56 protein-coding genes and 1 other annotated feature (1 of these 57 only partly in view) are annotated in these 57,671 nt (G+C 39.3%); of the genes, 46 read left to right on the top strand and 10 right to left on the bottom strand.

Annotated features, from left to right (window positions below; genetic code table 11):
• Positions 1–391 precede the first annotated feature (391 nt).
• From E0E32_RS16660 to E0E32_RS22675, 4 genes are all read left to right on the top strand, one after another.
• Entirely contained in the window at positions 392–1,039 is a 648-nt protein-coding gene (locus E0E32_RS16660) for a hypothetical protein (RefSeq protein ID WP_165445063.1), read from the top strand.
• Positions 1,040–2,082: 1,043 nt separating this feature from the next.
• Positions 2,083–3,984 carry an endonuclease MutS2 gene (locus E0E32_RS16655; RefSeq protein ID WP_130860279.1) on the top strand — a complete coding sequence of 634 codons (1,902 nt, stop codon included), beginning with the start codon at positions 2,083–2,085 and terminating at the stop codon, positions 3,982–3,984.
• A 62-nt stretch (positions 3,985–4,046) separates the two neighbouring features.
• A complete protein-coding gene (locus E0E32_RS22335) occupies positions 4,047–4,247 on the top strand; it encodes a hypothetical protein (RefSeq protein WP_165445062.1) in 201 nt (66 codons plus the stop codon).
• Entirely contained in the window at positions 4,186–4,647 is a 462-nt protein-coding gene (locus tag E0E32_RS22675; RefSeq protein WP_066186057.1) for a glycine zipper domain-containing protein, read from the top strand. The genes E0E32_RS22335 and E0E32_RS22675 overlap by 62 nt, the downstream gene beginning before the upstream one ends.
• A gap of 43 nt (positions 4,648–4,690) precedes the next feature.
• Here E0E32_RS22675 and E0E32_RS16645 read toward each other — a convergent pair whose 3' ends face one another.
• Positions 4,691–5,215 (bottom strand): GNAT family N-acetyltransferase, encoded by a 525-nt coding sequence (locus tag E0E32_RS16645; protein WP_130860278.1) that lies wholly within the window; start codon positions 5,213–5,215, stop codon positions 4,691–4,693.
• Between the two features lie 177 nt (positions 5,216–5,392).
• On the opposite strand from E0E32_RS16645, the gene E0E32_RS16640 reads away from it, so the two are divergent.
• Complete coding sequence (locus E0E32_RS16640) at positions 5,393–6,085, top strand: hypothetical protein (RefSeq protein ID WP_130860277.1); 693 nt, start codon at positions 5,393–5,395, stop codon at positions 6,083–6,085.
• Positions 6,086–6,577: 492 nt separating this feature from the next.
• Here the strand turns inward: E0E32_RS16640 and E0E32_RS16635 are convergent, their stop codons facing one another.
• On the bottom strand, positions 6,578–7,450 hold the full coding sequence (locus E0E32_RS16635) for an SDR family oxidoreductase (protein ID WP_130860276.1): 873 nt from the start codon (positions 7,448–7,450) through the stop codon (positions 6,578–6,580).
• Between the two features lie 158 nt (positions 7,451–7,608).
• Between E0E32_RS16635 and E0E32_RS16630 the strand changes: the two genes are divergently transcribed.
• The 8 genes from E0E32_RS16630 to E0E32_RS16595 all read left to right on the top strand — a co-directional run bounded on the left by E0E32_RS16630 (position 7,609) and on the right by E0E32_RS16595 (position 13,681).
• Positions 7,609–8,217: a TetR/AcrR family transcriptional regulator gene (locus E0E32_RS16630; RefSeq protein ID WP_130860275.1), complete on the top strand. Its 609-nt coding sequence runs from the start codon at positions 7,609–7,611 to the stop codon at positions 8,215–8,217.
• Between the two features lie 5 nt (positions 8,218–8,222).
• Positions 8,223–9,137 carry an ABC transporter ATP-binding protein gene (locus E0E32_RS16625; protein ID WP_130860274.1) on the top strand — a complete coding sequence of 305 codons (915 nt, stop codon included), beginning with the start codon at positions 8,223–8,225 and terminating at the stop codon, positions 9,135–9,137.
• Positions 9,134–9,913 carry an ABC transporter permease gene (locus tag E0E32_RS16620; RefSeq protein WP_130860273.1) on the top strand — a complete coding sequence of 260 codons (780 nt, stop codon included), beginning with the start codon at positions 9,134–9,136 and terminating at the stop codon, positions 9,911–9,913. The genes E0E32_RS16625 and E0E32_RS16620 overlap by 4 nt, the downstream gene beginning before the upstream one ends.
• A gap of 128 nt (positions 9,914–10,041) precedes the next feature.
• Positions 10,042–10,302: a binding site (T-box leader), on the top strand.
• A gap of 56 nt (positions 10,303–10,358) precedes the next feature.
• A complete protein-coding gene (locus tag E0E32_RS16615; protein ID WP_066186033.1) occupies positions 10,359–12,017 on the top strand; it encodes a 2-isopropylmalate synthase in 1,659 nt (552 codons plus the stop codon).
• 201 nt (positions 12,018–12,218) lie between these two features.
• Positions 12,219–12,695, top strand: coding sequence for a DUF2975 domain-containing protein (locus E0E32_RS16610; protein ID WP_130860272.1), 477 nt, complete (start codon positions 12,219–12,221; stop codon positions 12,693–12,695).
• Positions 12,696–12,704: 9 nt separating this feature from the next.
• Entirely contained in the window at positions 12,705–12,926 is a 222-nt protein-coding gene (locus E0E32_RS16605; RefSeq protein ID WP_066186027.1) for a helix-turn-helix domain-containing protein, read from the top strand.
• A 2-nt stretch (positions 12,927–12,928) separates the two neighbouring features.
• Positions 12,929–13,363, top strand: coding sequence for a YhfM domain-containing protein (locus E0E32_RS16600; RefSeq protein ID WP_130860271.1), 435 nt, complete (start codon positions 12,929–12,931; stop codon positions 13,361–13,363).
• A 27-nt stretch (positions 13,364–13,390) separates the two neighbouring features.
• Entirely contained in the window at positions 13,391–13,681 is a 291-nt protein-coding gene (locus E0E32_RS16595) for a hypothetical protein (protein WP_066186022.1), read from the top strand.
• Between the two features lie 239 nt (positions 13,682–13,920).
• Here E0E32_RS16595 and E0E32_RS16590 read toward each other — a convergent pair whose 3' ends face one another.
• Positions 13,921–15,132, bottom strand: a complete 1,212-nt coding sequence (locus tag E0E32_RS16590; RefSeq protein ID WP_165445061.1) for a serpin family protein — start codon at positions 15,130–15,132, stop codon at positions 13,921–13,923.
• A gap of 207 nt (positions 15,133–15,339) precedes the next feature.
• Between E0E32_RS16590 and E0E32_RS16585 the strand changes: the two genes are divergently transcribed.
• Positions 15,340–15,675, top strand: a complete 336-nt coding sequence (locus tag E0E32_RS16585) for a YflT domain-containing protein (protein ID WP_066186018.1) — start codon at positions 15,340–15,342, stop codon at positions 15,673–15,675.
• A gap of 131 nt (positions 15,676–15,806) precedes the next feature.
• Positions 15,807–16,199, top strand: coding sequence for a hypothetical protein (locus E0E32_RS16580; RefSeq protein WP_066186017.1), 393 nt, complete (start codon positions 15,807–15,809; stop codon positions 16,197–16,199).
• Positions 16,200–16,293: 94 nt separating this feature from the next.
• On the opposite strand, the gene E0E32_RS22880 is transcribed toward E0E32_RS16580, so the two are convergent.
• Entirely contained in the window at positions 16,294–16,818 is a 525-nt protein-coding gene (locus E0E32_RS22880) for a fumarylacetoacetate hydrolase family protein (RefSeq protein WP_392388579.1), read from the bottom strand.
• 544 nt (positions 16,819–17,362) lie between these two features.
• On the opposite strand from E0E32_RS22880, the gene E0E32_RS16570 reads away from it, so the two are divergent.
• On the top strand, positions 17,363–18,178 hold the full coding sequence (locus E0E32_RS16570; RefSeq protein WP_130860268.1) for a PucR family transcriptional regulator ligand-binding domain-containing protein: 816 nt from the start codon (positions 17,363–17,365) through the stop codon (positions 18,176–18,178).
• A gap of 361 nt (positions 18,179–18,539) precedes the next feature.
• Here E0E32_RS16570 and E0E32_RS16565 read toward each other — a convergent pair whose 3' ends face one another.
• On the bottom strand, positions 18,540–19,091 hold the full coding sequence (locus E0E32_RS16565) for a hypothetical protein (protein WP_066186006.1): 552 nt from the start codon (positions 19,089–19,091) through the stop codon (positions 18,540–18,542).
• A gap of 212 nt (positions 19,092–19,303) precedes the next feature.
• Here E0E32_RS16565 and E0E32_RS16560 point away from each other — a divergent pair, with 212 nt between their 5' ends.
• The 13 genes from E0E32_RS16560 to E0E32_RS16500 all read left to right on the top strand — a co-directional run bounded on the left by E0E32_RS16560 (position 19,304) and on the right by E0E32_RS16500 (position 33,367).
• Entirely contained in the window at positions 19,304–20,071 is a 768-nt protein-coding gene (locus E0E32_RS16560; RefSeq protein ID WP_130860267.1) for a MerR family transcriptional regulator, read from the top strand.
• Positions 20,072–20,146: 75 nt separating this feature from the next.
• Positions 20,147–20,704 (top strand): class I SAM-dependent methyltransferase, encoded by a 558-nt coding sequence (locus tag E0E32_RS16555; protein ID WP_130860266.1) that lies wholly within the window; start codon positions 20,147–20,149, stop codon positions 20,702–20,704.
• A 263-nt stretch (positions 20,705–20,967) separates the two neighbouring features.
• Positions 20,968–23,178: a glycoside hydrolase family 18 protein gene (locus E0E32_RS16550; protein WP_286171969.1), complete on the top strand. Its 2,211-nt coding sequence runs from the start codon at positions 20,968–20,970 to the stop codon at positions 23,176–23,178.
• Positions 23,179–23,330: 152 nt separating this feature from the next.
• Positions 23,331–24,020: a 2,3-diphosphoglycerate-dependent phosphoglycerate mutase gene (gene gpmA / locus E0E32_RS16545; RefSeq protein ID WP_130860265.1), complete on the top strand. Its 690-nt coding sequence runs from the start codon at positions 23,331–23,333 to the stop codon at positions 24,018–24,020.
• 203 nt (positions 24,021–24,223) lie between these two features.
• Positions 24,224–25,078, top strand: coding sequence for an ABC transporter ATP-binding protein (locus E0E32_RS16540; RefSeq protein WP_392388578.1), 855 nt, complete (start codon positions 24,224–24,226; stop codon positions 25,076–25,078).
• Positions 25,079–25,101: 23 nt separating this feature from the next.
• Entirely contained in the window at positions 25,102–26,136 is a 1,035-nt protein-coding gene (locus E0E32_RS16535; protein ID WP_130860264.1) for a FecCD family ABC transporter permease, read from the top strand.
• Complete coding sequence (locus tag E0E32_RS16530; RefSeq protein WP_130860263.1) at positions 26,133–27,167, top strand: FecCD family ABC transporter permease; 1,035 nt, start codon at positions 26,133–26,135, stop codon at positions 27,165–27,167. The genes E0E32_RS16535 and E0E32_RS16530 overlap by 4 nt, the downstream gene beginning before the upstream one ends.
• A 36-nt stretch (positions 27,168–27,203) precedes the next feature.
• Positions 27,204–28,118, top strand: coding sequence for an iron-hydroxamate ABC transporter substrate-binding protein (locus E0E32_RS16525; protein ID WP_066185987.1), 915 nt, complete (start codon positions 27,204–27,206; stop codon positions 28,116–28,118).
• Between the two features lie 133 nt (positions 28,119–28,251).
• Positions 28,252–29,505: an NtaA/DmoA family FMN-dependent monooxygenase gene (locus E0E32_RS16520; RefSeq protein WP_286171968.1), complete on the top strand. Its 1,254-nt coding sequence runs from the start codon at positions 28,252–28,254 to the stop codon at positions 29,503–29,505.
• A 37-nt stretch (positions 29,506–29,542) separates the two neighbouring features.
• A complete protein-coding gene (locus tag E0E32_RS16515; RefSeq protein ID WP_066185979.1) occupies positions 29,543–30,532 on the top strand; it encodes an ABC transporter substrate-binding protein in 990 nt (329 codons plus the stop codon).
• 23 nt (positions 30,533–30,555) lie between these two features.
• Positions 30,556–31,560 carry a FecCD family ABC transporter permease gene (locus E0E32_RS16510; protein ID WP_066185976.1) on the top strand — a complete coding sequence of 335 codons (1,005 nt, stop codon included), beginning with the start codon at positions 30,556–30,558 and terminating at the stop codon, positions 31,558–31,560.
• Positions 31,560–32,585, top strand: a complete 1,026-nt coding sequence (locus E0E32_RS16505; protein ID WP_130860262.1) for a FecCD family ABC transporter permease — start codon at positions 31,560–31,562, stop codon at positions 32,583–32,585. The genes E0E32_RS16510 and E0E32_RS16505 overlap by 1 nt, the downstream gene beginning before the upstream one ends.
• Before the next feature lie 14 nt (positions 32,586–32,599).
• On the top strand, positions 32,600–33,367 hold the full coding sequence (locus E0E32_RS16500) for an alpha/beta hydrolase (protein WP_130860261.1): 768 nt from the start codon (positions 32,600–32,602) through the stop codon (positions 33,365–33,367).
• A gap of 72 nt (positions 33,368–33,439) precedes the next feature.
• Here E0E32_RS16500 and E0E32_RS16495 read toward each other — a convergent pair whose 3' ends face one another.
• Both E0E32_RS16495 and E0E32_RS16490 read right to left on the bottom strand, forming a co-directional pair.
• Positions 33,440–33,907: a hypothetical protein gene (locus tag E0E32_RS16495; RefSeq protein ID WP_130860260.1), complete on the bottom strand. Its 468-nt coding sequence runs from the start codon at positions 33,905–33,907 to the stop codon at positions 33,440–33,442.
• A gap of 6 nt (positions 33,908–33,913) precedes the next feature.
• Entirely contained in the window at positions 33,914–34,117 is a 204-nt protein-coding gene (locus tag E0E32_RS16490) for a helix-turn-helix transcriptional regulator (RefSeq protein WP_130860259.1), read from the bottom strand.
• 207 nt (positions 34,118–34,324) lie between these two features.
• On the opposite strand from E0E32_RS16490, the gene E0E32_RS16485 reads away from it, so the two are divergent.
• From E0E32_RS16485 to E0E32_RS16475, 3 genes are read left to right on the top strand one after another with little or no spacing between them, the layout of a single operon-like run.
• The gene (locus E0E32_RS16485) at positions 34,325–35,875 is read left to right on the top strand and encodes a DUF1538 domain-containing protein (protein ID WP_286171966.1); all 1,551 of its coding nucleotides are present in this window, start codon (positions 34,325–34,327) and stop codon (positions 35,873–35,875) included.
• Positions 35,862–36,524: a P-II family nitrogen regulator gene (locus E0E32_RS16480; RefSeq protein WP_066185963.1), complete on the top strand. Its 663-nt coding sequence runs from the start codon at positions 35,862–35,864 to the stop codon at positions 36,522–36,524. The genes E0E32_RS16485 and E0E32_RS16480 overlap by 14 nt, the downstream gene beginning before the upstream one ends.
• Positions 36,525–36,559: 35 nt before the next feature.
• Positions 36,560–37,603: an NAD(P)-dependent alcohol dehydrogenase gene (locus tag E0E32_RS16475; protein ID WP_130860257.1), complete on the top strand. Its 1,044-nt coding sequence runs from the start codon at positions 36,560–36,562 to the stop codon at positions 37,601–37,603.
• Between the two features lie 64 nt (positions 37,604–37,667).
• Here E0E32_RS16475 and E0E32_RS16470 read toward each other — a convergent pair whose 3' ends face one another.
• A complete protein-coding gene (locus E0E32_RS16470; protein ID WP_066185957.1) occupies positions 37,668–39,224 on the bottom strand; it encodes a plasmid pRiA4b ORF-3 family protein in 1,557 nt (518 codons plus the stop codon).
• 278 nt (positions 39,225–39,502) lie between these two features.
• Here E0E32_RS16470 and E0E32_RS16465 point away from each other — a divergent pair, with 278 nt between their 5' ends.
• The 8 genes from E0E32_RS16465 (at position 39,503) to E0E32_RS16430 (ending at position 48,708) form a co-directional block, all read left to right on the top strand.
• Entirely contained in the window at positions 39,503–40,825 is a 1,323-nt protein-coding gene (locus tag E0E32_RS16465; protein ID WP_165445059.1) for an ABC transporter substrate-binding protein, read from the top strand.
• A gap of 137 nt (positions 40,826–40,962) precedes the next feature.
• Positions 40,963–41,841 carry a carbohydrate ABC transporter permease gene (locus E0E32_RS16460; RefSeq protein WP_130860255.1) on the top strand — a complete coding sequence of 293 codons (879 nt, stop codon included), beginning with the start codon at positions 40,963–40,965 and terminating at the stop codon, positions 41,839–41,841.
• 112 nt (positions 41,842–41,953) lie between these two features.
• On the top strand, positions 41,954–42,739 hold the full coding sequence (locus E0E32_RS16455) for a carbohydrate ABC transporter permease (protein ID WP_207302294.1): 786 nt from the start codon (positions 41,954–41,956) through the stop codon (positions 42,737–42,739).
• Between the two features lie 32 nt (positions 42,740–42,771).
• A complete protein-coding gene (locus tag E0E32_RS16450; protein ID WP_130860253.1) occupies positions 42,772–44,178 on the top strand; it encodes a glycoside hydrolase family protein in 1,407 nt (468 codons plus the stop codon).
• 49 nt (positions 44,179–44,227) lie between these two features.
• On the top strand, positions 44,228–44,614 hold the full coding sequence (locus E0E32_RS16445) for a VOC family protein (protein ID WP_130860252.1): 387 nt from the start codon (positions 44,228–44,230) through the stop codon (positions 44,612–44,614).
• A 367-nt stretch (positions 44,615–44,981) separates the two neighbouring features.
• Positions 44,982–46,586, top strand: coding sequence for a sensor histidine kinase (locus tag E0E32_RS16440; RefSeq protein WP_165445058.1), 1,605 nt, complete (start codon positions 44,982–44,984; stop codon positions 46,584–46,586).
• Positions 46,587–46,600: 14 nt separating this feature from the next.
• Positions 46,601–48,124: a response regulator transcription factor gene (locus tag E0E32_RS16435; protein ID WP_130860250.1), complete on the top strand. Its 1,524-nt coding sequence runs from the start codon at positions 46,601–46,603 to the stop codon at positions 48,122–48,124.
• Between the two features lie 134 nt (positions 48,125–48,258).
• Positions 48,259–48,708 (top strand): cupin domain-containing protein, encoded by a 450-nt coding sequence (locus E0E32_RS16430; RefSeq protein ID WP_235817425.1) that lies wholly within the window; start codon positions 48,259–48,261, stop codon positions 48,706–48,708.
• A 36-nt stretch (positions 48,709–48,744) separates the two neighbouring features.
• Here E0E32_RS16430 and E0E32_RS16425 read toward each other — a convergent pair whose 3' ends face one another.
• On the bottom strand, positions 48,745–49,083 hold the full coding sequence (locus E0E32_RS16425) for an ASCH domain-containing protein (protein ID WP_066185951.1): 339 nt from the start codon (positions 49,081–49,083) through the stop codon (positions 48,745–48,747).
• Between the two features lie 388 nt (positions 49,084–49,471).
• Between E0E32_RS16425 and E0E32_RS16420 the strand changes: the two genes are divergently transcribed.
• Positions 49,472–51,070 carry a xylulokinase gene (locus E0E32_RS16420; RefSeq protein WP_130860249.1) on the top strand — a complete coding sequence of 533 codons (1,599 nt, stop codon included), beginning with the start codon at positions 49,472–49,474 and terminating at the stop codon, positions 51,068–51,070.
• Between the two features lie 234 nt (positions 51,071–51,304).
• Entirely contained in the window at positions 51,305–51,727 is a 423-nt protein-coding gene (locus E0E32_RS16415; RefSeq protein WP_130860248.1) for a putative periplasmic lipoprotein, read from the top strand.
• A 97-nt stretch (positions 51,728–51,824) separates the two neighbouring features.
• On the opposite strand, the gene E0E32_RS16410 is transcribed toward E0E32_RS16415, so the two are convergent.
• The gene (locus E0E32_RS16410) at positions 51,825–52,529 is read right to left on the bottom strand and encodes a GntR family transcriptional regulator (protein WP_066185944.1); all 705 of its coding nucleotides are present in this window, start codon (positions 52,527–52,529) and stop codon (positions 51,825–51,827) included.
• Between the two features lie 159 nt (positions 52,530–52,688).
• Here E0E32_RS16410 and E0E32_RS16405 point away from each other — a divergent pair, with 159 nt between their 5' ends.
• From E0E32_RS16405 to E0E32_RS16390, 4 genes are all read left to right on the top strand, one after another.
• Positions 52,689–54,605, top strand: a complete 1,917-nt coding sequence (locus E0E32_RS16405; protein ID WP_066185941.1) for a beta-glucoside-specific PTS transporter subunit IIABC — start codon at positions 52,689–52,691, stop codon at positions 54,603–54,605.
• 12 nt (positions 54,606–54,617) lie between these two features.
• Positions 54,618–56,072 carry a 6-phospho-beta-glucosidase BglA gene (gene bglA, locus E0E32_RS16400; RefSeq protein ID WP_066185937.1) on the top strand — a complete coding sequence of 485 codons (1,455 nt, stop codon included), beginning with the start codon at positions 54,618–54,620 and terminating at the stop codon, positions 56,070–56,072.
• Between the two features lie 194 nt (positions 56,073–56,266).
• Positions 56,267–57,103 carry an MBL fold metallo-hydrolase gene (locus E0E32_RS16395; RefSeq protein WP_078059867.1) on the top strand — a complete coding sequence of 279 codons (837 nt, stop codon included), beginning with the start codon at positions 56,267–56,269 and terminating at the stop codon, positions 57,101–57,103.
• Positions 57,104–57,158: 55 nt separating this feature from the next.
• Positions 57,159–57,671, top strand: partial view of a TIGR01458 family HAD-type hydrolase gene (locus E0E32_RS16390; protein WP_165445057.1) — the 5' portion only. 252 nt of this gene lie beyond the right edge of the window; the window shows 513 of its 765 coding nt (coding positions 1–513); its start codon is at positions 57,159–57,161; its stop codon lies off the right edge, out of view.

The raw sequence follows: 57,671 nt of genomic DNA, 5'->3' as shown, positions 1-57,671 counted from the left end.
TATTCGTTGCAGCGAAATTCATGCCGATTAGGTATTTCGCTGCAACTTTTTGTTGGTAAATTATAAATGATTTTATCGTGAAACTTATGATGAAAATGAGATTTTAGCGCAGGAAAATATAAATGTCTTCGCTTGAAATCTTGTTTTGAAGCGTTAAAAACCCAATCTATCCTATAGCTATTTGTGTATTGATTAAGAAAGAGAACGTATATTCCTGGTAAAATATAAATAGTTCTAGTATAATGTCAATTAACAAAAAGTTGGAGGAAGTACATTCAAGGAGGAGAGCAAGATGGGTATTTTTATGGATGTTTTGCCAAATGAGATTAGTCAAAAGGAGTGGGAAGGGGCTTACTAGGAATCATTAGAATTGATCCGCGCTTATCCATTTTTGAGTAGAGGAGTAAACAGGAATTCTTATCAGTCGGATTGGGTGTATGCGATGCATGCAGAAGAAAGGGGTTTGGCTGATCACCAAAAAGGATGGCATCTGATTGGTGATTACCCAACGATGCAAACAGCTGAATCGTTTATTCTCCATCGAAATATAGAAAACTATCGAAACAGTAATTCTACGAAGCAAGGTTGTCCGGATATTTTAGCGAAATTGATTAATGAGGAAGTGTTTTATCAGGATAAGGAGCGGCAAATCCCAGTGGATAGCGTCACCGTATTTGATGGGAAAACACAAGGGTTCCCACATCACAACAACCTACTGGGCAGCGCTTGTCTATTCGAAAGTAGATTTCCAGAACACGTCGTGGTGAGAGGGAACATCACAATTGGTCAGATGAATAAAGCGGTGAAATGGGCCAATACCGTACTACAACGGTTGATTCAAATAACAGAGTGGGCAGATAACGAGGCGTTAGTGAAACGAATAAACAAAATAGTGAAGGATGAGCAAAGCACACTGCAGGCATTTATGTCGCTAAACCTGCAAGTAGAGGATTTTAAATTGGGTGAGATGGTAAACTACGGTTTATCGAGGGAGCCATTACCACCTATTTTACAGAACCATTTAAACAGTTCGATGTGAACATGGTGGGGTTCCGAACTGCTTTAAGTCGTTTCTTTAATTTAGGCTTTTCTATTGAACGGGCATGTGAAATTTGTGTGCTCGATGATCAGGGCGGTCAGTATGATGCAAAAGACTTTTCGGAAACCGCTTTATCCTTGGAATGATGGGAAAGAGCGTCTTGATGATGAGATAACCGCCTACAATCAACCAAAGAAAGAATCTCCCGAGAATAGAGATTAAATATACGATTGATGAACTGTATAGTAAGTCATTGCTGCCTTCTTTAAAACAGAAAATTAGTGACCAAGAGAATATCCAATTCGGTAAATGTCGTTTACCTTTGGGAAGTGAATATTAATGACTATCAGTAGTCTAGGTGATTAGTCTTGAGGGAATAAAAAAGGACTCCATCATAATTTATTAAAAACTCTAAACTACTCGATTTTCGGAAAATATATGCCAGTATATAATTGGTAAGCAGACCATTAAGCGAAGTTCTTAATTTTGGTCACAAAAAGCAATGCTTAAAAACTTGAATTCTCCATTATTTTCCTTTGTAATGTCACATTATTTACAGGATAATTAGGTAGGTGCTTAAGACTCCATAGCTTTACTTTCCCAGCACATTATCATATAATAATGTCTACACGTTAGTTTTCAATGAATCATCGACAAATAAAAAATGAGGTGCATTTTGTGAGTGCGGTAGCTTCTAAATAGGAAAAATAAAACATGAAATGAATACTGGAACAAATAGGGAATACGCAAATAGCGGTTCTTGGTTTTGTTGTGGTTATTTATTTCGCCCTATTATGAAGATACCTACAAAAGCATTCGTAATGAACAGATGAAAGGGATGAGTCTATCCTTTCACTTCATGCCAGCGAGCTACGGTATCCCCGTGGTTTTTTTATGGTTAGAAAATAATAACGCTGTTTGTCGAAGATAGCTATTTTTGGTTCTGAGCGTTCTACGCTTTGTCGGTCAACATGGTCCTATTGAAATCTAACGAGTAGGTATCTTCATCTATGAACATAAATCATACATGAGGAGAATCGAATATGAATCAAACAACATTTGAAAAATTACAATATAACGAGTTAAAGGACAGGATCAAGTCTTTCTGTGTCAGTGGTTTAGGGAGACAGTTGATCGATAAGCTAACACCAAGCGCTAAGATGAACATTGTCAGCCATCGCTTACATGAAACCACTGAAGCGGTAACGATACTGAATACCAATAGCCGCGTGCCATTTCAAGGGGTTGCTCATATCCAGCCAATCGTACAAAGCTTAGAAAAGGGAGAAATGCTAGACCCATCGCAGCTTATTGAAATATCAGATTTCCTAAGAGGCTGTAGAAAAATAAAAACCTATATGCTGGATAAGGAATATCTTGCACCGGTTTTATCGTCTTATGCCCAGTCGATGACAGAGTTCAGCAGTGTGGAAGAGGAGATTCAATATACGGTTAAGGGGAATCGAATTCAATCATCAGCTAGTAAAGAGCTCAAACGAATTCGTAGCAGTATCGCTACTACCGAACAGAAAATTGAAGAGCGTTTAAATAAATTTTTAAGAAATAGCTCGAATAAACCGTACATTCAAGAGGCGTTTATCAGTAAGAAGGACGGCCGTTATACCGTACCTATTAAAGCAGCTTATAAGCAGCGAGTTGAGGGTGCGATTGTGGATGTATCTGCCAAAGGTTCCACTGTTTTTATCGAGCCAACAGCCGTCGCAAAGTTGAATGCGACATTTGCCACATTAAAGGTGGAGGAATCGATGGAGGAATATCAAATTTTGGCTGGACTAACGGGGCTGATTTTAGAACATATCCAAGAAATCAAAATTAATATGGAGTTGATTGGTCAATATGATCTGGTTTTTGCCAAAGCAAAATTTAGTAAACAGATAGATGGCATCGAACCTGCATTGAATGATCATGGCTACGTTCAAATTGTAGGCGGAAAACATCCGCTATTACCCGGAGAAGTCGTGCCGCTCGATTGTGAGATTGGAAAAGATTTTCGCAGTCTGATTATTACAGGCCCTAATGCGGGAGGGAAGACAGTTGTGTTAAAGACGATTGGGCTTTTAACACTAGCTGTCATGTCAGGATTGCATATTAGTGCTGCCAAAGGAACAGAGATTTCTTTATTCGAGCAAATTTTTGTCGATATCGGTGATAACCAAAGCATGGAGAATGCTTTAAGTACTTTTTCTTCACATATGTATCAGATTTCTAGTATTCTCAAAGAGGCTAACAATCATAGCTTATTACTATTTGATGAAATTGGCAGTGGAACGGAGCCAAATGAAGGTGCCGCCTTGGCCATAGCTATTTTAGAATCTGTCTACCAGCAAGGTTGTATAACAGTGGCCACTACTCATTATGGCGAGATTAAGCGTTTTTCCGAAAGACATCCAGATTTTATGAATGCCGCCATGCGTTTTAACAGTGAGACATTAGAGCCATTGTACCAATTGATTCAGGGGAAATCAGGAGAGAGCAATGCCCTTTGGATTGCTAGAAAGATGGATATTGAAGAGCAGGTATTGCAAAAGGCGCAACAGTATATCGATGGTAAGGGCTATTCGTTAGATAAGATAAGCGAAGATAAGCGGAGAAAGCCTAAGCAAGTAAAACAACAGTCCAAAGTTTATGCAGATTATGCCAAAGGTGACCGAGTCCGGTTGCTTGAATATGATGATGTCGGGATTGTCTACCAAGGCATGGACCAATTTCAAAATGTTGTTGTTCTCTATCAAAGGGAATGGATCGAGGTAAATGTAAAAAGGCTAGCACTTGAATTAAAGGCTGAGGACTTATATCCAGCCGGCTATGATTTGGATGCCTTGTTTACCGATTATTCCACGCGCAAAATGCAACGTGATTTAGAACGGGGTTCGAAAAAGGCATTGCGTAAGGTAGAGAAAGAAATCCGGAAACATCGCAAGTAAATTCACCAGGGTTAGCTGTTAGTTATTAATAGCTAGCCCGGTAAAGCAAATTATGGTTTGGAATGACGACCAAAATTCGAGGGGAAGCCGTAAAAACGGTCGTCATCTCAAAAATGGTTGGTTTAGACCGAGATGAAGTGGGAATAGAATATATAGGAAAAGGTGGAGATAACGCTCTATATAAACCAAGGGGGTTGTGTGATGGAGAATCAGCGGGGGCAAGAGCTTATGGCCATTCTGGAAAATATCCGATCTGCAGCTGATGAGAATTTGGTGACGAAATTAGAATTGGATAAGTGTGTACGTGTGATTCATCGACTGGACTCCTTTTCGGCAGAGTGTGAGCAATGTTATCAATATGTAGACGAGCTAAGTGACCACCTGACGCTATTGAATGAACGAATAGATCAACTGACAGAAGAAGATATCAAAATACATAAGCAAAAAGTGAACAAGATCACCTCTCATTTGATGAAGCGGCATCAACTAGTAACGAAAGGATATTACACTGGCGTTTACATGAGTATCGGAATCGCATTAGGCGTTTCATTCGGTGCAGTGTACGATAATCTGGCAATTGGAATACCAATTGGGGTGGCGATGGGAGTGGCCATTGGAGCAAGTATGGAAGCTAGCGCAAAGCAAAAAGACAGGTTGCTTTGAACGTTGGTTATATGGAGAAGGTGCCCCTTTGACAGATTATCTATCAAAGGGCAATCCAATACCTTCTTATCCATTCCTGATCTACCTCATCCCATACCTTCTTTTCAAGTTTTCCGTTATTAGCTTCAATTACTTTGGCAGAGGAAATATTATCATCACCGCAGATCAGAAGCACCTCAGCTATTGCTTTTTTCTGAGCTTCTTTTAGTGTTAGCTCCAGTATTTTAGTACCATATCCCTGTCCTCTTTCCGTTGGTTTAATCGAATAACCGATATGTCCAGCATATTGTTGCAAAAAAACGGTACTTAACTCGAAGCGAAGATTGGAAATCCCTAATAACTGTTGATCACTTTCTCGAATGAGAATCCAAGTCCCACACGGTGCTAACCCTTCAGGTACGGTTGCTTTATCCCAAAAGATATCCACGTCCTTGATCCATTGTTCAATGGAATCAGCCTTTGAAAGAAAGTTAGAGCCATGCATTTTTTCATTATGCTGTTGAAAGCTTTCTTTATAGGCAGCAATTTGCTCGACATAGGCTAACGAAGGTTTGACTAACTGATACATTTTCCTCATCTCCTATCTCCGGTTAAATGTGTTTTATTAAAGCATAACCAACTAACTTTAGTCAAGGGTAAATGATTGGTAAGATAATGACAGGTATGCTATTTATCGTTTGGTTGTTTAGCAAATGATTTTTCATTATGATATAAAAGAAAACAGCAGTAATATAGAGGTGGTAGAATGAAAATAGACCCGGAAACAAGGCATCAAAAGTTAGCGCAACATATCAAATTCCACTTGTCATTTGTTGAGGTTGACCAAGTGAAGTTTGGTATTGTTACCATGATGTTTTGTATATATGATTTGGCATTAATCTTGGGATTGTTAAGTATCTATAAAATGGAGTTCTTATGGATGGTCCTGCCCTTTATTGTGATTCTCCATTTATGGGGAGCGAGGCTGGTCATCAAGAATCCCTATTCTACCCAGTTAGAGACGGTTTTGTTTTTAGGGGTATGGGGATTACTTGGTGCTATTTCTTTATGGATCATGGTACAAGGCATGTCCTATTATAACTTACATATCACCTCGGTTATTTATTATATTTTGATCCATATAAGTATCCTCTTGCTAGGCTATATTATGGTAAAATACCAATTCGATAAATACAGCGGTGATCCTATGAAAGAAAGGAAAGCGAGCAACCAAAGCAAATATTATGGGCTATTGGATGTCGCGCCAGCCATGGGGTATATCATAGCACAAACTGTGAGTGATACAGTGGTATTAAAACATGTATTGGGATTAGTTCTTGTTTATTCATTCACCGTCTTGATGATGTATATCGGGGCGAAATTTTTACACCGATACTTTTTTATCAAACTCCGACAGAAGACTCCCACCTCAAGGAATGTGAAGGGCATAGCCCAATGAGTAGGTGGGAGATGAATGTCGGTAGTATCCTAAATAGTTGAAAACAGCGAACATTTGTGCTATAATATGATTGTAAGTTGCTCTTTGAAAACTGAAGATAGGAGGTTGTTGCAGGAAAATCGTCTGCAACGTAAAATCTTCAACGTTCAGTCGCCCCACACGACCCGAAGTTGCGAAAATCAAGCTAAAGTAGGACGTGTGGCGAGTCGGGCGTACAAGATATAAAGCACGAACCGTTGGGATGACGGGGTTAGCCTGCTTAAAAACTGGTGGATGCACCGGTGTTCGCAGGAATCTCCCACTTCAAATTTTCATTAGAAAATGAAGTGGGGGTAGTTCAAAAGAGCGAATTGGGATTACGTAACCTATCAGCCCGTCTCCAATAAAGAGAGGAAAAAGGTAATCAAGCAAGGAATGGAGATTAAATAATGATGACCATGATGAAAAAAACGATATGCCCATCGATCAAAAGAGCACACCGTTCCAATAGATTTAGCCATTCACCACTTTTCCACCATTAATGTGTAACGTCTGGCCTGACATATAGCTGCTGTCTTGACTGGCCAAGTAAACATAGGCTGGACCCAGTTCGCTAGGCTGTCCAGGCCGTTTCATTGGCGTATCCCCACCAAAATCATCGACTTGTTTTTTGTTAAAGGTAGCGGGAATAAGCGGTGTCCAAATCGGCCCTGGAGCCACTGCGTTTATGCGGATTCCTTTGCCCGAAAGTTCATTAGACAATGCTCGTGTAAACGAGACAATCGCCCCTTTGGTGGATGAATAATCAATTAAGGTTGGATTTCCTTCATAGGCAGTCACGGAAGTGGTGTTAATAATGGTGCCTCCTTCCGATAAATGGGGGAGCACCTCTTTTGTTAAATAGAACATGCTAAATACATTGGTCTGAAACGTCTTTTCCAGTTGTTCTTTCGTGATATCCGTAAATTTCTTCTGAGGGTGCTGTTCGGCGGCATTGTTCACGAGGATATCGACTTTCCCATAGTGATCTAAAACCTGTTTGATTGCCGCTTCACAAAAGGATGGATCACCAATATCCCCATTGATTAATATACACTTGCGTCCCGCTTGTTCTACCAATCGCTGAGTTTTTTCGGCATCGCTATGCTCTTCTAAGTAGATAATCGCAATATCTGCGCCTTCTTTTGCATAATGGACGCTGACGGATCGACCAATCCCGCTGTCACCACCAGTTATGACGGCTACCTTGTCTAGTAATTTATTACTTCCTTGGTAAGCATCATCGATGAAGATTGGTTCCGGCTTCATTTCCGACTCGATGCCAGGCTGTTTATTTTGTGTTTGTGCAGGCGGGGTGATTTTTCCCTTCTGTTTTTCCATTGCCATAATTCTTTTTCCTCCTCATCGTTTGATTATAATTAGGAATACCCCAATCACGCTGTTTTTACTCCTGTAGGCAGTTGAAATTTTATCAGCATCCGATATAATGAATATGAATATAAAAACATTTTGTTCATAAGATCATAAAAAAGAGGAGAATACGTATGTCCAGAGGTTTTGATGAACAGGAGAGACAGGATATTCAACATGCCCTTGTAGCACATGGTAAAGAACTTTTTCGTCAATTCGGATTTCAAAAAACGAGTATACGGGAAATTGCTAAGCGTACTGGCATTGCGCAGGGGACCTTTTATCATTTTTTTGATTCGAAAGAAGAGCTGTACTTTCACATTCTCGAGTCAGAAGAACAAGAGATGCGGGAACAATGGATGGGTGTGGATATTTTTGCGGCGAGTCAACCAAAGCGAGCCATCAAGACCATCTTGCAGCAAATGGTTCAAACGATGGAAACCAATCCGTTTATTCGTGAATTGTACTTCGATCAAACGGTGGCGAGGCTGGTCAAGAAGCTTTCTCCTGAAAAGCTTGATCAACATTTTCAAGCAGACGCAACCGCCATCGCTCCCTTGATGAAGGCATTAGAAGAAAAGGGATGGAAGATAGATAAAGAGCCCGCGGTAATAGCTGGCATGCTTCGTTCTTTATTTGTATTAGCGCTTCATCAACAAGAGATTGGGACAGATGTTTATCAAGAAACGATGGCTGCATTTATTGATGTCATGGTGGAAGGACTAATCCGAGAGGAGCATTAATTGGTATGGAATCAGTAATCCAATTGCACCGTATTTCTAAGGTTTATCGAAATGTTAAGGCGGTTGACCAGGTTTCCTTACATATCAAAAAAGGGGAAATCTATGGCTTTATTGGTTTAAATGGAGCGGGGAAAACGACTACCATTCGTATGTTGTTAGGAATGATTCGTCCTACAGAAGGTGCTTGCTATATTCATCAAAAAAAAGTCAGTCTGCGTCATTATCCTATTTGGCGTAGTGTAGGGTATCTAGTGGAGACGCCTCATTTTTACCCAGAATTGACGGTTGAAGAAAATCTTCATATTTATCGGCGTTTGCGGCTTATTTCCGATTCGGGAGCGGTTGAAAAGGTGATGCAACAGTTAAATCTCATGCAGTATGCCGATGCGAAGGCAAAGCACCTCTCACTTGGAAATGCGCAGCGCCTGGGGATTGCCAAGGCCCTATTGCCTGTACCAGATGTATTAATTTTAGATGAGCCGGTTAATGGTTTGGATCCCGCTGGTATCGTGGAGGTTCGTGAATTACTACAAGAATTGGCATATCACCATGGCGTGACAATCTTGATCTCTAGTCATCTCCTGAGTGAGGTAGCCAAGATAGCTACCAAGATTGGCGTGTTAGATAAAGGGAAATTGGTACAGGAAATCGATTCTTCCAGCTTACATCGCCTGTTGCAGCAACGCTTGGTAATTGATACTCGTGATAATGACAGAGCGGTTACTAATCTGGTCGCTGCTCAAATAAATGAAAAAGGGCTGATAGAAGTCCATGATCAGCAAGCGATACAAACTCCAGACCAAATCGCCCGTTTGCTTGTTGATAAAGGGATTCCTCCTACTAGATTAAGTGTAGAAGCGGAAGATCTGGAGGCTTATTTTCTAAGGATACTGAGACAAGAAAAGGAGGCAATAAGATGAAATATTTGCTGCCTGCCTTACGTGTGGAATTGCTCAAAGTTCGAAAATCAAAGGTCGTTTGGATAACAACGGGGGCATTTACGCTCGCTCCTTTGATAGCAGGATTTTTTATGTTTGTGCTACGGTATCCAGCATTTGCTGAAAGGTCGGGTTTACTTGGCGCTCAAGCTCAAATTGTTGGTGAAGCCAGCTGGCCAGCCTATTTAAATCTGCTTGCCCAAATGATTGCCGTAGGAGGCATATTAATTTTTGGCTTTGTATCTAGTTGGTTGTTTGGTCGGGAGTACGCAGATGGAACGATAAAGGATCTGCTGGCACTTCCCTATCCCCGGGCAGTGATGGTGGCTGCCAAATTTATCGCTGCTGGTCTCACTTGTTTGCTAATCAGCCTTTATATTATTACGCTAGGCTTATTACTTGGCTGGTTTGTCGGCTTGCCACAAGGGTCACTCGATGTTTTTCTGCAGGGGCTGGGAGTATTGCTGTTGGTGACGGTATTGGTCATCCTGTTAAGTACACCAGTTGCTTTTATGGCTTGTTACAGTCGGGGGTATTTAGCTCCGCTTGGCTTTGTAATCATCGTTCTTGTCTTTGCACAAATTATCGCAGCAGCCGGGTTTGGTGCCTATTTTCCATGGGCAATTCCCGCACTGTACAGTGGTATCGTTGCAAGTAGTATGGCTCTCGATTGGTTGGGGCTAATGCTTATTTTTATCACGAGTATCATTGGTGTGGGTAGTACCTTGGCGTGGTGGTTGATGGCGGACCAGCATTAAGAATGAAGGTGTTTATAACAACACCTGTATGGGTTCAGAAGATGCTGTGGAAGATTTTTATTATACAAAAAAGCCCTTATCCCTATGCAATTGTTTAAAAATCTGCTAAGCTAATAACAATATCAAATTTAAATGCAGGGATAAGGAGTAGTACTTGCCAACCTGTTTGCAGAAAGTTGCTGGCTGATGAAAAGCAACAGCAGGAAAGTAAGGAACTCACCTTGGAGCAGACCAAGTGAAATCAGATCTTCTGAGAATAACTGAGAACGGCATCCCGCCGTTACACGGGAAGGGTATAGGGCGCGCCTCTGTATCTGTTAAGTGCATGATAATACTTTTATCATGAATTCGGGGTGGTACCGCGTAAGCAGAAGTCTTTCGTCTCCAATGTAATGATTGGAGATGAGAGGCTTTTTTATTATCCTAATTTGAGGAGGAATAGACCATGTTTAACCATCAAAAATACGAAAAGCAATATTATTTACCGCCGACATTGACATATGATTGGGTGCAAAAAGAGACCGTAGAAGAAGCGCCAATATGGTGTAGTGTTGATTTGCGGGATGGAAACCAAGCTTTGCCGATTCCGATGAATTTAGATGAAAAATTGAAGATGTTTCAGCTGTTAGTAGAAATTGGCTTTAAGGAGATTGAAGTCGCCTTTCCTGCAGCTTCGGAGACGGATTTTAAGCTGGTAAGGACATTAATTGAAGAAAATATGATCCCAGATGATGTAACAATTATGGTAATTACACAAGCGCGTGAGCATATTATCCGCAGAACTTTCGAGGCAATTGAGGGAGCGCCAAGAGCGATTGTTCACTTGTATAACTCAACATCCGTGGCACAGCGGCGTCAGGTATTCAAAAAGAATAAAGAAGAAATTAAACAGATTGCCTTAGATGGTGCTGTTTTAGTGAAAGAATTAGCGGAACAGACAGAAGGTAACTTTTATTTCCAATACAGTCCAGAGAGCTTTCCGGGCACCGAGGTGGAATATGCCTTGGATATTTGTAATGAAGTATTGGATATCTGGCAGCCAACACCGGATCATAAGGCGATTATTAATATTCCTACTACAGTGGAAATCGCCATGCCGCATGTGTTTGCCTGTCAAATTGAATATATTCACAAAAACTTAGCCTATCGTGACGCGGTAACGTTGTCGATACACCCACATAATGACAGAGGTTGCGGCGTGAGTGATGCCGAGTTCGGAGTAATGGCAGGTGCTGACCGAGTCGAGGGTACCTTGTTTGGCATTGGTGAGCGTACTGGAAATGTGGATTTGGTTACTTTGGCAATGAATATGTACTCTCAAGGGTATGATCCATTACTTGACTTTACCAATTTGGATCAAATTCGCAGCCAGTACGAAGAGCTAACGAGAATAAATGTCTATGAGAGACAGCCTTACTCTGGTGATTTGGTCTTTACAGCCTTCTCCGGATCTCATCAAGACGCCATTTCCAAGGGGATGAAATACAGAAAAGAACATCATATCGAAAAATGGGATGTGCCTTATATTCCAGTGGATCCAGCCGATTTAGGCAGAAATTATCAAACCGATGTTATTCGCATTAACAGCCAGTCAGGCAAAGGCGGGATCGGTTATATCCTGGAAACCAACTACGGCATTAAGTTGCCATATAAAATGAATGAGGCGATGAGTTACTTTACCAAAAATGTTTCGGATCAGACTAATCGTGAGTTGACGTCCGAAGAAATTTATCAGGTGTTCCAAGAACAATATATTAACTACCAGCCGCATTTTCAACTGTTGGATTATCGCTTCCATAAAGGAGAACACCAAGAGGTAACCTTAACATTGTCGGTAGATAATCAGGAAATCGTCATACAAGGAGAAGGGAATGGCAGTTTAGACGCGATAAGCAATGCCTTAAAAACGCATTTTGATATTGACTTTGCCTTGGAAGTGTATGAACAGCAATCGTTAGGAACGGATTCTATTGCCGATTCCTGTGCTCAAATTGGCATCTCCAGCCAAGGAACCATGTATTGGGGAGCGGGCATCGATGAAGATGTCTTGATGGCCTCTGTCCATGCCTTAGTTGTGGCAGTGAATAGACTGGAAACTTTTTAAATCGCTGATATAGTAACAACCGAATAGCGTTTATCCAAACGCCTTGGCAGTAATAAAGAATCTTACTGTCAGGGCTTTTTACGTGCTTCCCAACAACGATCGAATCATAAAAAAAGAGGTCCTTTATTATTCGATAAAATTTTATTGAAAAACGATAAAATAAATGGTATGATATAGGTAATAACTAAGAAGAGGTGCTTTATGGGAAAAGGACAGATTATTTTTTTAAAATTTACTGTGTATTTGATTGGTGTGATGATTGTTAGTCTTTGTATCTTTGCCTTGCCACATTTAGCTGCTGAATCAGCTGCGGTGTATCCAGAATATGCTTATTTAGAATATCCTGTCTTGATTGGTCTCTATGTAACTGTCATTCCTTTTTTCTTCGCCTTGTATCAAGCGTTAAAGCTATTAGGGTACGTCGATAAAAACGAATCCTTTTCTAAGGTGGCAGTACATAGAATTGGCTTGATTAAATATGCTGCCATCATCATTAGTTTGATGTATGCGTTAGGGATGCTGATTCTTTTTATCGTAAATGCCTTGCATCCAGGGATTGGCTTAGTCGGATTGTTGATTCTTTTTATTTCCGTTGTTATTGCTGTATTTACAGCTGTTCTGCAAAGTTTATTAAGTAATGCATTACAAATCAAAAGAGAAAACGACCTAACTATCTGAGGTGAGCACATGGCGATTATTGTAAATATAGATGTAATGTTAGCCAAACGAAAAATGAGCATGACGGAGTTAACCGATAAGGTTGGGATTACCATGGCCAACTTATCGATTCTAAAAAATGGCAAAGCGAAGGCTGTTCGTTTTTCCACATTAGAAGAAATTTGCAAGGCTCTAGATTGCCAGCCTGGCGATATTCTGGAGTATAAAGCAGATAACGAGGAAGGAGTATAACGGTGAAAACGATCTCCTTACTATTAATCATAGTTGGTTGTCCATTTCTGTTACTTGCTTGTCAATCACAAGCCGAACAAATGACGCTGTTAGATGATGTTTCCTCTGTTTCTGTCTCTAAATCAGATGGGTATGGTGGAATAAGTGGGAAGCATGTCAAGACCATCAACAAAGATACATTAACAACAACTTTTCAACAAGTTTTAGAAAATGCAAAGGGCAGAAAACAAAACGTAGATGTTTATCAAGGGAGACCTGATTATGATCTCGTTGTCCATTATGAAAACGGTGGTACCCATTTATTACATCTCACCATTGGAAACAAAGGGGAGAAAAGCAGAGTGATGTATACAGGTCATGAGCATAATGGTTTTGATCTGTCTGTGGAAGATACAGCGTTATTACGAGGTATGTTAGAAAATAATAGTGATAGGTAATAATGGTGGGGAAGCGAGGAAAAGTAAATGTTAAAAAGATTAGTAGCGATCCTCTCCATCCCTTTAGTGATTGCTCATGTCGTGATACTATACTTGTGGATTAGCTATTGGGAAGTATTAGTCACTAGAATAGGGTTGATTGGCTGGGGTGGATCGATTTTTTTAGGGATAATCATTTTTGTCATGTATAGCAAAGTCAAAGCTATCGACAAGCGGTCATCGGTTATACGCGCAACGGTATTAGCTTCCACTTTGATGAGTATCTTGTTAGGTCTTTTGTCTGTATTAATTACATTGATCACCAGTTCTATGCCGTAGCTATGTACACCAAGTGATCTTGTGTTTTTGGATCAGACGTATTGCCGATCGTTCTTGCTATGTTGCCATTCATGGTATTCTTTCGGACGCTTATGGTTTGAATGATGTCCAATAAAAAATAACCCCTCATCTGCTGTAACAGGCGTGTGAGGGATTAAAAGTTTTTATGTGTTGCTCCTTATTTCGGAGAGGCTATGGTACGTGTATAATGTTGTTCACTTCTTGCTATAATCATCAGGTTATTCTGTTGGATCTTCCACACTTCCGGCAAACAAGATCAACTCACGCTCGGTATCGGTAATTGTAAATACAAACGGCCGGTTTATCTCCATCTGAAATGGTTCCTCCATGGGAGCGGAAGTAACATCAATAGCTACAGATGTAGCACCTGCTGCTTCGGTGCCGGATTCATCGACCGAAATAAACGTTTTATGAAGGGTATCACTGATATAGGCATTGTTGGATTCGGTTAAGTCCAGCATCTCAGAAAAGTCCGCATGATCGGGATCAAAGGCTTGCTCGATCCCCATTTGTTGGAATGCTTGGTTCAATTCTGTTTCATATTCAAATTCAAAAGAAGGTAAGGAGACGGAGCCGTTTTCCGTTTGCATTTCCTTTGTCCATGCTTGCCATTTCTCTACATCGAAACGGGTCTGAAAGTCTTCAAAATCCAGTTTTTCAGATGGTAGAAAGATTTGCATCTGAATGGTTTCCTCTTCGCCATAAGGAAGTGCTACAACTTGTACCTCTTCGTCTTCAAAATAAGCGAGGTCCTCTGATAACCGCATAAACGACGTTTGCTTCGTATCGCCATCCGATAAATGAAAGTCGCTATCCTCGGTTAATTCTTCATTAAAAGGATATGTCCATGGTCCTTGAAAATAGATGGCATTTAGTAACAGCACGGCAAGACTCGGATCTACTTGATCTATCATTTGTTCGATGCGATCGTTCGTCTGTTCCGCGACCCAGTTATTGATTGCATCAGCAGTGGTTATTGGCTCCAACTGTGCAAGGTACTGTTTCTCTACTTGTTCTTGATAACCTGGCTGCAATGTAAAGGCTTCGTTCAGCCATAAACTATTAGCAAGTGATAGCTCAATCTCTTCCTCTGTTTCACCAATGTTGGTTAGCAGAGTATGATTGGCAGTGCTTAGTTCCTCCCCATTAACATTCTCTATACCAAATGCCTGCTCTATTTCTGTTTTGGTCTCACCTGAAGTACCATGATAAGCCATATTCATCGCCAGCCAAATACTAACTGGTGACAGAAATCTATTCCCTGCCTCGTTTGGATCTACTTGAGCGAGTCCTTCTAATCCCAATTGATTCACCTTTTCTGGGATTTCCTCATTTACTGTTTGGCCGCTTTCCCCTTCTTCTTGATCGGAGTTATTGGTGCCACACGCAACTAATAAAAGAAATGCAAACACACACATTAATTTTTTCATCCACCTTGCCACTCCTTCGATCGATTGTTTTGTTAAAGATATCATATATTGGACTAGTCAACAACTTCTTTCAATGGATTCTAATAAACACCGCTTATCACCCCAATCGAAGTATTAAATTTGAAAATATGGAAAGGGTAAAAAAGTAATTAATTTTGTGAAATGCGGGTATACCAATAGTAGATGAATAAAAGGAGGAAACACAATATGCCATTTGTAAAAATCTATACCAATGACGAAACGTTAGAGGGCGATATTAACACCTTAGTAAGTAATCAGATCGCCTCTGAAGATATCTTTGTGCTCTCTCATGATGATGATCGTACAGCAAGGATCGTTAAGCATAGTGACGCGTCAGGGGTTGATTATAATAAACAGGATATTGGACAAGCATTTGAGAAACAGGGGGATGAATTAAGAGAAAAATTACGTGAACTAGGTATAGAAGAAGAGGACGCGCAGGAATATGAAGCCGATATGGACGAGGGTAAAGTCTTTTTAATCGTTACAAATAACCAAGCTGCAGATCTATTGGAAGACTAAACTTTAAAACCGCCTGTCTGATGGTTATGGCAGGCGGTGATAGATGCAACCGAGCTTTATTTTGTATTTATGTGCGTTATCCATATACTTTTTTTACGCTACATTAACGAAGAAAAGAGAAGGTGTATGTCATGCAAGCAAACGAATTAAGAGAAAAAATCACTCAATATTGTGAAGAATATGATAGTACCTATGCCAAACTGGTGAAGCCGATTAATGAAATGCTCATCGATGTAGATGCTAGTATTTCAGAAGAGACAGCCCATCAAATCTTGGAGAATCTGAAATTAAGTGCCGCAGGGAATAAAGAGGTGGCCGATTGCCATTTAGATGAGAGTGATAATTTCTTGCGTGACGGCATAGAGGATTTAAAGCATGGAAACTTAGGGGATGGCGCATTACAAATCTTTGGCGCTGGTCTGAACTTTGCCAGTTATGCAGCAAAGGTAGCAGCCACAAGAGAAATTAATCCGCACAAGATGTTAGACGAGAGATTCAAAAAATTGAAGAACGACTTGACCTAATTTGTAAACATGCGTTAGCTATTGAATGGCTAGCGTATTCTTCTTGAAGTCATCGTAAACTTGTCACTATCAGATAAAACAAGGCTCCCAAACATCAAGTCACACAATTAATTAATGGCGTGAAGCCATCTACCAAAGCAGCTATTTGATCATTGCGCTGAATAGCAACTTCTTCTGGATTACCTACTAGCAATATATCTCCTGGTAACAAGGTCATCGATTTAGAATGGTGGCTGACAATAGAACTAAGACTATAAGGTAAATCGGTAATAGGTATTTCATGGACAAGGATACCATTGTGTAAAGTGGATAGACTCCACTCCTCTATACGTTCTGCGCTGTTCTTACTAATGAATTCTGATCCTAAACTAAAGAAGGTATCAAAGCTTTTGGCAGTTATGACATCTTGATTAGACAGAGTGGTTTCTGTTATATCTATAGCTGTCGTATAACCAGCAATATAATTCTCCGCTTCATTCATTTCAATATTCCGCCCCGTTTTACCAATAATAATGGCTAATTCTGCCTTAGCGGAAATATGCCTGGAGGCAAATGGTGCTTGGATCGCATCTGAATCACCTATAATAGAAGTGCTTGGTTTAATGAAGCAAGTCGGCAAGCGCTTTGAAGTGTCGAAATGATGAGGAACGGTAATGCCAATTATTTTGCCCGGCTTGTCGTATAACGGATGAATGTCTGTCTGGTCATTATTAATGGGGTGACAATAATCAAGCAGTTCTTTTCCCTCGGCTAGATACCAAATTTCTAACTCTTCTATATACTGCCCCTCGATCAAGTGGAATACGTCATTTGGCCAGTTTTTGTTCTCCATATCATTGATACTGTCGATTAAGTAATAACTATCATTATGAACAAAAGCTGCTTGCTCTTGTCCTCGATAAGATACGGTAGCCATTTTCATTTCCTTCCCCTCCATTAGAGCAACTTATACTATACAATATAAACTTTCTATCTTTATATGTTAATAAAGTTAACGTACATTGTCAATGAAAGTGACTGAAAGAAAATCACGGTCAAAAAATGGAATAAAAAGGTTTTTATAGAAAAATAAATATGTTGTAAGATGATCTTACAAAAGAATAAGGATGACTGTTACAAATATTCTATAATGATGTAAAAGGAAACAAAACGGGGTGAAGTGAATGAAACTAACCATAAACGAAGCACTAAAGGTATCTCCATTCTCTGAAACGCGTTTACTAACAAAACCAAATAAGAAGCAACAAATCATTCAAGATATTTGTATCGTTGATAACTTTGAAATAGAAAACAGCATGGAAGATGGGGTATTTGTTTGGACGACAGCTCGTGTATTGTGTAATGTGGAACAGGCCAAGAAGTTTTTGCTGCAATTGCATAAAAAGAATGTTACAGGACTTGCTGTAAAATTAGGAGACTATTGGGAATGTATGCCACAATCGCTTATTGATCTGGCTAATTATCTTGATTTTCCACTGTTAGAGTTGAATGATCGGATACCGTTTTCTGATCAAGTACAATGTTTGGCGATGGCAGCAGAAAATAAAAGGGTAACCTGGCTTCATGAAAAACAGACCCTTCAAAGCCAGTTGAGGTATTTTAGTGTGAACGGCAGGAAAACAAGTGAATATATGGAATTAGCAGGTGAGTGTATCGATCATCCATTTGCCATTCTTTCTTGTACAGGAGAGGTTTATTATCATAATACCAGCTATACAACTGAAAACATTATCCAGAAGTGGCATGGTTTCGTTAATGACCTCACCATGGATGATCAAGATCGGCTGATTTATAGAATAGAGCTGGCGAACAGGCAAGCATGTTTATTGATCGAATGTGAGGAGATGGCAAACAAAGAGGAGGAGACTGTTTTTTATCAGACAGCACAAATGATTTCACATTATGTAGCAAAATGGCGCGACGAAAATGAACAGGAGCTGCCTGCTATTATGAAGTGGCAGCAAAGTTTATTATTTTAAGGAGGTATTTAAAAGCTTAAAAAAATGACGTATCGAATTTTGTAGCATTTCTGCCAAGGGAGTCATCCACTTTCTATGGATAACACAGAAGTGCGCTTTTCTGTTCCTCATGTATTCTAAAAGCTATACCATCCTTTTACCATTTTGAACATCGTTACATAAGATATGCAAGCGCAATCGCTGCGAATTTAAGCTATGTATTTAACAGGATATACTAGTGTCACCTGAAACAAATGAATTTCGGTGGGCAAATAATCACAGCTTCAGGACACCTGAGGTTTTGCCGATGAATCACCCTTTGAACACGCATTAAGGAACGGATTTTGCAACAAACCTGTCCAAACTCCACGTTGCAATAGGGTTAGAAGGTGTGAGATGCTCTGACAGTACCTTGAATCACGCCTTCCAGTTTTCCTTTATAGATACAAGTTAGAGTTGGTATTTCCTGAAGATCTTGTGGTGTTACCAATTCCAAAGGTTTGTCAAAGGAAACAATTGCAGCTTCTGCCAAAATATAAGCCACAAATTGGGAACAAAAGTAAGCATTTTTCCTCTGAATTGGCAGGTTGAGCAGGACCCCAAATAATCCCAACAAGTTATAATGATAGATCTCTTTCCTGTTCATAAAAAAGGATAGGGCCTCTTTTAATCTTTTTTCTTGATTGGGATTAATGGCACACGCATAAATGGAACAGTCTGCTTTCTGGAAAATTTCTTCTTGCGCCTTCTCTTTCACAAAACCACCAAAAAATGGATTTCGTGGATTTTTTCGCCCAAAGCTATACATTTCCTTTAAGCTGAGATCCAATGCAATGGAAGCATGATTATAATCCGCTTTCGTATATAAATTTATCGCTTTTGTAAATAAAGTACCCGTATTGGTGAATAACAGGTAAATATGTTTTTGTCCCATCCCCATGAACCCCTCATGTTTTTTCTTTCATTATATGTGAAAACGACCTTCCTGATAAGGGGTTTTAGATGTAAAATTTACTAAATCTTCCGACTAACTGCAATTACGTCTTAGGTCTTAGTTTTGATAATAAAAAAACGGGCAAATCCCGAAAAATGTTGACTCTCTCGTTACGTGATAGTTTAAGATAAAAGTGAAAGGAGGTTAGACACTTGTTAAGAAAAATAAAAGAGGTGGCAGATCTTGCTGGAATTAGTGTGCGCACCTTGCATCATTATGATGAGATAGGCTTGCTGTCACCAGAAACAACAACGGATTCAGGTTATCGGCTTTATTCGGAAGCAGATTTGGAAATGCTGCAGCAAATCCTTCTTTTTCGAGAATTGGATTTCCCATTAAAAAAGATTAAGGAGATTATCAGTAAACCCAATTTTGACCAAGTGGAAGCCTTGACGCAGCATCGTAACGAGATATTGGAGAAGCGGCGTTATCTGGATCAAGTATTGATCACCATCGATAAAACGATGAAACATAAGAGAGGAGAGTCGCATATGACAACAGAAGAAAAATTTGAAGCATTTAAAGAAAAAATGATAGAAGACAATGAAGAGACTTATGGCGAAGAAATCCGTGAAAAATACGGAGAAGAAACCATCGAGAATAGTAATGCAAAAATACGTGGCATGTCACAGGCTGACTATCAAGCGATGGTTCAGTTAGAAAAAGAGCTGTTTGATTTATTGGAAAAAGCGTATCAGACAGGAGACCCGGCTTCAGATCTGGCACAACAAGCAGCTGCCAAGCACAAGGAATGGCTGATGTATTCCTGGTCAACATATTCCAAAGAGGCACATGTAGGCCTTGCAGAAATGTATGTTGCAGATGAACGTTTTACGGCTTACTATGACAAACAGGTAAAGAACGGTACCCGTTTTTTACGAGATGCTATTCTTATTTTTACTGGGCAAGAGTCTGTCTAAATGACAGGCTCTTTGTTGTGTTATCATTTAGAAAAGCTTTTCATATTTAAATTTTGATAAAAGAGGTGGTTTATCATGAACTCGGAACCTATCAGGGTAGTCGTTGGTGCAGGTCCATATCATAATAACCCAGGATGGTTACATACCAATGAGGATGAGTTAGACCTGCTTGACGAAAGTACTTGGATGGAGAAATTTCACAAACAGTCGATTACCGCTATTTTGGCGGAGCACATTTGGGAGCATTTAACGTATCAACAAGGGCTGCATGCGGCGAAGATCTGTTATCAATTTTTGATGAATGGGGGTTATGTACGGTGTGCTGTTCCTGATGGCTTTTTTCCTGATCCAGACTACCAGAAGACGATTCAAGTAGGTGGTCCTGGCCCTAAAGACCATCCCGCTGCCAGTCATCAAACGGTCCATAATTATCAGACGTTAACGGCGATGTTTCAGGAGGCTGGTTTTCAAATAGAGTTGCTTGAATTTTTTGATGAGGATGGTGCTTTTCATCATCAAGAATGGAAGGGAGAAGACGGAGTTATCTTCCGTTCGAAACAATATGATCCCAGGAATCAAAAGGGAGAGCTGAAATTTCCATCATTGATTATCGATGCCTGTAAAAAGGAATAGTGCATTGCGTTTCCCATATTAATAAGATATGTATAATTGGTATATACCTAAAGAGCGTCTCCATAATTTTAGGATTTCACACAAATGCTGATATATCAATATTTAATATTACAAAAACATTACAAAAATAGCGTGATATTGATATTTTATGCAGGTGTCTTTACTATAAGGTATAGACATCTACACAACTTTTCTTTTGCATATGCTGTAACTCATATCTGTGTTATGAAAGGTGTCAAAAATAACAGGGAGGGTAACATTAATTGAGAGCGATTGCAAATAAGAGAGGGAAGTTTCGGCATTTGTGGTATGGTTGTTTATTATTGCTATGGATTATCTCAGGTATGTTCGTTTCACAAAACGTTCAGGCCGATACGGGTGAGGGCAAAGTGGTCTTAGGATATTACAGTTCATGGAATCCACCGGAGCAAATCGATGCACAAAAGGTAACGCATATCAATTATGCATTTGCGGATGTGTGTTGGGAAGGAGAGCACGGCAATCCAGACAATGAGGAAATTCCGGATGGAGAGCTGAAAACATGGCCTTGTAAGAATTTGCAAGGGGAAGAGGAGACAGACATCGAAAACGGATCGATTGTTTTATATGATCCTGAGGTGGATTTGGTTGAATTGTCCAAAGTTGTAGATTTAAAGAATCAAAATAGCGATTTAAAAACATTAATTTCTGTTGGTGGTTGGACTTTATCTAATAATCTATCATTGGTTGCCAGAACAGAAGAAACACGGAAGGTATTTGCAGAGTCGGCGGTTGATTTTGTACGAGAATTTAACTTAGACGGATTAGATTTAGACTGGGAGTATCCTGTTGATGGTGGCATGCCAAATAATGAACGCGATCCAAGTGATAAAGAAAATCACACACTTTTATTACAAGCAGTGCGTGATGCCTTTGATCAAGCAGAGCAAGAGGATGACAAGGAATATCTAGTAACCATTGCTGGTGCAGCAACGTGGACTTATGCAGAAAATAATGAATTAGGAAAAATAGCTGACATTGTTGATTATATGGCAATCATGGCCTACGACATTAATGGCACTTGGTCAGGAGTGACAGGACATAATGCCCCTTTGCATGGCGATCCGTTGGAAACAGAAATCAGGGGATGGACGTTTGGGGTAGATCAAACGGTTAACGTTTACGGAGATGTACCGAAAGACAAGCTGGTATTAGGTGTGCCTTTTTATGGTCATTCATGGGCTGGTTGTAATCCCGACGATGGAGGTGGGATGAAAATAGAGAATGGTGCCTATCAATCTTGTGCAGCAGCTTGGGAGAAGCCGGGCTTAGAAGGTGGTACCGTCAATTATGATGTCATCAAATCGCTTATCAATCAGGATGGCTATTATTACTTTTTCGATAATACGGCAAAGGTACCTTATTTATACAACGAGCAAAAAGGGGAATTTATTTCTTACGATAATGTGGAATCATTAGGTTACAAAATGAATTTTATTAAAGACCAAGGTTTAAAGGGTGCGATGATTTGGGATTTAGCAGGAGATGACAAGGAATTAAATCTTTTAAAAACAATTTCCCATGGGTTGGGCGTATCAAGCGAAGAACCAGCTCCTGATCCAGAGCCAATCGTTGAACTCCAGGTAGACGATGATCCAGTATCTGTAACGGCAAAAAGCTTGATCAAGGTCTTGGAAGAAGATCAGGACACAGGAGTGGAGGTGCAATTACCTGCTGATTTACCGCATGGAACCACTTTGAAAATTGTAGAAGCGGAAAAAGGAAGAGATTACTTAACGAATTTAGAATCAGCTGGCCCGGTCTATACCTTCCAGTTTGCCTATCCCGATGGAGAATTATTCCAAAGTGAAATAGGATTTGTATTATCGATGCCAGTCAACGAGAATGCCGAAGCACCAGCAATCTATTATTTTCAAGAGGATAAGGAAGCATGGGAACGTATAGGTGAGGAGGTAGTGGAAGGCAATATCACCTTAACCATTGAGCATATGTCAACTTATGGTGTGTTTACGGTTGTAGAAGAAGATGAAGGGACGGAAGATGAAGAAGTTGAAATAGACGAAGGTGACAATGGTGAAGGGGACGACGAAGACGATGATAACAAGGATACCGATGATGGGGATGGTGGCAATAACGATGACAAGCACACTGGAAATGGCAACAATGATGATAACGACAGAGGAACTACCGGAGACGAAACAGATAACGGAGATGGTAGCGAAAGCGATGATGGCAATATAAACGACGAGACGGATGAATCGAGCACTAATGATATCGAGAATGATGAGGAAGATAATGCGGGTAATGGAACAAGTGATGATGGGAACGATAGTAAACCACTAACAGATGGTAAACAACTACCTGATACTGCAACTTCCTTATTTAATTATCTGTTACTTGGAGTTATTATCTTGTTCGTAGGGGCAGGTACCTTCTTTTATCAACACAAGAGGAAAGCAGCAGCCGATAATTAAAAAATAGCACTAATCAAAAAAAGTTGCAGCCGAAAAAATGCTTGCTGTGGCTTTTTTTTGGTTGACTCCGCAGAATTTCTGCATAGGGAGATGATTGTAGCACCTATAAACAGGGTATAGTATGAACGAAAAGAAAGGTGGAGAGGAAGCCTATGAAACTAGTGTTGATCAGACATGGGGAGAGTGTATGGAATCAAGCCAACCTCTTTACGGGATGGACAGATGTAGACTTAACAGAAAATGGTGTAGCGGAGGCGAGAAAGGCAGGCAAGGTCCTTCGTGAAAAAGGCTTTCATTTTGACGTTGCCTTTACCTCTTATTTGAAGCGGGCGATCAAAACGTTGGATTATACCTTGGAAGAAGCGGACCAATTATGGATCCCTGTATATAAAACGTGGAAGCTGAATGAGCGGCATTATGGTGCGCTACAAGGGTTAAATAAGGCAGAGGTAGCCGATCAATATGGTGATGAGAAAGTTCATCTGTGGCGCCGTGGTTTCCGAACGCTTCCGCCAGCATTAAATGTCGATGATGAACGTTATCCTGGAAGAGATCCTAAGTACCAAGAATTAAGATTAGAGGAAATACCAACCGCTGAAAGTCTTGCAACAACGATTGAACGAGTAATCCCGTATTGGGAACAAACAATCAAACCTTTTTTAAAAGAGGAGAAAAAAGTGATTGTAGCAGCTCATGGTAATAGCTTGAGGGGACTTATGAAATACTTGGAGAACATAAGTGATGAAGATATCGTGAATGTTAATATTCCAACTGGGAGTCCGCTTGTTTATGAATTGGACGAGCAGATGGTGCCGGTTTCTAAGTATTATTTAGATGAGTAGGAGACGTGTTCAAAAGCAATAGGGGAAATCAAAAAAATCGAAGACAGATCCGTAGAGGGGTCTGTCTTCGATTTTTTTGTGTGATGAGAAAATTCCGTCCAATATTACCTTGACAAATGCAACGCTTTAAACGATAATGATAATCGTTATCAATTAGTTTTTAGTTAAGGTGTGAATAGTAAAAAAAGAAAGGAGTTTAACTAGTGAAAGCGATGGATATTCAAGACATAGATGTAGGTTATGCCAATGAATTGATCATCAAGGATTTAAGTATTTCCATCCCATCCCACCAAATAACAACGATTATTGGACCAAACGGTTGTGGGAAGTCGACGTTGATCAAAACGATTGCGCGTATTTTGCAAGTGAAACAGGGAGCAGTCCTTCTTGAAGGTGAAGCAATCCATCAAGTGGACACGAAAGAAATTGCCAAACGAATGGCTATTCTACCGCAAACAGCGGAAGCTCCTGGTGGCTTGACGGTATTTGAACTTATTTCATACGGTCGGTTCCCTTATAAAAAAGGGATGGGTTCGTTGAGTAAGCAAGATTATGAGTATATTCGTTGGGCGATCGAAGTGACTGGACTAGAGGAGGTAAAGGAACGGTCGATCAGTGCGTTATCTGGAGGACAGAGACAACGGGTCTGGATTGCCATGGCTTTAGCGCAAGGTACAGATATCCTTGTGTTGGATGAACCTACTACCTATCTGGATTTGGCTCATCAGCTGGATATCTTGTTGTTGTTAGAACGGCTTAATAAAGAAGAGGGACGTACGATTGTTATGGTGCTTCATGATTTGAATCACGCCTCACGCTTTTCTCATTATATGATCGCTATGAAGGATGGCAGGATTGTTAAAGATGGTACGCCGCAAGAAGTGATGACTTGTGATAATTTACAACGTGTGTTTCAAATCGATGCCCAATTAACTCGGTGTCCACATAGTGCCAACCCAATTTGTTTGTCGTATCAATTATGTCAGGCAGCTACAGACTCATCATGCCATAAGTCCGATCATTGTGTATCTGGATTACAGAAAAGCTTATCTAGCTAAATAATAAAGAAAGGTATTAAGCAATGAAGCAAAAAGAATGGATGCAAGAGATGAAGGAGACTACTCGTCCCTTAAAAGGTGTCGTTATTCTAATAATGGGTACGCTATTATTATTTTTTTCTTTCGCGTTATCTGTTTCCTTTGGGGCAGCGGATTTTAATGTTCGAACGGTTTGGCAGGCCATTTTGCATTTTGATCCCAATATACAATCGCATCAAATTATATGGGAGCTTCGTTTGCCTCGTATGGTTGGAGCTGCGATCGTAGGAGGGGCTTTTGCGGTATCTGGTGCATTGATGCAAGGGATGACACGTAATCCTTTAGCAGATTCTGGGCTGCTTGGGCTAAATGCTGGAGCAGTTTTTATGCTGGCTTGCTGTTTTGCCTTCTTTCCTGATTTGTCTTATATGTATGTGATACTATTTTCCTTTCTAGGGGCTGCCCTTGGAGCAGGAATCGTGTATGGTGTAGGCTCTTTATCCACTAATGGTCTAACACCGGTTCGTTTAGTATTAGCTGGTGCAGCGGTTAGTGCTTTATTAGCTGCTTTAAGCGAAGGTATTGCCTTATATTATGAGATTGGCCAGGATTTGGCCTTTTGGTATGCGGGTGGAGTCTCCGGAACTACATGGTTCCAATTGAAAATTATTACACCATGGTTACTGCTGGCCTTGATTGGTGCTGTCTCCCTGTCAAGATCGATCACGCTTTTGAGTCTGGGAGAGGAAGTAGCAGTCGGACTTGGTGAAAAAACAGCTAGGGTTAAGCTGTTGGCTGCTTTTATCATTGTTATATTAGCTGGTATGGCTGTTTCAGTCGTTGGGGCGGTGAGCTTCGTTGGATTAATCGTTCCTCATATTGTTCGACGCTTTGTAGGTCATGATTATCGCTGGATTATACCAGCTTCTCTTATTTTCGGTGCGTTACTTGTTGTACTAGCTGATTTAGCTGCACGAACACTAAATCCGCCTTATGAAACGCCGGTTGGTGCCTTAATTGCCCTCTTAGGCGTTCCATTCTTTCTTTATTTGGCAAGGAAAGGAGGCGGTGTGGTATGACCAAGCAGCCATTTGTAACGAAACAGCAGTTGCAAAAAGCAAAACGTGCCAAAATCGTTGCAGCCACTTTGATTTTTTTAATTATTACCGTGTTTTTTATTAGTCTTAATACTGGTTATATTCGTTTAGCACCTGGAGAGGTTATGGCGGCCTTGATTGGTCAAGGGACTGCTCAACAAACATTGATATTGTTTGACTTTCGCTTACCACGAATGATTATCGCCCTCTTCGTCGGAATGGGCTTAGCCATATCAGGTACAATATTGCAAGGGATCGTACGAAATCCGCTAGCAGACCCAGGTATTATCGGTATTAATGCTGGTGCTAGTTTGACAGTTATGCTTTTTGTTTCCTTCTTTTCAGCAGCAAGTACGGTTTCCATATTATTAATGCCTATTCTGGCCTTTGGTGGGGCAGCAGGTGCGGCGGTTGTTATTTATCTACTTTCTTATAAGAGGGCACAAGGTGCTTCGCCGATGCGGATAGTGATTACAGGAGTTGCCGTTGCAGCAGGGATTAATGCCTTGATGATTGTCTTAACATTGAAATTAAATCCAGAAAATTATCAATTCCTGGCTACTTGGCTTGCTGGCAGTATTTGGGGAGCAAACTGGCAATTTGTATTGGCTATTCTACCATGGTTAGTGCTGCTGCTTCCCTATGTATATGCCAAATCATTAACACTCAATATTCTTCATCTAGGAGAAGAAACGTCGATTGGGCTTGGCACGAATCTGGAGAGAGAAAGACGAGTCTTGTTCGGAGCAGCCGTTGCGTTGGCAGCAGCAAGTGTTTCCGTAAGTGGTGGGATTGGATTTGTCGGACTTGTTGCCCCACATTTGACGAGGAGATTAGTCGGAGAGAAGCATGAATATGTTATTCCCATAGCAGGACTGACGGGTGCCTTGCTTCTGCTAACGGCAGATATGATTGGCCGGATGATTAAACAGCCGGAGATACCCGCGGGGATTATTGTTGCCGTCATCGGCGCTCCTTACTTTTTATACTTATTGGCAAAAATAAAGGATTAATTAATCATAGACATTTGTCTATTGGAGGTATGGAATATGAAAAGAATAATGATTTTATTGGCTGCATTATGTTTTTTTGTCCTGGTTGGCTGCGGTAATCAGCAAACGAACGAAGAACAAGCAGGCTCAGAAAACGAAGGATCAGAAGAAACAGTTACCTACCCATCTGAAACAGGACCGGTGGAGATTCCTACTGATCCACAACGAATTGTTGCGTTAACCAATGCACCAAATGTATTTGCCTTGGATGGCCCGTTGGTAGGTGTGGATGAGTGGACGAAAGCCAACCCGCTTTTTGCAGAAGATTTAAAAGATGTTCCTGTAGTTTCCGAGAATGAGCCAGAAAGTGTCCTTGCTCAAGAACCTGATTTGATTATTGCAGGTTCCCACATGGAAAACATAGATGAACTAGAAAAAATTGCCCCAACGATTGTGTACACCTGGGGCAAGCTGGATTACTTAGAACAACAACTGGAGATAGGCAAGTTATTAAACAAAGAAGAGGAAGCTCAAGCGTGGATAGATGACTTTACGGAGCGTGCCCAAGCAGCAGGAGATAAAATCAAAGAGGCTTATGGTGAAGATGTCTCTGTTACGGTTTTTGAAACCGATGCGAAAAATTTTTATGTTTATGGTGACAGTTGGGCTCGAGGCACAGAACTTCTCTATCAAGCGATGGAATTGCAGATGCCGGAAAAAGTTGAAGCAGATGCTCAAGAAGATGGTTATTATACCTTGTCTCAAGAAGTACTTCCTGAATATGCAGGGGATTTTATCGTGCTGAGCAAGAGTGGGGATGATAATACATTTATGGAAAGCGATACTTGGCAGTCGATACCGGCTGTACAAAATGACCAAGTGATTGAAATAGATACGGAAGAAGCAAGTTATAGTGATCCGATCACACTGGAACATTTACTGGGTATTTTTGAACAAGGATTTGATAAATAGGATAGATCATCATTTATCATGCGTGTTCAATAAGTTCAGGACGTGATGGACTTAGCAGAAGTTCCGCTCTGGTTAGCACAGAAATTCGCTTCGTCATTATTGTTGGGCTTTTTGAACAACCTTTTAAAAGGAGTTGACGTTTTCATTGAAAAATCAGTTGTGTATTGGATTGTCATTAAACCATCGTCAAAAGAAACAAGCAGCAATGGATCAAGCAGTATCTGCGCAAATCGGGCAGGCGCAACGAGCGGAACAGGCCAAGCTAGATTTTGTCTTTAAACCAGATTCTTTATATGCTCACCCAGCCAGGTTATCATCCCAGGCTGGTTTAGACCCTACTTTAGTATTAACACTGATTGCAGAACAGACAGACAATATAGGGCTCGTCACAACGATTTCAGCATCCTTTCAGCCACCTTACATTCTAGCTAGACAATTACAAACGTTGCATTGGATAAGTAATGGCAGAGCGGGATGGAATATTGTGACTTCTCTAGACGGAGGAGAAAATTTCGGTGAGACGAGCAAATTGTCTTCTGAATGCAGATATGAGAAGGCAAGAGAATGTACCGAAGTTGTACAAAAGCTTTGGCGCAGTTTTCCTGCTGAAGCCTTAACAGCAAGGAATCCACAAGATTTAGTAAAGCCAATTACGCACCAAGGTAACTATTTTCAAGTGAAAGGTCCGCTTTCTATTGCTATGCATGCAAGTGGTGAGCCGGTCTTATTCCAAGCGGGTGCATCGGAAGCAGGACGGCAATTTGCTGCTTCGGTAGCTAGTGCTATTTTTGCTGCTACACCTGATAAGGAAACGGCTAAGGAGCTACGTCAAGACTTAAGAAACTGCGCCAAAGCGAATCAGCGTTCTCCTAGTGATATCCGTGTGCTTCCCGGTTTGTATTTCTTTCTTGGGGATTCTTATGAAGAAGCACAGCAAATGCACCGTGAGGCACATCAACATCTCACTTTAGAACATCGATATGCCTCGATAGAAACAACAATTGGACTTGATGTAAGAGAGCTTCCGCTTGATACACAAGTTACTGAAGTGATGCTTCCCAGTGAAAAACAGCCTGTCCGCAATCGAACACACGCCAATTTACTGCGTAGATTTATTAGCGATAATCAGCCAACCGTTAAACGGTTATTAGATAGACCAGAGGTGATTGACTCCGCGCATTGGGTGGAAGTAGGAACTCCTCAACAGGTGTTAGGTCGTATCATCGAATGGTATAACGATGGAGCAATGGATGGATTTATTGCTATACCAGGTGGAACAGAAAAATCATTAAATTTATTTTTCGACCAATTAGTCCCTTTGTTAACGGAAGCAGGTGTCTTTCGACGGGAATACACAAGCAAGACACTGAGAGATCATCTAAAATAACCAAATGAAAATAACAGTAGAATGGAGATTCAGACAAATGAATAAAAAATGGATAGTATTCCTTATTACTATTATAGGCTTAGTGGTACTAGCTGCATGTGGACAAGACAATGATGCCTCAGGACAAGAGAATACGGCAAGTGAGGAGACGGAAGAAACAAGTAAAGAAGCAAATGAAGAAGCGGAAACAAGAACAATCGAATATTTAGGAGAAACCTATACCGTTCCAAGTGATGTAGAAAGAATCGTGATTACAGGCGCTATGGAAGCAATGGAAGATGCAGTAGTGATGGACGTTGAACCGGTTGGTGCGGTAACCATTGCTGGAGAATTTCCCGACATATATGCTGATGTAATGGGTAATGCCGAATCAATTGGGGAAAAACAAGAACCCAACTTTGAGAAAATACTAGAATTGCAGCCTGACGTGATTTTAGGTTCAAGCAAATTCCCAGAAGAAGTGGTGGGAAAGCTAGAACAAATTGCCACAACTATTCTTGTCTCTCATATCTCATCAGATTGGGAAGCTAATCTACATCTAATGGGAGCATTATCTGGTAAAGAGGAGCAAGCGGATCAAATATTAGCAGATTATAAAACAGACATAGAAACAGCTAACGATTCCTTAACAGAAAAACTTTCTGGTCAGAAGGTTGTCGCAATTAGAATTAGAGGAGGTCAGATGTTTATTTATCCACCAGATATCTATTTTAATGCAGTGTTATATGACGAATTAGGTTTAGAGGTGCCAGGAGCAGTAGAAAAAGCAGAGACGCAGGAAGCCATTTCGGTGGAACAGCTTGCGGAAATGAATCCGGATTATGTCTTTATGCAGATTCAAGAGAATGGCAGTGGAGAGGGTAACAAGGCCTTTGAGGAATTACAAGAGAATCCGATTATACAAAATATTACCGCATTTAACGATGATCAGGTATTCGTCAATGTAGTTGATCCACTATTAGAAGGTGGTCCTGTATATAGTAGAATTCTATTTTTAGAACAACTACAAGAAAAATTAGCGGAGTAATAGGACGGGGGAAAGAAGTACCCATGTATGCTTTCAGAAAGAATCGATTGTTATGGATTACAGTGTTATTGTTATTTTTAATCGCCACGCTTTTTACTTCAATTGCTTTTGGATCTAAATCAATTAGCCTCACTACCGTATGGAATGGGCTATTGCACTTTGATTCAGAAAATATGGATCATTTAATTATTCATACTTCACGATTACCACGAGTGATTGGAGCATTGCTGATTGGTGCATTTATGGCGGTGTCTGGAGCGTTAATGCAAGGAATGACAAGAAACTATCTCGCTTCTCCCTCGATAATGGGGGTAGCGGATGGTTCGGTCTTCGTCATTACTCTATGTATGATCTTTCTACCTGATGCAGCACCGATGACGCTGATTATCTATTCTTTGATTGGCTCCGCTTTAGGCGCTTTTTTAGTGTTTTCTATTGCACGTATACTGCCAGATGGCATGACACCACTTACACTAGCTATATTAGGAACGATTTTAGGTACCTTTCTTAATGGTATATCTCAGGCGTTGTCTACCTACTTTCAGGTTTCACAGAATATTAGCTTTTGGTATAATGCACGCTTGCATCAGATGGACCCTGTTCTGATTAAATGGGCCATTCCCTTTGCTATCTTAGGTTTGTTTCTAGCTATTTACGTTTCACGAGCTATCACGGCTATTTCACTAGGAGATGAAGTAGCACAAGGGTTAGGGATCAAGCTTATGACAATAAAAACATTGACAATACTCAGTGTCGTGATTTTGACAGGGATTTCTGTTGCTATGGCAGGAAAAATTGCCTTTATCGGCTTAGTTATCCCTCATATTACTCGCTTTTTAATCGGCGAGGATTATCGAAAAATTATTCCCTTTTCAGCTGTCTTTGGAGGGTTATTCTTGGCATGGTCAGATATTATCAGCAGATTTATTAATCACCCATTTGAAACACCAGTGGGCGTAGTTACTGCCTTATTTGGTGTGCCTTACTTCCTTTATCTAATTAAAACGAAGGGAGGAAGGAGTTTTTGATGAAACAACGCAATCGATATAAATTTCTATTGATTTTGCTACTGAGTATAGGCTTTGCTCTTTTTATTATGTATGTCAGTATAACCAATGGAACGTTTGATATGACAGCTTTGGATGCAATCAAAACATTGCTTGGATTAGACCAAGGCAGTGATCATACATTAGTGATTTTTGAATTTCGTTTACCACGTATTTTGATTGGCGCTTTGGTGGGTTTTGCTTTAGGTATTGCAGGTGCTGTATTGCAAGGTATAACAAGAAATCAGTTGGCTGATCCAGGTATACTAGGTATTCATGCCGCTGCTGGTCTTTCGATTGTTATGTATATGTTTGTTGTACAAGCAGCGGTAAAAAGTGCCGGTTGGCTTTCAATATTCAATATGACGTTTTTCGGTTGGATAGGTGGTATGGCTGCTACTGCTTTTTTACTCTTGTTTTCTCGTGAGCAAGGTAAACTGGAACCAAGAAAACTGATTTTAGTCGGAATTGCCTTGAATTCAGGCTTCAGTGCCTTAACTCTTTATGTTTCATTAAAAATGGACCCGCAGGATTTTGAGATGGCCACTGTCTGGTTGTCAGGCAGTATTTATAGTGCTTCCTGGTCGCAAATCATTGCCACTTTGCCGTGGATACTTTGTTTTACTCCTATTTTGCTTTGGCGGTCCCCTGTTTTGAACGTGCTGCAGCTGGATGAGGTTACGACAACAGGGATAGGCGTGTCTATCGAGCGAGAACGTCGAATCATGTTGCTTAGCTCGGTAGCGCTTGTTAGTGCTTCTGTCGCTGTTTCGGGAAGCATTGGATTTGTGGGCTTAATTGCTCCGCATATTTCCCGAAGACTGGTCGGTATTCATCATCCATACAGCTTGCCAATCAGCGGGATGATCGGTATGTTAATGGTTTTGTTAGGAGACTTTATTGGTAAGACGATCTTTGCACCGGCAGAATTACCAGCAGGAATTGTAATAGCGATTATTGGTGTCCCTTATTTTGTTTATTTATTAGTAAAGGCTAAAGGGGCATAGTAAGGAGGAGCAAGATGACAACTTATCTGTTGAACGGAAAGCACCACGATTATCAACTGAAAATAGCAGTGCCAGATCAGTCTCCCCCAGAAAAAGGGTATCCAGTTTTATATATTCTGGATAGTAATGCGTACTTCACCATGTTTCATGAGATGATTCGTTTGCAAAGTAGAAGGGCAGAGAGGACAGGAGTCGAACCCATGTTACTGGTGGGTATTGGTTATCAAGAAGAGAAGCCTTTCTCCCCATTTCGAGTCTATGATTTTACTCCGCCAGCTGGACAAGCCGAATTACCCGACAGACCAGATGGAACTCCGTGGCCTGAGCACGGAGGAGCAGCTGATTTTTTGCAGCTCTTGCAAGGTCAAGTCTTGCCGTATGTGCAACAACATTACACCATTGATCAACAAAAACAGACGCTTTTTGGCCACTCACTTGGCGGTTTATTTGCGTTATATGCCCTTTTTCAAGAGCCTGTGCTTTTCAGTCATTACTTTGTTTGCAGTCCCTCGATCTGGTGGAATCAACAAGCTATTTTAAGCTGGGAAAATAAGCATGATTTATCCGCGGTGAAAGGACTGTTTATTGCGGCAGAGCAGGTTGCGAAACAAGGGATGTATGACCGAGCTTTATCATTATATGAAAGGCTGTCTACTGCTTATCCGAAGGTACCAATTGACTTTTCCTCACCAGAAGGCGAGAACCACATGTCGATTGTTCCAACCGTATTTAGTAGAGGGATGCGTTTTTTACATGAAGCATCATACGAAGGCACTTTCTGAATCCCAGCTAGTTCAGAAAGCGAAGGCGAAGCAGTTAGGGTCGACCATATCCTGCTTCGCTTTTTCACCACGTTATCCATTTGTATCAAGCGTGATCCAGGTGATTAGATAGGCAAGAAAGCTAACAATAAGACCGCTCCCCACACCAACAATCATTACTGTTTGAACGGTTTTAATATCGGAGAAGAATAAGCTGAGTCCAAAGCAGAGAAAAAGAATAACAATCATAGTAATTATTAATATTCGATAAGTAACCAGGCTGGCTCTTTTTGAGATGATTTCTTCGCGCTCATCTATTGCACTGAGTTCGCCCTTCTTAGTACTGTAACCTCCATTCTTCGTGTTCCTTCCGTATAGAAACCTAGCTAGACCGAAAATCAATACCCAGATAAAAAGTATAAACCAAAAAAATCCAAGATTGAAAGAACTAGAGAATGGAGCTTCTGTTATCGTAACCGAGTGCACGGTTTGAATCATTGCCAACATTAAAAGTAGGACAAGTAGGATATTTCCCGTTTGCTCGAATATTATTTTCTTCATCGTAACTTACTCCTTTCCTAATTGAAAAATCGTATGAATATCAGTTTCTAAAACCTCTGCAATTTGTAACGCTAATAATAAGGAAGGTGTATAATTTCCCTTTTCCAAAGAAACAATCGTTTTTCTCGATACGTCAACTTGGTTCGCTAGTTCTTCTTGGGTCATCTTTTGTTGTTTTCTAAATGCTTGCACGCGATTGATAACAATCATAAAATCTCTCTTTTCCTTGTGGATGTGAAGTTAACTTCTCATTTAATTGTATCAGAGATAAAAAGAGAAGTAAACTTCACATTTTTGATTTCAATAACTTACTTGTAATTGCACAGCAAAATATAACCACTCAGATAATCACTACTCCAATATTTTTATCATTTTATGATGTATTCGTTTTCTGTGATAAGCGTATGCTATGTTATAATGAAGAGAGAAAATGAACATTCATCTTATGTTAAAGAGAGGATTGTTGCTGATGTGAATATTTTAACATCGAAATTATTAGAAGTTGTATTGGCTGTACTCCCTATTACGATTATTGTTGCGATTCTGCATTTTACTTTGGTGCCACTAGATACCATGTTGATGATTCGTTTTATGGTTGGCGCTGTTTTTATTGTAGTAGGTCTATCGGTTTTCCTGTTGGGAGTAGACATTGGGATTACACCAATAGGTAAGCAAATGGGGAAGGTTGTAGCTAAGTCTAATAAGTTATGGATCGTCATTGTGGCAGGGTTATTTCTAGGGTTTATTATTTCAATAGCGGAGCCTGATTTACATATATTGGCCGGTCAGGTGGAAACCGTGACGGATGGCAGTGTTCCGAAATTGCTGCTTGTCGTAGTTGTTTCATTAGGTATTGCGGCATTGTTAGCACTAGGACTTGTTCGTATTGTTCATAATATTCCTTTGTTTAAATTGCTAACGATTTTATATTTGATCGTTCTTGCCGTAGCCATCTTCACTTCTCCTCAGTTCTTGGCTATCTCTTTTGATGCCTCAGGTGCTACTACAGGTGCATTAACAGTTCCTTTTATCCTAGCCTTATCTATTGGTATTTCCATGATGAAAAAGGATAGTAAGGCATCCGAAAAAGATAGTTTCGGAATGCTAGCGATTGTATCGGTTGGCGCCATTTTAACCGTCATGTTAATGAGTATTATCACGAATCAAGATGAATTATCAGGAGGGCTTGCAGGAAATCAAGAAGTATCTGACGGAATACTCGCTCCGTTTCTCTATGAATCCATACATATTACCCAAGAAGTATTACTCGCCTTAGCTCCGATTGTTTTGATTTTTTTGATCTTTCAAAAAATATCATTTAAATTATCCAAGGCGTCTTTTCGAAAGATTATAACTGGATTATTCTTTACCTTTATCGGCTTGATCCTTTTTTTAGTTGGTGTCAATGCAGGTTTTATGGATTTAGGTACAGAATTAGGATTTAGTATTGCTTCCTTAGACAATAAGGCATATATTGTTAGTATCGGATTTATATTAGGCTTGGTTACTATATTGGCAGAGCCCGCCGTCTATGTATTAACGACACAAATTGAAGATGTCACCAGCGGGTATGTCAAACGAAAAGAAGTATTATTCACCTTGGCGATTGGCGTAGGAATCGCTATAGGACTATCAATGTTACGAATCCTTATTCCTGAATTACAGCTGTGGCATTATTTGCTGCCTGGTTACTTGATTGCGCTTGGCTTAACCTATGTCGTCCCTAAATTATTTGTTGGGATAGCGTTTGATTCAGGTGGAGTTGCGTCAGGCCCGATGACCGCAACGTTTATTCTAGCCTTTACGCATGGTGCAGCAGACGCAATTCAAGGAGCTGATGTGATCGTTGATGGCTTTGGTATGATTGCAATGGTTGCGTTAACGCCACTTATCACTTTGCAGATACTGGGCTTAGTATTCAAATGGAAATCACGTAAAGGGGGTATACCGAACCATGAATCCCGATAAAGTGGTCAGCCAATTTGAGCTGATTCATGTCATTGTCCGATTCGGATTAGGAAGTAAAGTATTAAAAGAAGCAAAGAAGTGTGGAGTTTCAGGTGGGACGTTATGTATCGGCAAAGGAACCATTCAAAATAAGTTATTGAAAATGATGTCGATTACCGATACTCGTAAGGAAGTTGTTATGATGATCTCTAACCCGAAAACGACATCTAAGACATTACAACACTTAAACAAGGTTTTTCATTTTGATAAACCCAATCATGGCATAGTGTTTACCATGTCATTGAATCATGTAATCGGAACAAGCAGTTGTCAAAGAGACAAGGAAGAAAGGAGTGACGATGGAATCATGTATCAGAATATCATGATTGTTGTGGACCGTGGTAAAGCAGAGGATGTGATTGAATCGGCACAAAAAGCTGGATCAAAGGGTGGCACGATTATCAATGCACGTGGCTCTGGTATTCATGAAACAAGTAAATTATTTGCCATGAATATCGAACCGGAAAAAGAAATCGTCATGATATTATCCAAGCAGGAGACGACCGATTTCATTATAAAAAGAATCTATGATGATTTGAAAATTGGGGAACCAGGTAATGGCATTATTTTTGTACAGGATGTGAATAAGACATACGGGATTTACGAGTAACCTAATCATCATTCAGTGAACAGAGGTGAAGAGAAATGGGGAAGATGCAAGCTGCAGTCTTAAATAAACCCTTAGATATGGAGATCCAAAAGGTTAAGATTCCTGAACCAAAAAGTGATGAAGTACTTATTAAGGTGCATTGTATCGGTGTTTGCGGCTCAGATGTTCATTACTATGAGCATGGCAAGATTGGCCGGTATGAAGTCAAAGAGCCGATTATCTTAGGCCATGAATTGGCAGGAGATATTGTCGAAATAGGCAGTGAGGTTTCAGATTTACAGGTTGGCGACCGCGTTGCTGTTGAGCCAGGTGTAACGTGTGGCAGGTGTGAATATTGCAAGCAAGGCAGGTATAACCTCTGTCCAGAGGTACGCTTTATGGCTACACCGCCAATTGATGGGGCGTGGTCTGAATATGTCACGATTCGCAGTGATTTCGCCTTTAAGATACCAGATCAAATGAGTTATGAAGAAGGCGCTTTGATTGAGCCTTTATCGGTAGGAATTCATGCAATGGAACGAGGCAAGGTAAAACCTAATGATAAGTTGTTGATTACGGGACTTGGTCCGATTGGTTTATTGACGATTAAGGCTGCTCAAATCTTTGGTGTGACTGAAATATATTGTTCCGATGTCGTGCCTTTTCGGAGAGAATTAGCCAAAAAGCTAGGTGCTGTTCAGGTATTTGATCCTACACAGGATAACATCGCAGAGGAGCTCGAACAGATAACAGATGGTGTTGGGATTGATGTAGCGATTGAGACCTCAGGAAATGGACGAGCCGTTCAAGACGCATTAACGCTTACGAAAAGGGGAGGCAGAATCGTATTGGTCGGTTTGCCAGCTGTTTCTGAAGTTCCTATTGATATTACCCACTTAGTTGATTCGGAATATGATGTCTATGGTGTCTTTCGTTATGCCAATAGCTATCCGACGGCCATTCAGGCAATTGCTAATCATGATTTGAGACTGGAAGAAGTGATTACCGATAAGTATTATTTATCAGATACCAGAGAAGCCGTAGAAAAGGCAAGAAATGAAAAAGATACCAGTATTAAAATCATGATTTACACCGAATGAATGAGAAACCATGATAAGGACTGTGGAACAGGAAAAGTACTACAGTCCTTATCGAATAACAGGACTAATCATAAAATGGACTGTTTTTATCCTCCAGCATCGTTTCCAATAGTACGTTAACACCCTCTAATTCATTTACAACTGTCAAGCTAATATCTAACGCTTCAAAAATAGGACGGATGATTTCGGCATAATCATCTGCTCGCATATATACCTGCTGAGGTAACTGTTCTATGCTTTGCAAGAAGTGAAAGGATTTTTCTTGCAATTCGGATATGCTATCTCCCAATTCAGTAATGTTAAAATGCATCACCAACTGACTTTCTTGTTCCACCATTACGAACATATGAGGGAGGTATGGTCGTGAGTTTGGCGTATCCTGCACTGGTTCTGGAAATGGAACAATCCCTAATTCCACGTTTTGCGCTAATGGTGATTTTTCTTTTTTTAGGCGTTTTATTTCTAATTCAGGTATGTTTAAAGAGACATCGAAAGACTCATTGACCTCTTGGATCAGATCATCAATGGACAGATAAATATCTTGACCTTTTTGATTAACAGCAAATATATGATCTCCCGATTCTGGAACGTCTTTGTCTTTCAATTCCTTAATCATTATACGAAGTACGGGTAAAACACTAATTAATAAGAGTGCTTCTTCATGATCAATCATCCATGGCATTTTATTAGGTGCTAAGCTGAGAAAGGATGGCCATTCATGTTTACCCCGATAGCTTCTGCCAAGACTTTTAATTAAATCATATTCTTCAGGCTCCAGCTCGTCACGATTATTGAGGTAAACAGTAATGGCACGCTGTCTCAAGTCTATTGATGGCTCTTCCTCTTCCGTGCTTTGAAAAAATTGTAAAAGCGCTTTGCTGCCAGGGAAAAAGCTAATGCCATACGTAACCTCGCCATTACCCATAATCGACGCATACATATAGTCTCCTAATTCAGTAGACCATATACCGACAATTTGCGTATCTGTTAAGGTTTCCCAAGGTTTTAATTGTTTTATTTCCTCTATGTAGTCAAACAGAAGGTTCCATTCCTGTTCCGTAGGCGAATGTTTTTGTTGATAAATCTCCTCATTCTCTAACTCATACTCCTCCTCCATCTCTTGAAATGGTTCTAACATAAAGTTAATATCATCCAACAGTAACTCATTCTCTGAATACTGCTCGGTGTCTAGTGGAAGTTCAAGTTGTTCGTCCCATTCTTCCAGCTCTGGTTCCTCAAGCTCTTCATCCCCCTCTGCTGCTATACAAACGGGTAAAGGATGGTCTTCAGAGGCAGTAAATTGTTTTTCCAATATGATTTCATGTTCCCAGTGATCACCGAGGTCATAGATATAGCTTACCCGATCATTCGGCTCTTGCAAAATAGCTCCCAAAGTAACCTCTGTTTCATCTAGATCATTTTCTTCACCGAAAATTCCTTCGATTATCGGGCTAATTGTCAGATTTTTTTGGTTGAAGATATGCATATGAGAGTTAGACCAGTCAAATGCTACTTGCAAATACATATGAAATTCTTCAAATGTTGTTTCTTCGGATACAAGTAATGTTCGCCATTTTGGATTTTCGACATGTTTTAGGTCGATCCGTAGTTGTAATGTCATAAAAGCACATCCTTCGGTAAGATTACTTGCAATATATCATTAATCATGGAAAAAGTATATGAAAGTTAATAGATTCTAAGTAGAAATTACTGCTTCATAGTAAATGAGTGAAAGGGCTAGTAATTAAAAAACAAAAATATCTGACATTTAAAAAAAATCTTAGAATTTAATTAGTTAGTAATATGAAGTACAATTTTATTAGTAGATGTAAGCGCTTATTATTTACTGTTTAAAACGTAAAATATCTGGAAGAGAAACTAGATATGAGGAGGATATTTATGAAAGGTAAATTGTTATTTTCTATCATGATAATGTTACTGCTAGTAATTATTGGTTGTAGCAATAACACAGATGGCTCTTCAAATGAAGAAAATCAGGAGGCTGATACAGCGTCCCCAGCTAAGACCATTCGTTTTATGTCGAATGGGAATGAAAATAATGGTGATTTTCGAGTGGTAACATCGATCGCGGAGCAATATCAAGAAGAGGTAAATCCGAATTTTGAGTTGCAGATTGAATCGATTCCTACTCAAAGTCAATATTTTCAAAAATTACAAACTTACATTGCCAGTAATCAAATGCCGGACTTTTTCAAACTGCCTAACGGACCTATTGCTGAGACTTTAGTAGAGCAAGATAAATTGGTTGATATCAAGGCAACCTTACAAGAATTTGGTAGGTTTGATGATTTTCATAATTCTGTCATCGATTTTCTTTCATTTGAAGATGATAGTCTTTACCTGTTTCCTGAAGGACGATACGGTGAAGCGTTTTGGTACTATACGGAACCATTTGATGAATTGGGTTTAGAAGAGCCGGAGACCTTTGAAGAATTCCTAGATGTAGTACAACAATTAAAGGAGGCAGACTATACACCAATCAATGTTGCTGGAAAGGAACGATGGCAATTAATTAGATATTTATCGCATATTCCATTACGTTTAACACATTATGAATTTATGGATGGTCTTAAGGTCGGTGATACTTCATTAACCTCCGATATTGGTATGCAAGCACTTAACTTCCTTAACGATTTATCCGAAAAAGAAGCGTTTCAAACTGGATTTAGTAACACGGACTATACAGATTCTATCAATCAATTTATTGGAGGAGACCAAGGAGTCATACACTATAACGGTAGTTGGGAAATTGCGCAATTCGAGGAGAAATATGAAAGTGGTGAATTAGATTATTTCTTTATTCCCGAGGTAGCGGGCGAAGAGAATCCTGGCCCATATACATCAGTAACAGCTGGGTTAGCTTATGCGTTTAATGCAGATACCTTTGATGATGAGACAAAAAGATTTTTTGAATATCTTGTAGAACATTATCATGAGAAGGCAAATGACGAAGGTTTTATGTCTCCTATGATAGGCGATGTACCAGAAGATGCCAGTCAACTTTATGTGGATTTTTCTGAAGATTTAGATAAGGTAGAACTCGGTGGACTATCTTGGGATGATAAGCTGGATCCAGCCAGTACGGAAGAAATGGGAGTGGCTGCAAACGAATTAGCTTTAGGAATGATTACACCGGAAGAGTTTGCTGAGCGTCTAGATCAAACCATTGCAGAAAATGCACCAGCTTTTTTCAATGAGTAGGTAGATAAGAAACCCCTCTGGATGTTTTATTCATCATACATTTGGAGGGACAATCTTAATAAACTGGTATGGGTTTGTTTTTGGCAAATAATTGTACCGTGTGTTGTATTGACGAATTTAAATAAGGATGGAGTGGCATGAACAAATATTTAAGTAATAAAAAAGCAGTCTTTCTGTTTTTATTTCCAGCAGTTTTAGTGTATGTGTTAACCGTTTTTTTACCATTAATATGGTCACTAGGGTATAGCTTCTTCTCTTGGAACGGTTTAACTGGAATGAAGTTTATTGGGATAGAGAACTATGTTACCTTATTTTTGGGAGATCCCGTGTTTTGGAAAACACTTTGGAATACAGGGAAATTTACATTTTTAAATACATTTATTCAGATCTTTTTAGGTTTGGCTTTAGCACTGCTGCTAACGTATATTAGATCAACAAGAGAGATATTCCAAACCATTTATTTCACTCCGGTTATTATTTCAACTGTAGCCATTGCAGAAATATTTTCGAATATATATTCTATTAATCCTTTAGGAATATTGAATTATACATTGGGATTACTAAATGAGAATTGGCAGCAAATTGAATGGTTAACCGATCCGAATCTATCATTGTTATCTGGTACAATTGCCGAGGGTTATCGGTATGCGGGTGTATACATGGTGATATTTTATGCAGCTTTAATTGCTATTCCTGAAGAAATTATTGAAGCAGCTAAGATAGATGGAGCTTCAGGGATGAAAATGCTTAGGTTTATCAAGATGCCTTTGATTAAACCAATTTTTATAACCTGTGTGGTTTTAGTACTAAATGGTTCGCTGAAAGCTTTTGATGTACCATATTTGTTGACGCAAGGTGGTCCGGGAACATCCAGTGAGCTTACGATAACTTATATGTACAAACAAGCCTTCACATCATTATCTTATGGTTATGGCAGTGCCATTGCAGTATTCATAGCTGCACTAAGTTTCTTAGTGATTATTATTATATTCCTATTTAGCAGAAAAAAAGGGTGATCCAACAATGTCGAAATCGATAAGTACGTTCCACTCAAAGAAACATAATAAACTAATAACGTATAGTTTTCCTTTTTTAGCTAGAAAGGGAATACTAACCTTTTTGATTATAATGGCAACTGTGATAACGTTTTATCCAGTGGTCTGGGTGGTGTTATCTAGCTTTAAAACATTAGAGGAATTTCAAACATCAAACCCGATTTCATTACCTGATTCATTTAATTTAATGAATTACAAAAACGTATTACAAAATAGTAGTATTGATCAGTATTTTTTGAATAGTATTATCGTGTTAATTGGTGTGTTAATTGGGATTTTAACGTTATCTGCCATGGCGGCATTTGCTATTGAAAAATTACGATTTAAGTTCAATCAAAAAATGCTGATGTTCTTTTTGATTGGTATTATGGTTCCTCTACAAATAGCGTTAATACCTTTGTTTCAAATATACAGTCAAATTGGTTTATTAAATTCCTATTTAAGCTTGATTCTTCCACAGATAGGATTTGGTTTACCAATGGCACTCTATTTATTTGTTTCATTTTTCAAGAATATTCCAAATGAAGTAATTGAGTCAGCAACCATAGATGGTTGTTCCATATATAGAGTGTTTTTTAGTATTGTACTGCCAATGTCTAAGAGTGTCATTGTTACAGTAGCTACCTTATTTGGTGTATTTACATGGAATGAATTTATTTTTGCCTTCACTTTTATAAGTGATCCCAATATGTATCCGGTTACTCTAGGACTTCGTGATTTTGTTGGGAATTATGGATTAACCGATTGGGGGCAAACTTACGCAGCTATCACATTAACGATTTTACCGACTTATTTACTGTACTTTTTCTTAAGTAAGCACATTATGAAGGGAATGACAGCGGGTGCTGTTAAATCATAAATCATTATATTATAAGGAAGGATGTTTAGACGATGCATAAATTATATTATCAACCAGAGGGATATTGGTTTGGAGATTGTATGCCTTTTTATAAAGATGATGTATTCTATTTATATCACCAGCGAGACGGAAGAAATCCTGGTCCGCTACCTGTCTGTGAACCATTTGGATGGGATTTAGCAACAACAAAAGATTTTGTTCATTTTGAAGATAAAGGAGAAGCAATACCAACTGGTGGTAACGAGGAACAGGATCAATTTATATTTGCAGGAAGCGTATATCAAGCTGACGATCATTATTGTGCCATGTATACAGGATTTAATAGAGATTATCCTGCATTAGGCAAACCATCTCAAGTACTAATGCAAGCAGTTAGTGACGACTTATTACATTGGAAGAAGATAGATGAGGAATTGGTTTTACCTCAACCTGGTTACGACCCAGATGATTGGAGAGATCCCTTTATATTTTGGGATGATGAGGCACAAGAATATATCATGATTCTAGGGGCGAGAAAATTGGAAGGAGAACAGGTAAAGACAGGATGTACAGTATATTTCACCTCAAAGGATTTAAAAGAGTGGAAATTTAAAGGAGATTTATGGGCGCCAAATCTTTATTCTATGCATGAAATGCCTGACATGTTTAAGATGGGGGACTATTGGTATCAGCTTATAACTGAATACAGTCACAAAAGTAAGACAATTTATAGAATGAGTAAAAATGTAAATGGTCCATGGACAGCGCCCATTGACGATGCCTTTGATGGCAGGGCTTATTATGCTGCAAGATCGTTTTCGGATGGTGAAAAACGTTATCTATTTGGCTGGGTCGCCACTAAAGAAGAGGAAGATGATCTTAACAACTGGCAATGGGGTGGTGCATTGGTTGTGCATGAAGTTTACCAACGTGCGGATGGATCTTTAGGGGTGAAGATTCCTGACGGAGTGAATAATGCCTTCGAATCACCAGAGAAATTGCATCCAGACAGTATTAACCTTTCCTCAAGAGACGGATGTCATAAAATAACTTTGAGTAACCATACAGGAGATCTATTTAAGTTTGAGACTACGGTTAAATTTTCAGCAGGCACGAGAGAATTTGGTCTGCAATTATTCGAAAATGAAACTACTGGTGACTCCTATCAATATAATTTAAGTGTAGGAGAAAATCGATTAACCTTTGATAAAACCCCAAATCAGCCATGGAATAGATTCTTTGATAAAGGGTTGGAAAGACCTATTCAATTGGAGGCCAACAAAGAGTATCATATTCAATTGATTGTAGATGACACGATTGCAACGCTTTATATTGATGGTGTAGCATTGAATGTTAGGATGTATAATAAAGGTGGTACAGCCCTTTCCGTGTATGTAGTTGAAGGAGATCTGCAGATTGCTGCTGAATCTAATTTGTCAAAAGAATTAAAGAACCAATAACACTGATAAAGGTACTGTACCATATTGCTAATAAGGGGTGTTGCTAACGATGCTCACAAATCAGGTATCAGGATTACAACATATTGGTATTCCTGCCTATTCGTTAAATGAGTCAATAGCTTTTTATCATGAGTTAGGTTTTTCCGTGGTGTATAAAAAGGAAAAGGATAGTCGGCATCCAAATGTGGCGTTTGTCCAGCTTTATGATCTTATCATTGAACTATATGAAGAACGGGCGGTTCTTAGTGATGGGAGTATTAATCATTTTGCATTGAACGTGAATGACGTACAAGAAGTTTGGAATTTTGTTCAACGTAAAGGCTGGAGTAATGTAAGCAAATCTGTCGAGTATTTACCTTTTTGGGAAAATGGAATTCGTTACTTTGTTATAGAAGGACCGAATAAGGAAAAAATAGAATTTTGTGAGTACGTATAATTCCAAATATTTACTTAGGAATGGTAACTATTGAAATAAAATTAAGTGATTGATGTTTGATTAGCTGTATTTTACGAGAAGGTTATATGGAATGGTGGATATGGATCGAAGTCAATGGTTGCCGACGTCTTGATTCATGTCCACTAATTCTATGCACTAGTTAGAATCTCTTGTTTGAATCAGCCCAACACTAAATAATGATATATTCTTTTAATCACAGGAGGGATAGGCTTGAATGATAATGAAGAAACTAGAATTGTTTACAAATGGCCCATCAATAAATCGAAAAATATTTTTATTAGGCACGTTTTCCTCCTTAATTCCATTAATCTTAATTACCTTCTTTAGTTTTTATTATTTCAGCAACATGGCTGAGAAGAATATATCAACTACCACGAATAATCTATTGAATATTGCAGATTGGAATATCACCACATTTATACATGACTTTGAAAGTATTAGTAACATATTATTAGGATCTAACGATATTCAAAGTTTTTTAAAACAACAAAAAGATGAATCATATGCGGCGCGTACAGCAACTAATGATTTGTTAGCGAATGTTACAAATAATAAAAGTTACATTAATGGTGTATATATAGGTAATCAACATGTCGAGCATATGATAAAGACTAGTGGAGAAAGTAAGTATGCCTTCAATATTTATCATTCCATACAATCCACTGAGACTTTTGAAAAAATAGTGCAAAATAACGGAAATGGTATTTTTTTTAATAGAAATGATCTTTATTTGCTTCAAGAAAGCCGTTCTATTACTTACGGTAAAGTAATAAATGATATTAATAATTTTAATCCAATTGGAATTTTAGTGATTAATTTTGATGAAGACGTTTTCCATGATATGTTTAGTAATTTAGAGACAACAGGTAATATTGCAGTGGCAAATGCTGATTCGACAATTTTGTACAATAAAGATACCAGCATTTTATCGGATGCTCAGATAGCAGCGATATTACCTGAGTTAAAAGATAATAGCATGATTAAAAAGGAAATAGACGACCGCACTTACATCATTAATTCGCGTATTAATCAACAATCAGGCTTTCGGATTGTTAGTGCAACCTTGTATCAAGAATTGATTAAGGAAGCTGTAAATCTACGAAATATTACCAGTATATTAATATTGATAGCTTTTATTATTGCTATAGTTAGCGCTTTTTTGATTACACAAAAAATTACGAAGCAGTTAACTGTACTATCTAATATAACGAATAAGATGGAAGATAGGAAAGAAAAAATCGAACATATCAGTTTTGATATCGAGGACGAAATAGGAAAAATAGGGAACCGGCTTATTTATTTATATAATAGAAATAATGACTTACTTATACAGCTGTATGAAACCAAGCTGCAAGCGAAAGAATCAGAGTTAATTACGCTGCAAAACCACATTAATCCTCATTTCTTGTATAATACATTGAATTCGATCTATTGGTTAGCAGAAAAGAACAAGGTAAAACCTATTGCGGATATGGCATTGAATATGTCTGAATATTATAAATTAGTGTTGAATAACGGTGATCATATCACAACAGTAAGAAATGAGATCATTCAAATTCAAAAATATTTACAGATCATGAATGTAAGATACAATGGCACATTAGATATCACCTATGACATCGAAGAGGAATTGTTAGATTATCGAATATTAAAATTATTAATACAACCGCTAGTAGAAAATGCTGTTACCCATGGTTTATCTATGAAAACAGATAACAAAAAATTAGAAATATCTGCGAGTTTGAAGGGAGGTATCATGTGTATTGCCGTTATAGATAATGGTATTGGATTCGAACATCAACCTTTAATCCACTCAAGCGGGTATGCCTTGAAAAATATTGACCATCGTATCAAGCTATTTTATGGAGAAAATTATGGTTTAACAATAGAGAGTGAGATAAACAAAGGCACAACTGCTACCATTATAGTAAAAGCAAGCATTAATTCTTAATAGGAGTGTCTGCCATGTACGGTATGGTTATTATCGATGATGAGGAAATCGTTATAGATGGCTTAACATCTGTAGTGGACTGGGAAGAACATAAAATTAATATTTTAGGCACTGCAACGAATGGATTACATGGATTAGAAATTATTTTGCAAAGAAAACCTGATATTGTCTTAACAGATATCCGAATGCCAGGGCTAGACGGATTTCAACTAATCGAACAAGTAAGAGAGGAATTACCCAATACGATTTTTGTTATTATTAGCGGTCATGCCGAATTTAATTATGCTAAGAGCGCAATTAAACTTGATGTTATTGATTATCTTGTAAAACCAGTTAATGTTCAGGATATACTTTTAGTTATTGAAAAGGCAATAGCAAGAAGTGAAAGGGCGAAAATAGATTCCATTGATCAATACAAACAAGAGATGATTCATCAGCAAATGTTTGATGTAATGCTTGGCATGGAAATGAACAATCTTATGTTCGCTAATGCTGAGAATTTTTACTATTTCGTAGTCTGTCTTGGGTTTGAAAATCAGTATGCTTTAGGAGATGAAAAAATAGAGAAGGTCATTCTGAAAATGAAAGAGAGACTAGCAGTTACAAATGAGCACGTGTATCATTATTCGCTGGAGCAACGTTTTTATTTTTTAGTGTTTAATAAAAAAAAGCAGGGCTTAGTAAAGGAAGATATTTATGAAATACATTCAATCATTGATAACGAAATGAAGCAGCAAACAGGCTTAGGAATAGGGCGTACTTACGAAGGCGTAACAGATGTTTCCTGTTCTTATAAAGAGTCGATAGTTGCTTTTGAGTGGGCATTCTTTTGGCAACGAGCCTATTCTTTTTTTAATGATATAAACCAAGTGTTTATCTTTCAATCAGAGGATTATATGAAAGAGATGACAATGTTGTTTAAAAGAAAATCATTAGATAGTCAGGCAATTGCTACATGGATAGATAATCTGTTTTTGTTGTTGAAAGAAACCAAGCCTGACCCATCTGAAGTGAAAATAATAAGTGATACCTTTATCGATCATTACAGTAAATATATAGAAGAGACATATGGCGTAATACTAAAAAACATTTTGAATGCCCCTTTCTTATCTAATAGCCACTTGATAACTATTTCTGAATATCAAATCTATTTAAAGGAAATGGTAAGCCGAGTTAGTAATGTTATAAAAACAAAAAGGATCAACCCAAGAGCCAAGTTAATCAAAGAAATTAAAGCTTATCTAAATGAAAATTATCAACAACCAATCCAATTAATCGATGTAGCAGCTGAATTTGATATGAATACTTCCTATCTTAGTCATTTATTTTCTAAGGAAGTTGGTATGACGATATCAGAATACTTGCTGGAAATCAGAATGACTCATGCAAAAAAACTCCTTAGAACCACGAGCTATAAGATAGACAAAATCTCGAACATGGTTGGGTATGAAAATAGTAGGTATTTTCATCAGGTGTTTAAGAAATATGTTGACAGCACACCGAGTAACTATAGGAAGGAGCATACCATCGAGATATAATGGACATCCTAAAATATTGCAACAATCACGATATACCATAAAAGCGGTAACGATTAACTAGGCCAATACATAGAATAATATGAAAATGTAATGGAAAGGAGTCGGTTATGTATTATCCAGCTGAGTATTATCCGATGTATGATGAGACTAATCTTCTGCCAAACAGACAACCGAAAACGGACTTTGGCAAGCAACCTTTTGTTGTCAATATCGCAGAGGCGACAATGCAAAACCAAAATTATCGAACGGCACTTTGGACTGGAGAACATTTGCAACTAACCTTGATGTGCATTGCGCCAGGAGATGACATTGGATTAGAAATCCATCCGAGTACGGATCAATTTTTACGTTTGGAACAAGGGCAAGGATTAGTGTTGATGGGAGACCGTCAAGACAACCTGAATTACCAGCAATTTGTCTGCGAGGATTATGCCATATTGGTGCCAGCAGGTACATGGCATAACGTCATTAATATTGGAGAAAGCCCATTAAAGCTATATTCTATTTATGCGCCACCCCACCATCCTTATGGCACGGTCCAACCTACTAAGGCAGATGCAGAAGCAGAAGAACATCATCGATAAAAAAAGAGGAAACTCCGTTTATTCGGAGTTCCCTGTTTAGGATAATGGGCTGAATTCGTGAACCCAGACTCTCATTGTAGGGAGCCAGGGCATACCAGGATGTAGAGAAAGGATAGCTTCTTTATATTCTTCCAATGTAGCAAATCCTTCTCGTTGTGCATGGGCATCGGTTAGTTCGCCCAATTTTTGCTGGTAGACATTATCTATAACAAATTTTTTATTTTCTAAGGTCATTACCTCACCTATATCGGCATAGCGCCCATTACGTCTTGTCGCCGTTTTTTTGCCGGTTAAGACTTTTTTCACATCAGGTGGATTGGTCACAAGTCTTTCGATGGAACAGGTTTTTGGTGGTAATTGCGCCTGTTTCGTCATGATATTTTCTCCTTTCCTAAAAAAGATCTTCTACTATATTATAACGTTACCAAGGGGTAACAAACAATTGGAAAAGCTTTTATAAACATGTTTATTGATCAAAAAAGTGAACACTTCATGAATTTTATAGTAAAGGAATGGGTACTTTCTTAATAAATATACATGTACGTACATTTTGTAGAATTGACGTTAGTGAGGATTTAATGGTATATTTATAAGTAACAAACTTCCCATTTTATGAAGTTAAATTATGATACATAGTTGTGCATACGAATTGTTGCAAAGGCTTACTTTTTCAACCGATTTACAGGCAATGAACAAAGGACTTTCTCAATAGATTAAAGGGAAAGCAATGCGTGATTGTTTAAAAGGAATGGAGGAATAAAGAATGAATGAGAAGTTAAATCAGGCGATTGAAGATGGAAGGACCGTACTTGGTATTGAGATGGGGTCTACTAGAATCAAAGCCGTATTGATTGATGAAGAGAATCAATCCATTGCTTCCGGAAGCCATGATTGGGAAAACAGTTATATTGATAATATCTGGACTTACGGTATCGATGAGATTTGGAAAGGAGTACAGGATAGTTATCGCAATCTGGCTGCGGATGTAAAAGAGCGGTACGGTGTCACCTTGAAAAAACTCGGAGCGATTGGGTTCAGTGGAATGATGCATGGCTATCTAGCCTTTGATAAACAGGATCAGCTGCTTGTTCCTTTTCGCACATGGAGAAATAATATTACACAGCAAGCTTCCGAGGAACTAACGAATCATTTTAATTATAATATTCCACAACGTTGGAGCATTGCTCATCTCTATCAGGCGATCCTGAATCAAGAGGAACACGTAGCAGAGGTAGACTTTATCACGACATTAGCCGGATATGTGCACTGGAAACTCACCGGGAGAAAAGTACTCGGAGTTGGGGAAGCATCAGGTGCGTTCCCGATTGATCTTGAGACAAAGGGCTTTCATCAGGGAATGATTGATAAATTTAATCAGCTTATTGCACCAAAACAATTGCCATGGAAGCTGGAAGAAGTACTGCCAAAGGTATTCGTAGCTGGTCAAGAAGCGGGCAGGTTAACGGAAGAGGGTGCAAGATTATTAGATGTGAGCGGTCAGTTGGAAGTAGGTATACCATTATGCCCTCCAGAGGGAGACGCAGGGACAGGTATGGTGGCGACCAATAGTGTTGCCGAACGGACCGGGAATGTATCGGCTGGCACTTCGGCTTTTGCGATGGTTGTACTGGAGAAGAATTTGTCTAAGGTTCACCCAGAGATTGACTTAGTAACCACACCATCTGGTAGTTTAGTAGCTATGGCCCACTCAAACAACTGTACCTCTGATCTAAATGCATGGGTTGGCTTGTTTGGAGAATTTGCTCAAGCGGTAGGAGTGGATATTGATAGTGATACCTTGTATCGTACTTTATTCCACCAGGCGTTAGAAGGGGATCCTGATGGCGGAGGATTATTGTCGTACGGTTATTTATCTGGGGAGCATGTGACTCATTTTGAAGAAGGACGGCCACTCGTGGTACGAGATTCTGACAGCCAGTTTAATCTAGCCAATTTTATGCGTACTCATTTAATGACGTCATTTGGCGCGATGAAGATTGGCTTGGATATTTTGTTAAAAGAGGAGAAGGCTCCATTAGATGAAATGCTGGGGCATGGCGGAATCTTTAAGACAGAAGGAGTAGCTCAGCGTATACTGGCAGCAGCATGTAACGTACCTACATCAGTAATGGAAACAGCTGGTGAAGGAGGCGCTTGGGGCATTGCCTTACTCGGAAATTACATGATTCACCAGCAAGAGGGCGAGACGCTAGAATTGTTTTTAAAAGAAAAGGTATTTGCCGATCAAGAAGTAACCACTATTTCAGTTGAACCGCAAGAAGTAGCAGGTTTTGAACAGTTTATGGAACGGTATAAACAAGGACTTTCCATTGAAAGAGCAGCAATAGAACATTTAAGATAAAGAGGAACCCGTGCATTCAAAGTAGGAGTGCACGGGTTTTTTATACAGCCTCCATGGTTAGTCTGCGCTCAGGAATTGTTCTACATATTTAACAAGTAATAGCATGCTTATGGAAGGCGTCAGGATTCTAAAAAATGGACATTCTCATCAAATTCTTAGTTTTTTCTCAGCAGAATTTGAGAATTTATACTGTAAAGTAATCGTTAGAAAGGGAAGAAAGGAGACAATAAACACATGAAACATCTTATGACTGTATCCATGCTTGCGATCCTACTGGCAGCATGTAGCTCAACTAATACGACAGACATAGAAGGTCAAACAGAAGGAAACTCAACGGAGCAATCAACGGTAGAAGAGAATGAAATATCGAAAGCCGAGGACGAGGCTCGTACAAATGAGGAAACGAATATAGAAAATCAACACGAAGAACAGACTAATCAAGCAGATCCATTCCCCGAGACAGAGGTATTGGCTCAGCATATCGATTTAGACCAATTAGAACAACAAATAGTGGAAGACAATCCAGGAAAACGGGTGATGCTCTTGGTATCTCCTGAAGGGGAGAAAGAATACAAAAGCGTGTTTATTAAAGAAACAAGCCGTTTGAAAATAATTCCAATTGGCCCAGGGGCTCCACTATATAATGATACAATTTAAGTGTCAATCATCATGCAAAATAATCCCTCCAATGCGCTTATCAGGCGCTGAGGGATTATTTCTTCGAGATACAGCTAAAACCTCATCAATATGCTTCTTAAAGCCCCGTTCCAAGTAGAAAAAACTGTGATTGTTCATGATTATAGGTCACTTTTGAGAAATCAAATGGCGTACCATTGGCAAGGAAGAAAATACTTTCCATAATTAGCTTAGGATCAGCTGTAGGCAGCTTTAAGTATTCTGATTCCTCATCTGTCAGCTTCCCTGTCTTAATATACATTTCGGAAAAACCAATATTCAAACCTAATCCTTCGCGAATGTAATCAAAAATCGATTCGGTTACAATTTGCTTATTTAGATAGGTGACAATTGATTTATCATAATAAGATTCCTCTAGACAAAGAGTCTGACCACTGATATAGCGAATTCGTTTGACATGGTAAACATCTTGATCTTTCGCAATTTGTAAATTATCGGCAGCTTCTTGTGTGGGCTTTACTATCTCCAAGCTTATCATTTCCGTGGTAATATCAAATTCTTCTAAATCTTTTTTAAACCCTTGGTTAGATAATAGGTTTATGTACCCCCGCCGGCTTTTTCGTCTTACAAAAATTCCACTGCCTCGAACCTGAAAAATCAACCCTTTTTTTTCTAATAAATCTAGTGCCTTGATAATTGTGCTCTTGCTTGATGAAAAATTTTCCATCAAGGTTTCTAAGACTGGCAGCTTAGATCCCTGTTGAAGTTGGTGCTGTTCGATATAATGTTCGATTTGATTGGCGATTTGTTGGTATTTCAACATGGATGATACCTCACATTCTATGGATAACTAGTAAAATTATATCATACGTTAAACCCAATAGACAAAACAAAAAATGAACAATGACATTATATATGTATTGACTAATTATAACGGTACAATTATAATGTTTGTATAAAATCCTGAAGGGAGTACGGAGACATGGCGGAAAAAGTGAGAGATTACACCAAGCTAGCCGGTGATATTTTAGAAGCGGTTGGTGGAGAGGAAAACTTGGAAAGCGCAACAAGATGTGCGACCAGATTACGCCTTGTTTTAAAACATACCGATCCAAAAGCTAAAGAAAAAGTAAGTGCTATGCCTGGTGTTATCACCGTTGTAGAAAATAGTGGTCAATTCCAAGTCGTCATTGGTCAGCACGTTGGCGAGGTATATGACGCACTTGCCAGTCAGGCCGATTTCGAAGCGGGCGACGGTGAAAATGAAAATAAAGGGACGATTCTTAACCGTGTCATTGCCACAATGTCAGCGGTATTCGCGCCATTTGTGTATATTTTGGCTGCGGCTGGTATTTTACAAGGTACGCTTATCTTAATTAATTTGATCTTTCCTGCCTTTGGAGAAACTGGAACGTATGAAGTATTCAGCTTTATGTCTTGGGCCCCGTTTACGTTCTTGCCGATTTTTATCGCGATAACGGCCTCCAAACACTTTAAAGTCAATACTTATATTGCCGTTGCGGCGACAGCGGCTTTGGTTACACCGGAATGGGCGGATATGGCGTCCAGGATTTCAAGTGGAGAAACAATCACCTTCTTAGGAATTGCCTTATCAGAAACAACATATACATCTTCTGTATTGCCGCCATTATTCTTGGTTTGGATCTTATCGTATGTAGAAAAGTTCCTTAACAAGAAAATGCCTGAGGTGGTACGACCATTATTTGTACCATTTTTTAGTATTGTCATCATGGTGCCAGTTGTCTTATTAGTCATTGGACCACTATCTACTTGGGGTGCAAATGGCATTGCTAATGGTTATAACTTTTTAGCAGAAGCATTTCCACCGTTAGCAGGCGCCATAATCGGTGCGTTTTGGCAGATTCTTGTTATTTTTGGAGTGCATTGGGGGATTACGCCGATGGTACTTTCCAATTTTGAACAATATGGGATGGACTCCTTTCAAGCGTATCAAACGATTGCTGTTGTTGCGCAGGTCGGTGCTGTATTAGGGGTTGTGCTAAAAACAAAAAATCGTGAAACAAAAACAGTAAGTACCTCTGCTGGTATTACGGGAATCTTTGGTATTACAGAACCAGCAATTTATGGGGTCACACTGCGCTTTAAGAAACCGTTTATTTATGGATGTATCTCAGGTGCCGTAGGTGCGATTGCAGCCAGCTTCTTTAATCCCTATTATTTTGCCTATGCTGGCTTGCCAGGGCCAATAACGATTGTGAATGCCATTAATATGGATGAGTACCCAATGTCAATCTTCGGTATTTTACTTGGTGCGGCGATTGCTATTGTGTTACCAATCATTCTTGTACAAATCTTTGGTTATGGAGAAGATACGGCGAAAGAAGGAAGTAAGGAATTAGCAGCAGAACAAGGATCAACAGAAGCGACAGATACGGGTGCCTCTAGCCAAGAAGCTGCACCTAACGAAGAAGAAGTACATGCGCCATTAACAGGGAAAGTAATCCAGCTTGGTGATGTGCCTGACGAAGTATTTAGTTCAGGTGCCATGGGTCAAGGAATTGCCATCGATCCTATTGATAATAAACTATATGCACCAATTGACTGTAAGGTGGCCATGATAGCACCAACGAAACACGCTATCGGTTTGCAAACTAAAACAGGTGTAGAGATATTGCTACATGTAGGGTTAGATACTGTTGGTTTGGATGGGGAGCCATTTCAAGTAAAAGTGGAAGACGGTCAAGAAGTACAACAAGGCGATGAGTTACTAGAGTTTGACCAGGCGTTTATTAAAGATAAAGGATTACAAACAATTACCCCGATTATCGTAACAAACATGGGTGAGTTTCAAGAAATAGTGTCAGAAGATGTCCAACAAGTAACGGCTGGAGACAAATTATTTACGATTGTAAAATAGGAGGAATATGATATGAGTAAATTACCTGAAGATTTCTTATGGGGTGGCGCACTAGCTGCTCATCAATTCGAAGGTGGATGGAATGCTGATGGAAAAGGACCTAGTGTAGTAGATGTGTTAACCGCGGGAGCAAATGGTGTAGCCAGGCGAATTACCGATAAAGTGGAACCTGAAGAATTTTATCCTAATCATGAAGCGATCGACTTTTATCATCATTATAAAGAAGATATTGCGAAGTTTGCCGAAATGGGATTGAAATGTTTACGGACATCAATAGGCTGGAGCCGTATTTTCCCTAAAGGGGATGAAGCAGAGCCTAATGAAGCTGGATTACAATTCTATGATAATGTTTTTGATGAACTGATCAAGTATGGTATTGAACCAGTGATTACCTTATCACACTTTGAAATGCCATTACACCTAGCCCGTGAATATGGTGGCTTTCGCAATAGGAAAGTAGTAGATTATTTTGCCAAGTTTGCCGAGGTTTGCTTTAATCGTTATAAGGATAAAGTGAAATATTGGATGACTTTCAATGAGATTAATAATCAAATGGACGTCCGAAATCCACTGTTTTTGTGGACCAATTCAGGTGTAACCGTTGAAGAAGGCGAAGACGCCAAAGAAGTGATGTACCAGACGGCGCACCATGAGTTAGTAGCAAGTGCTTTAGCTGTTGCTAAAGGGAAAGAAATTAATCCAGCTTTCCAAATTGGTGCGATGGTTTCCCATGTGCCAATTTATCCTTATTCATCCAATCCGGAAGATGTCATGCTTGCTGAGGAGTATATGCGTGATCGTTACTTTTTCCCAGATGTGCAAGTGCGCGGATATTATCCAAGCTATGCCAAGAAGGAATTTGAGCGTAAAGGCTATGATATCGTGATGGAAGCTGATGATGAGGCAATATTACAAAAAGGAACTGTCGATTATCTTGGATTTAGCTATTATATGTCTACCACTGTAAAAAGCGGTGATGTGATGGATGATTCGGCTGATGTAACAAATGGCGGTTTGCCACATGGAGTGGAAAACCCATATATCAAAACCAGTGACTGGGGCTGGGCGATCGATCCGACTGGATTGCGTTATACGCTTAATCGCTTCTATGATCGTTATCAATTGCCGATGTTTATCGTTGAGAATGGTTTCGGAGCGATCGATACGATAGAAGCCGATGGTTCGATTCATGATGAGGCACGAATTAACTATTTACGTTCCCATATTGAGGCATTAGAAGAGGCCGTGATTTATGATGGAGTGGACTTGATGGGGTATACTCCTTGGGGAATTATTGATATAGTTTCCTTTACAACCGGAGAGATGAAAAAACGTTATGGCATGATCTATGTTGATCGTGACAACAAAGGAAATGGAACGATGGAACGTTCTAGGAAAGATTCCTTTGAATGGTATAAACAAGTGATTGCGACAAATGGAGCAGATTTAAGTTATCATCGTAAGTAGAAACGGGGAAATCTTGAGATCCATTAGCGATTTGCTTAGTAAATGAAATAACCATTTATTAAAACCTAAGTCTAGTAGCGATATGTTGACGGTGCTAGGCTTTTTATTGCTGAAAATGATATAGCTAGTTATTGTATTTGTCCTATATATTCGGTAAGATAAAAATTATCAATGAAGAAAGGGCAGGTGACAGAATGGTTTATAAACAAGGCAGTGAACTTACTAAAGAAATCCAATCAACAGAGGTGTATTCAAATGAAGTAGCCATATGGAGCTTGGGTCAGTCTGGCGTTATTCTGAAGGATAAGGATACAACTCTCTGCATTGATCCTTATCTAACCTATTCGATTGAGACAGGCAATCCAGATTCAGATGGAAAAAGAAGCTTTGCGCCACCACTAGAGCCAAGGCAATTGCAAGATATCAACGCGGTACTTATTACACATTTTCATGCGGATCACATGGATTTAGAAACGTTAAAGCCCATAGCGAAGGTGTCCGAAAAGACGAAATTCGCAGCCCCTGCTTCTCATGCCGATCAGCTTAGTGAACAGGGAATTGATCGATTGATTCGAGTGGCAGATGAATCAAGCTTTGAGATCAATCAGATAAGAATTACTCCTGTAGAGGCAGCCCACACTGAGTATGAACGGGATGAAGAAGGGAATCCCTATTATTTTGGCTATTTTATTGAAATGAATGGTGTGCGTGTTTTTCATAGTGGAGATACCGTTGCAACCAAAGAAATTTTGGAAAAGGTACAAGCCTTAAAGCCTGATGTTGCATTTTTGCCGATCAATGGTCGAGATTATGCGCGTACGGATAAAGGTTTGATTGGTAACATGAACTATCGAGAAGCGGCCGATTTTGGTGTAGCCGTTGGAACAGATTTGATTATCCCCAATCATTTTGACATGATGCCGAAAAACAGTGAGAATCCAGCCTATTTTGTTGATTATCTTTTTTCACACTATCCAGATCAGAAGTTTCATATGTTTACTGCAGGAGAGCGGTTGATTTATCGGAAATAGTAATTTTGATAGCGATTCAAACTAGTAAGGTATTAGCAAGGGGCTGAAAGTGTTGGTGAAGGCATTATTAATTGATCTAGAAGGTACGTTATATTTCAAAAACAGACCGATTACAGGGGCAAAGGAAGCAATAGCGCATGTAAAAGATCTTGGGATTCCATTACGATTTCTGACTAACACAGATTCCAAAACCCCGAAGGACATGGAAAAGAAACTACAGCAAATGGGATTTGATATTACGGAAGCAGAGATTTTCACTCCAGTAACTGCCATGTTGCGATTTTTCCAAAAACAGGACTCAAAGAATGGGTATTTTCTCGTTAGCTCAGCGCTGCAGAAAGTAGTTGCGCCTTATGCTGTGGAACAGACATCGGCAGATTATGTAGTGGTTGGTGATTTTCGTGATCAAATGAATTATCAAGTTCTGAATAAGGCGTTCCAACATATTATGGCTGGTGCGGAAATTATCGCCCTGCAAAAAGGGAAATATTTTATTAGGGAGAATGGCTATAATCTGGATACCGGTTCCTTTGTCCAGATGTTAGAATACGCTTCGAACAAGGAGGCA

This window comes from Gracilibacillus phocaeensis (assembly GCF_900626275.1).
GTDB lineage: Bacteria > Bacillota > Bacilli > Bacillales > Amphibacillaceae > Gracilibacillus > Gracilibacillus timonensis.
The sequence above is the reverse complement of the archived record's forward strand: the minus strand, read 5'-3'. Positions and strand labels throughout refer to the sequence as shown.

Coding starts and splice junctions, on each gene's coding strand:
- E0E32_RS16655 (WP_130860279.1), top strand. CDS start 2,083: ATGAATCAAACAACATTTGAAAAATTACAATATAACGAGTTAAAGGAC.
- E0E32_RS22335 (WP_165445062.1), top strand. CDS start 4,047: ATGACGACCAAAATTCGAGGGGAAGCCGTAAAAACGGTCGTCATCTCA.
- E0E32_RS22675 (WP_066186057.1), top strand. CDS start 4,186: ATGGAGAATCAGCGGGGGCAAGAGCTTATGGCCATTCTGGAAAATATC.
- E0E32_RS16645 (WP_130860278.1), bottom strand. CDS start 5,215: ATGTATCAGTTAGTCAAACCTTCGTTAGCCTATGTCGAGCAAATTGCT.
- E0E32_RS16640 (WP_130860277.1), top strand. CDS start 5,393: ATGAAAATAGACCCGGAAACAAGGCATCAAAAGTTAGCGCAACATATC.
- E0E32_RS16635 (WP_130860276.1), bottom strand. CDS start 7,450: ATGGCAATGGAAAAACAGAAGGGAAAAATCACCCCGCCTGCACAAACA.
- E0E32_RS16630 (WP_130860275.1), top strand. CDS start 7,609: ATGTCCAGAGGTTTTGATGAACAGGAGAGACAGGATATTCAACATGCC.
- E0E32_RS16625 (WP_130860274.1), top strand. CDS start 8,223: ATGGAATCAGTAATCCAATTGCACCGTATTTCTAAGGTTTATCGAAAT.
- E0E32_RS16620 (WP_130860273.1), top strand. CDS start 9,134: ATGAAATATTTGCTGCCTGCCTTACGTGTGGAATTGCTCAAAGTTCGA.
- E0E32_RS16615 (WP_066186033.1), top strand. CDS start 10,359: ATGTTTAACCATCAAAAATACGAAAAGCAATATTATTTACCGCCGACA.
- E0E32_RS16610 (WP_130860272.1), top strand. CDS start 12,219: ATGGGAAAAGGACAGATTATTTTTTTAAAATTTACTGTGTATTTGATT.
- E0E32_RS16605 (WP_066186027.1), top strand. CDS start 12,705: ATGGCGATTATTGTAAATATAGATGTAATGTTAGCCAAACGAAAAATG.
- E0E32_RS16595 (WP_066186022.1), top strand. CDS start 13,391: ATGTTAAAAAGATTAGTAGCGATCCTCTCCATCCCTTTAGTGATTGCT.
- E0E32_RS16590 (WP_165445061.1), bottom strand. CDS start 15,132: ATGAAAAAATTAATGTGTGTGTTTGCATTTCTTTTATTAGTTGCGTGT.
- E0E32_RS16585 (WP_066186018.1), top strand. CDS start 15,340: ATGCCATTTGTAAAAATCTATACCAATGACGAAACGTTAGAGGGCGAT.
- E0E32_RS16580 (WP_066186017.1), top strand. CDS start 15,807: ATGCAAGCAAACGAATTAAGAGAAAAAATCACTCAATATTGTGAAGAA.
- E0E32_RS16570 (WP_130860268.1), top strand. CDS start 17,363: ATGAAACTAACCATAAACGAAGCACTAAAGGTATCTCCATTCTCTGAA.
- E0E32_RS16565 (WP_066186006.1), bottom strand. CDS start 19,091: ATGGGACAAAAACATATTTACCTGTTATTCACCAATACGGGTACTTTA.
- E0E32_RS16555 (WP_130860266.1), top strand. CDS start 20,147: ATGAACTCGGAACCTATCAGGGTAGTCGTTGGTGCAGGTCCATATCAT.
- gpmA (WP_130860265.1), top strand. CDS start 23,331: ATGAAACTAGTGTTGATCAGACATGGGGAGAGTGTATGGAATCAAGCC.
- E0E32_RS16535 (WP_130860264.1), top strand. CDS start 25,102: ATGAAGCAAAAAGAATGGATGCAAGAGATGAAGGAGACTACTCGTCCC.
- E0E32_RS16530 (WP_130860263.1), top strand. CDS start 26,133: ATGACCAAGCAGCCATTTGTAACGAAACAGCAGTTGCAAAAAGCAAAA.
- E0E32_RS16525 (WP_066185987.1), top strand. CDS start 27,204: ATGAAAAGAATAATGATTTTATTGGCTGCATTATGTTTTTTTGTCCTG.
- E0E32_RS16515 (WP_066185979.1), top strand. CDS start 29,543: ATGAATAAAAAATGGATAGTATTCCTTATTACTATTATAGGCTTAGTG.
- E0E32_RS16510 (WP_066185976.1), top strand. CDS start 30,556: ATGTATGCTTTCAGAAAGAATCGATTGTTATGGATTACAGTGTTATTG.
- E0E32_RS16505 (WP_130860262.1), top strand. CDS start 31,560: ATGAAACAACGCAATCGATATAAATTTCTATTGATTTTGCTACTGAGT.
- E0E32_RS16500 (WP_130860261.1), top strand. CDS start 32,600: ATGACAACTTATCTGTTGAACGGAAAGCACCACGATTATCAACTGAAA.
- E0E32_RS16495 (WP_130860260.1), bottom strand. CDS start 33,907: ATGAAGAAAATAATATTCGAGCAAACGGGAAATATCCTACTTGTCCTA.
- E0E32_RS16490 (WP_130860259.1), bottom strand. CDS start 34,117: ATGATTGTTATCAATCGCGTGCAAGCATTTAGAAAACAACAAAAGATG.
- E0E32_RS16485 (WP_286171966.1), top strand. CDS start 34,325: ATGAAGAGAGAAAATGAACATTCATCTTATGTTAAAGAGAGGATTGTT.
- E0E32_RS16480 (WP_066185963.1), top strand. CDS start 35,862: ATGAATCCCGATAAAGTGGTCAGCCAATTTGAGCTGATTCATGTCATT.
- E0E32_RS16475 (WP_130860257.1), top strand. CDS start 36,560: ATGGGGAAGATGCAAGCTGCAGTCTTAAATAAACCCTTAGATATGGAG.
- E0E32_RS16470 (WP_066185957.1), bottom strand. CDS start 39,224: ATGACATTACAACTACGGATCGACCTAAAACATGTCGAAAATCCAAAA.
- E0E32_RS16465 (WP_165445059.1), top strand. CDS start 39,503: ATGAAAGGTAAATTGTTATTTTCTATCATGATAATGTTACTGCTAGTA.
- E0E32_RS16460 (WP_130860255.1), top strand. CDS start 40,963: ATGAACAAATATTTAAGTAATAAAAAAGCAGTCTTTCTGTTTTTATTT.
- E0E32_RS16455 (WP_207302294.1), top strand. CDS start 41,954: ATGGCAACTGTGATAACGTTTTATCCAGTGGTCTGGGTGGTGTTATCT.
- E0E32_RS16450 (WP_130860253.1), top strand. CDS start 42,772: ATGCATAAATTATATTATCAACCAGAGGGATATTGGTTTGGAGATTGT.
- E0E32_RS16445 (WP_130860252.1), top strand. CDS start 44,228: ATGCTCACAAATCAGGTATCAGGATTACAACATATTGGTATTCCTGCC.
- E0E32_RS16440 (WP_165445058.1), top strand. CDS start 44,982: ATGGCTGAGAAGAATATATCAACTACCACGAATAATCTATTGAATATT.
- E0E32_RS16435 (WP_130860250.1), top strand. CDS start 46,601: ATGTACGGTATGGTTATTATCGATGATGAGGAAATCGTTATAGATGGC.
- E0E32_RS16430 (WP_235817425.1), top strand. CDS start 48,259: ATGTATGATGAGACTAATCTTCTGCCAAACAGACAACCGAAAACGGAC.
- E0E32_RS16425 (WP_066185951.1), bottom strand. CDS start 49,083: ATGACGAAACAGGCGCAATTACCACCAAAAACCTGTTCCATCGAAAGA.
- E0E32_RS16420 (WP_130860249.1), top strand. CDS start 49,472: ATGAATGAGAAGTTAAATCAGGCGATTGAAGATGGAAGGACCGTACTT.
- E0E32_RS16415 (WP_130860248.1), top strand. CDS start 51,305: ATGAAACATCTTATGACTGTATCCATGCTTGCGATCCTACTGGCAGCA.
- E0E32_RS16410 (WP_066185944.1), bottom strand. CDS start 52,529: ATGTTGAAATACCAACAAATCGCCAATCAAATCGAACATTATATCGAA.
- E0E32_RS16405 (WP_066185941.1), top strand. CDS start 52,689: ATGGCGGAAAAAGTGAGAGATTACACCAAGCTAGCCGGTGATATTTTA.
- bglA (WP_066185937.1), top strand. CDS start 54,618: ATGAGTAAATTACCTGAAGATTTCTTATGGGGTGGCGCACTAGCTGCT.
- E0E32_RS16395 (WP_078059867.1), top strand. CDS start 56,267: ATGGTTTATAAACAAGGCAGTGAACTTACTAAAGAAATCCAATCAACA.